60 protein-coding genes are annotated in these 46887 nt (G+C 67.6%); 21 read left to right on the top strand and 39 right to left on the bottom strand.

Annotation, left to right across the window (positions count from 1 at the left end):
• Positions 1-100: 100 nt before the first annotated feature.
• From GH736_RS00525 to fliW, 18 genes are all read left to right on the top strand, one after another.
• Positions 101-706 carry a hypothetical protein gene (locus GH736_RS00525; protein ID WP_159599219.1) on the top strand — a complete coding sequence of 202 codons (606 nt, stop codon included), beginning with the start codon at positions 101-103 and terminating at the stop codon, positions 704-706.
• Positions 707-763: 57 nt separating this feature from the next.
• Complete coding sequence (locus tag GH736_RS00530; RefSeq protein WP_159599221.1) at positions 764-1348, top strand: hypothetical protein; 585 nt, start codon at positions 764-766, stop codon at positions 1346-1348.
• 36 nt (positions 1349-1384) lie between these two features.
• Positions 1385-1621 (top strand): hypothetical protein, encoded by a 237-nt coding sequence (locus tag GH736_RS00535; protein ID WP_159599223.1) that lies wholly within the window; start codon positions 1385-1387, stop codon positions 1619-1621.
• A 28-nt stretch (positions 1622-1649) separates the two neighbouring features.
• On the top strand, positions 1650-2396 hold the full coding sequence (locus GH736_RS00540) for a DUF805 domain-containing protein (RefSeq protein WP_159599225.1): 747 nt from the start codon (positions 1650-1652) through the stop codon (positions 2394-2396).
• Positions 2397-2406: 10 nt separating this feature from the next.
• Positions 2407-2886, top strand: coding sequence for a hypothetical protein (locus GH736_RS00545; protein ID WP_159599227.1), 480 nt, complete (start codon positions 2407-2409; stop codon positions 2884-2886).
• Positions 2887-2940: 54 nt separating this feature from the next.
• The gene (locus tag GH736_RS00550) at positions 2941-3228 is read left to right on the top strand and encodes a hypothetical protein (protein ID WP_159599229.1); all 288 of its coding nucleotides are present in this window, start codon (positions 2941-2943) and stop codon (positions 3226-3228) included.
• A 190-nt stretch (positions 3229-3418) separates the two neighbouring features.
• Positions 3419-4162, top strand: coding sequence for a hypothetical protein (locus tag GH736_RS00555; RefSeq protein ID WP_159599231.1), 744 nt, complete (start codon positions 3419-3421; stop codon positions 4160-4162).
• A complete protein-coding gene (locus GH736_RS00560) occupies positions 4159-4815 on the top strand; it encodes a hypothetical protein (protein ID WP_159599233.1) in 657 nt (218 codons plus the stop codon). Before GH736_RS00555 ends, GH736_RS00560 begins: the two co-directional genes overlap by 4 nt.
• Positions 4816-4823: 8 nt before the next feature.
• Complete coding sequence (locus tag GH736_RS00565) at positions 4824-6512, top strand: RCC1 domain-containing protein (protein WP_159599235.1); 1689 nt, start codon at positions 4824-4826, stop codon at positions 6510-6512.
• A gap of 19 nt (positions 6513-6531) precedes the next feature.
• Positions 6532-6858 carry a hypothetical protein gene (locus GH736_RS00570; protein ID WP_159599237.1) on the top strand — a complete coding sequence of 109 codons (327 nt, stop codon included), beginning with the start codon at positions 6532-6534 and terminating at the stop codon, positions 6856-6858.
• 50 nt (positions 6859-6908) lie between these two features.
• Positions 6909-7241 carry an FtsB family cell division protein gene (locus GH736_RS00575; protein ID WP_159599239.1) on the top strand — a complete coding sequence of 111 codons (333 nt, stop codon included), beginning with the start codon at positions 6909-6911 and terminating at the stop codon, positions 7239-7241.
• Between the two features lie 96 nt (positions 7242-7337).
• A complete protein-coding gene (locus GH736_RS00580; RefSeq protein WP_203230606.1) occupies positions 7338-8822 on the top strand; it encodes a CCA tRNA nucleotidyltransferase in 1485 nt (494 codons plus the stop codon).
• A gap of 38 nt (positions 8823-8860) precedes the next feature.
• Positions 8861-9004, top strand: a complete 144-nt coding sequence (locus GH736_RS00585) for a hypothetical protein (RefSeq protein WP_159599241.1) — start codon at positions 8861-8863, stop codon at positions 9002-9004.
• A complete protein-coding gene (locus GH736_RS00590; protein ID WP_159599243.1) occupies positions 9001-10206 on the top strand; it encodes a hypothetical protein in 1206 nt (401 codons plus the stop codon). The genes GH736_RS00585 and GH736_RS00590 overlap by 4 nt, the downstream gene beginning before the upstream one ends.
• A gap of 111 nt (positions 10207-10317) precedes the next feature.
• Entirely contained in the window at positions 10318-10797 is a 480-nt protein-coding gene (locus GH736_RS00595) for a flagellar protein FlgN (RefSeq protein ID WP_159599327.1), read from the top strand.
• Positions 10797-12206 carry a flagellar hook-associated protein FlgK gene (gene flgK, locus GH736_RS00600; RefSeq protein WP_235933779.1) on the top strand — a complete coding sequence of 470 codons (1410 nt, stop codon included), beginning with the start codon at positions 10797-10799 and terminating at the stop codon, positions 12204-12206. The genes GH736_RS00595 and flgK overlap by 1 nt, the downstream gene beginning before the upstream one ends.
• Positions 12206-13090 carry a flagellin N-terminal helical domain-containing protein gene (locus GH736_RS00605; RefSeq protein WP_159599245.1) on the top strand — a complete coding sequence of 295 codons (885 nt, stop codon included), beginning with the start codon at positions 12206-12208 and terminating at the stop codon, positions 13088-13090. Before flgK ends, GH736_RS00605 begins: the two co-directional genes overlap by 1 nt.
• The gene (fliW, locus tag GH736_RS00610) at positions 13087-13449 is read left to right on the top strand and encodes a flagellar assembly protein FliW (RefSeq protein WP_159599247.1); all 363 of its coding nucleotides are present in this window, start codon (positions 13087-13089) and stop codon (positions 13447-13449) included. The genes GH736_RS00605 and fliW overlap by 4 nt, the downstream gene beginning before the upstream one ends.
• Here the strand turns inward: fliW and GH736_RS00615 are convergent.
• The 11 genes from GH736_RS00615 to GH736_RS00665 form a co-directional block, all read right to left on the bottom strand.
• Positions 13440-13706 (bottom strand): carbon storage regulator, encoded by a 267-nt coding sequence (locus GH736_RS00615; protein WP_159599249.1) that lies wholly within the window; start codon positions 13704-13706, stop codon positions 13440-13442. The genes fliW and GH736_RS00615 overlap by 10 nt on opposite strands.
• A 64-nt stretch (positions 13707-13770) precedes the next feature.
• Positions 13771-14649 carry a hypothetical protein gene (locus tag GH736_RS00620; protein ID WP_159599251.1) on the bottom strand — a complete coding sequence of 293 codons (879 nt, stop codon included), beginning with the start codon at positions 14647-14649 and terminating at the stop codon, positions 13771-13773.
• The gene (locus GH736_RS00625) at positions 14630-16666 is read right to left on the bottom strand and encodes a flagellar biosynthesis protein FlhA (RefSeq protein ID WP_159599331.1); all 2037 of its coding nucleotides are present in this window, start codon (positions 16664-16666) and stop codon (positions 14630-14632) included. Before GH736_RS00625 ends, GH736_RS00620 begins: the two co-directional genes overlap by 20 nt.
• A gap of 11 nt (positions 16667-16677) precedes the next feature.
• Positions 16678-17778: an EscU/YscU/HrcU family type III secretion system export apparatus switch protein gene (locus GH736_RS00630; RefSeq protein WP_159599253.1), complete on the bottom strand. Its 1101-nt coding sequence runs from the start codon at positions 17776-17778 to the stop codon at positions 16678-16680.
• Complete coding sequence (locus GH736_RS00635; protein WP_159599255.1) at positions 17775-18536, bottom strand: flagellar biosynthetic protein FliR; 762 nt, start codon at positions 18534-18536, stop codon at positions 17775-17777. The genes GH736_RS00630 and GH736_RS00635 overlap by 4 nt, the downstream gene beginning before the upstream one ends.
• 4 nt (positions 18537-18540) lie before the next feature.
• A complete protein-coding gene (gene fliQ, locus GH736_RS00640) occupies positions 18541-18816 on the bottom strand; it encodes a flagellar biosynthesis protein FliQ (RefSeq protein ID WP_203230607.1) in 276 nt (91 codons plus the stop codon).
• Between the two features lie 2 nt (positions 18817-18818).
• Positions 18819-19646 (bottom strand): flagellar type III secretion system pore protein FliP, encoded by an 828-nt coding sequence (fliP, locus tag GH736_RS00645; protein WP_159599257.1) that lies wholly within the window; start codon positions 19644-19646, stop codon positions 18819-18821.
• On the bottom strand, positions 19643-20065 hold the full coding sequence (locus GH736_RS00650) for a FliO/MopB family protein (protein WP_159599259.1): 423 nt from the start codon (positions 20063-20065) through the stop codon (positions 19643-19645). Before GH736_RS00650 ends, fliP begins: the two co-directional genes overlap by 4 nt.
• Positions 20065-20721: a flagellar motor switch protein FliN gene (fliN, locus tag GH736_RS00655; protein WP_235933780.1), complete on the bottom strand. Its 657-nt coding sequence runs from the start codon at positions 20719-20721 to the stop codon at positions 20065-20067. Before fliN ends, GH736_RS00650 begins: the two co-directional genes overlap by 1 nt.
• Positions 20718-21620 carry a flagellar motor switch protein FliM gene (locus GH736_RS00660; protein ID WP_159599263.1) on the bottom strand — a complete coding sequence of 301 codons (903 nt, stop codon included), beginning with the start codon at positions 21618-21620 and terminating at the stop codon, positions 20718-20720. The genes fliN and GH736_RS00660 overlap by 4 nt, the downstream gene beginning before the upstream one ends.
• Before the next feature lie 105 nt (positions 21621-21725).
• Positions 21726-22733 (bottom strand): DNA cytosine methyltransferase, encoded by a 1008-nt coding sequence (locus GH736_RS00665; RefSeq protein ID WP_159599265.1) that lies wholly within the window; start codon positions 22731-22733, stop codon positions 21726-21728.
• 184 nt (positions 22734-22917) lie between these two features.
• On the opposite strand from GH736_RS00665, the gene GH736_RS00670 reads away from it, so the two are divergent.
• Positions 22918-24117 carry a DUF3238 domain-containing protein gene (locus GH736_RS00670; protein ID WP_159599267.1) on the top strand — a complete coding sequence of 400 codons (1200 nt, stop codon included), beginning with the start codon at positions 22918-22920 and terminating at the stop codon, positions 24115-24117.
• A 13-nt stretch (positions 24118-24130) separates the two neighbouring features.
• Here GH736_RS00670 and GH736_RS00675 read toward each other — a convergent pair whose 3' ends face one another.
• The 21 genes from GH736_RS00675 to GH736_RS00775 all read right to left on the bottom strand — a co-directional run bounded on the left by GH736_RS00675 (position 24131) and on the right by GH736_RS00775 (position 40246).
• Positions 24131-25015, bottom strand: a complete 885-nt coding sequence (locus GH736_RS00675) for an OmpA/MotB family protein (RefSeq protein WP_159599269.1) — start codon at positions 25013-25015, stop codon at positions 24131-24133.
• Between the two features lie 6 nt (positions 25016-25021).
• A complete protein-coding gene (locus GH736_RS00680) occupies positions 25022-25786 on the bottom strand; it encodes a motility protein A (RefSeq protein WP_159599271.1) in 765 nt (254 codons plus the stop codon).
• Complete coding sequence (locus GH736_RS00685; protein WP_159599273.1) at positions 25786-26061, bottom strand: flagellar FlbD family protein; 276 nt, start codon at positions 26059-26061, stop codon at positions 25786-25788. Before GH736_RS00685 ends, GH736_RS00680 begins: the two co-directional genes overlap by 1 nt.
• Positions 26062-26211: 150 nt before the next feature.
• Positions 26212-27372, bottom strand: coding sequence for a flagellar hook protein FlgE (locus tag GH736_RS00690; protein WP_159599275.1), 1161 nt, complete (start codon positions 27370-27372; stop codon positions 26212-26214).
• A gap of 21 nt (positions 27373-27393) precedes the next feature.
• Entirely contained in the window at positions 27394-27807 is a 414-nt protein-coding gene (locus GH736_RS00695) for a flagellar hook capping FlgD N-terminal domain-containing protein (RefSeq protein WP_159599277.1), read from the bottom strand.
• 14 nt (positions 27808-27821) lie between these two features.
• The gene (locus tag GH736_RS00700) at positions 27822-28997 is read right to left on the bottom strand and encodes a flagellar hook-length control protein FliK (RefSeq protein WP_159599279.1); all 1176 of its coding nucleotides are present in this window, start codon (positions 28995-28997) and stop codon (positions 27822-27824) included.
• Positions 28994-29659 carry a C40 family peptidase gene (locus GH736_RS00705; protein ID WP_159599281.1) on the bottom strand — a complete coding sequence of 222 codons (666 nt, stop codon included), beginning with the start codon at positions 29657-29659 and terminating at the stop codon, positions 28994-28996. Before GH736_RS00705 ends, GH736_RS00700 begins: the two co-directional genes overlap by 4 nt.
• Entirely contained in the window at positions 29656-30087 is a 432-nt protein-coding gene (locus GH736_RS00710; RefSeq protein WP_159599283.1) for a flagellar export protein FliJ, read from the bottom strand. Before GH736_RS00710 ends, GH736_RS00705 begins: the two co-directional genes overlap by 4 nt.
• The gene (locus GH736_RS00715) at positions 30084-31394 is read right to left on the bottom strand and encodes a FliI/YscN family ATPase (protein ID WP_159599285.1); all 1311 of its coding nucleotides are present in this window, start codon (positions 31392-31394) and stop codon (positions 30084-30086) included. The genes GH736_RS00710 and GH736_RS00715 overlap by 4 nt, the downstream gene beginning before the upstream one ends.
• On the bottom strand, positions 31391-31933 hold the full coding sequence (locus GH736_RS00720) for a FliH/SctL family protein (protein ID WP_159599287.1): 543 nt from the start codon (positions 31931-31933) through the stop codon (positions 31391-31393). Before GH736_RS00720 ends, GH736_RS00715 begins: the two co-directional genes overlap by 4 nt.
• A gap of 43 nt (positions 31934-31976) precedes the next feature.
• Positions 31977-32999: a flagellar motor switch protein FliG gene (fliG, locus tag GH736_RS00725; RefSeq protein ID WP_235933782.1), complete on the bottom strand. Its 1023-nt coding sequence runs from the start codon at positions 32997-32999 to the stop codon at positions 31977-31979.
• Positions 32996-34555 (bottom strand): flagellar basal-body MS-ring/collar protein FliF, encoded by a 1560-nt coding sequence (gene fliF, locus GH736_RS00730; RefSeq protein WP_159599289.1) that lies wholly within the window; start codon positions 34553-34555, stop codon positions 32996-32998. The genes fliG and fliF overlap by 4 nt, the downstream gene beginning before the upstream one ends.
• Entirely contained in the window at positions 34555-34860 is a 306-nt protein-coding gene (gene fliE, locus GH736_RS00735) for a flagellar hook-basal body complex protein FliE (protein ID WP_159599291.1), read from the bottom strand. Before fliE ends, fliF begins: the two co-directional genes overlap by 1 nt.
• 5 nt (positions 34861-34865) lie before the next feature.
• Positions 34866-35255, bottom strand: a complete 390-nt coding sequence (locus GH736_RS00740) for a flagellar basal body rod protein FlgC (protein WP_159599293.1) — start codon at positions 35253-35255, stop codon at positions 34866-34868.
• Positions 35255-35596, bottom strand: a complete 342-nt coding sequence (locus GH736_RS00745; protein ID WP_159599295.1) for a flagellar basal body rod protein FlgB — start codon at positions 35594-35596, stop codon at positions 35255-35257. Before GH736_RS00745 ends, GH736_RS00740 begins: the two co-directional genes overlap by 1 nt.
• A gap of 117 nt (positions 35597-35713) precedes the next feature.
• Positions 35714-36004: a hypothetical protein gene (locus tag GH736_RS00750; protein ID WP_159599297.1), complete on the bottom strand. Its 291-nt coding sequence runs from the start codon at positions 36002-36004 to the stop codon at positions 35714-35716.
• A complete protein-coding gene (fliS, locus tag GH736_RS00755) occupies positions 35997-36398 on the bottom strand; it encodes a flagellar export chaperone FliS (protein WP_159599299.1) in 402 nt (133 codons plus the stop codon). The genes GH736_RS00750 and fliS overlap by 8 nt, the downstream gene beginning before the upstream one ends.
• Positions 36399-36434: 36 nt before the next feature.
• Complete coding sequence (gene fliD / locus GH736_RS00760; protein WP_159599301.1) at positions 36435-37829, bottom strand: flagellar filament capping protein FliD; 1395 nt, start codon at positions 37827-37829, stop codon at positions 36435-36437.
• 118 nt (positions 37830-37947) lie between these two features.
• Positions 37948-38790, bottom strand: a complete 843-nt coding sequence (locus tag GH736_RS00765; RefSeq protein WP_159599303.1) for a flagellin N-terminal helical domain-containing protein — start codon at positions 38788-38790, stop codon at positions 37948-37950.
• 113 nt (positions 38791-38903) lie between these two features.
• The gene (locus GH736_RS00770) at positions 38904-39410 is read right to left on the bottom strand and encodes a DUF2510 domain-containing protein (RefSeq protein WP_159599305.1); all 507 of its coding nucleotides are present in this window, start codon (positions 39408-39410) and stop codon (positions 38904-38906) included.
• 59 nt (positions 39411-39469) lie between these two features.
• Entirely contained in the window at positions 39470-40246 is a 777-nt protein-coding gene (locus tag GH736_RS00775) for a sigma-70 family RNA polymerase sigma factor (RefSeq protein WP_235933783.1), read from the bottom strand.
• A gap of 161 nt (positions 40247-40407) precedes the next feature.
• Here GH736_RS00775 and GH736_RS00780 point away from each other — a divergent pair, with 161 nt between their 5' ends.
• Both GH736_RS00780 and GH736_RS00785 read left to right on the top strand, forming a co-directional pair.
• Positions 40408-40746: a hypothetical protein gene (locus GH736_RS00780; protein ID WP_159599309.1), complete on the top strand. Its 339-nt coding sequence runs from the start codon at positions 40408-40410 to the stop codon at positions 40744-40746.
• A 98-nt stretch (positions 40747-40844) separates the two neighbouring features.
• Positions 40845-41282 (top strand): hypothetical protein, encoded by a 438-nt coding sequence (locus tag GH736_RS00785; RefSeq protein WP_159599311.1) that lies wholly within the window; start codon positions 40845-40847, stop codon positions 41280-41282.
• A 68-nt stretch (positions 41283-41350) separates the two neighbouring features.
• Here the strand turns inward: GH736_RS00785 and GH736_RS00790 are convergent, their stop codons facing one another.
• From GH736_RS00790 to GH736_RS00820, 7 genes are all read right to left on the bottom strand, one after another.
• On the bottom strand, positions 41351-41917 hold the full coding sequence (locus tag GH736_RS00790) for a 3'-5' exonuclease (RefSeq protein WP_159599313.1): 567 nt from the start codon (positions 41915-41917) through the stop codon (positions 41351-41353).
• Complete coding sequence (locus GH736_RS00795; protein WP_159599315.1) at positions 41914-42387, bottom strand: hypothetical protein; 474 nt, start codon at positions 42385-42387, stop codon at positions 41914-41916. The genes GH736_RS00790 and GH736_RS00795 overlap by 4 nt, the downstream gene beginning before the upstream one ends.
• Before the next feature lie 119 nt (positions 42388-42506).
• Positions 42507-42893 (bottom strand): hypothetical protein, encoded by a 387-nt coding sequence (locus GH736_RS00800; protein ID WP_159599317.1) that lies wholly within the window; start codon positions 42891-42893, stop codon positions 42507-42509.
• Between the two features lie 60 nt (positions 42894-42953).
• Positions 42954-44255, bottom strand: a complete 1302-nt coding sequence (locus GH736_RS00805; protein WP_159599319.1) for a WGR domain-containing protein — start codon at positions 44253-44255, stop codon at positions 42954-42956.
• Between the two features lie 99 nt (positions 44256-44354).
• Positions 44355-45014 carry a TerD family protein gene (locus GH736_RS00810; protein ID WP_159599321.1) on the bottom strand — a complete coding sequence of 220 codons (660 nt, stop codon included), beginning with the start codon at positions 45012-45014 and terminating at the stop codon, positions 44355-44357.
• Between the two features lie 60 nt (positions 45015-45074).
• A complete protein-coding gene (locus tag GH736_RS00815) occupies positions 45075-45803 on the bottom strand; it encodes a hypothetical protein (RefSeq protein ID WP_159599323.1) in 729 nt (242 codons plus the stop codon).
• A gap of 86 nt (positions 45804-45889) precedes the next feature.
• On the bottom strand, positions 45890-46887 hold a 998-nt coding region (locus GH736_RS00820), incomplete at its 5' end, for a cysteine protease StiP family protein (RefSeq protein WP_162529535.1).

Below are 46887 nucleotides of genomic sequence, written 5' to 3' on the forward strand. Positions count from 1 at the left end.
CTGATGTAGCCGGAGCCCCGATGGGCCGTCCGGAATCTGATCCAACCTGCTCGCCGCATGTCCACCGGGTGTCCCTCGCGCCCACCCGGAGACCTGTCGTATGCACCTCACCGTCCGCCGCACCGGCGCGATCGCCGCGCTGGCTGCCGCCGCGCTCGGACTGACCGGTTGCGTCAGCGTGAAGCTGCCTGGTGAAAACATCGAGACGGCGACCGCGACACCCGCACTCCTCGACCTCAGCTTCGAAGCAGGTGCGAACCTGCAGGCGGACGCGCACCCTGAGCTCGTCGACACGATCGACGGTCAGGACGGCTGGCTGCTGAACGGCACCGCGACCGGCGCCCGGGTCTACAAGGACACGTCCGGCGGGTGCGTCGTCACTGTGCACAACGGATCGGTTCCGGCGTCGGTGACCGTGGACGGCGACGACCGCGCGAACACCGACAGGTATCTCGCGCACCTGTACTCCGCGCCGGAGCCGCGCATCGCCGAGTCCGCCGCTGACGCCGGGATCCCGTACGCCGGCGGTTCGGCGGCGTTCCGTCAGGTGGCAGGCGCTGACCCGGACGGCACCCGGTGGGCGACGATCGCCCGGGTGTTCGCGAAGATCAACGTCGCCGTGTTCGCGGACATCGACTGCGCGGCCGGTGCTGACGCGGACGGCGCGGTGGCGTACGTGACAACCCACGTCCACGTCGCAGGCTGAGCTTCGCCGCATGGCTTCAGGGTGTTCCACCCCTCGTCACCCAGGAAGCACCGACCCATGAGCAAGCAGGCCACCCGAGCGATCCTCTTCACCGTCGCGACGACGGTGTCGGTCGTGGCGCTGGTGGGCACACTGTACGTCTGGGCGGCACCGAAGTCAGAGGCGGACATCGTCGACCTCACGTTCGACGCCGGCAACCTCGTCCACGAAGTCGGCTCCATCGGGGTGAAGACAACCCTCGGCGACGATGACCTCTGGCAGGAAGTGGAAACCGCCAGGACGAAGCGGTTCCAACGGTTCGAGTCGAAGGACGGCTGGTGCTGGGCTGAGGTGTCGACCGTCGATCTCACCGGCGATGCGGCGCAGTTCGGCGACGACGAGGCGAGCACCAGGTTGTGGTTCGCGCAGTGGACCCCGAAGGCTGACCCGGTCATCGACCGTCGGATCAAGTTCAACGAGCAGACCAGCCCCCGGCACGTTGAAACACTCACCTGGGAATCCGGGACCAGCTACCTCACCCTTCGCGCGGTCGCGCGTGCCGGCGTCGGAACCGCCATCCAGGTCGGCTGCATGGGTGACGGGGAGCTCACCGACGCGCTCACCGAGAACGTCCGCTTGCGGACCGTCATCGCCGAACTGTGACCCGGCACGTCCGGGCCGGCAGGAGGGGGCCCGACCGTGGATGACGTATCCGGCCTCCCGTTCCTCCCGGGCATGGCGATCGTCGAGACATCCGTCGGGCTGTTCTGGTGGGCTGTCATCGCCGTCATCGTCGTGATCGTCTGCGCCGTCGTGGACATCGGATCGTGGGGGAAGAAGTGGTGGCCGCCCCGTCTGGCGGCGTTCTCCGCGTTCGCGGCGACGTCAATGCTCATCGCCGCCATCATCTTCCAGATGGTGTTCGACGCCCGCTAGTCTTCGAGCAACCGCGAGAGGATCCCGAATGTACGGCGGACAGCCAACAACGACGCTCGACCAGTTCGCCAACTCCATCCGCAACCCCGTCGCCCGGCAACAGCTCGGGTTCACCTTCAGCGACGCCGAAGCAGAATGGATCGTCACCCACGGTCCGGTCCTGCAATCGATGTATGACGCATGGCTGAGCGGCAAGCCGGTTCCTTCACCACCCGCCGCGCCAAGCGTCACGTCTGCGCCGAGCGCGCCAACGGGGCCGTACCGTGCCGAGCAGTCACCGTATGGCCGTCCTCCCATCGCCGCGTACCCGCCGGCGCCGGCCGGCGGCGCTCCGGCGCAAGCACAGCCTGTCTACCTCGTCCCCGCGCCGCAGCCGATGTACGCCGGCCCGCAGTACAGCAGGCCCGCATCTGATCCAGCACCATACGTGGGGAATCTGCTCGTCGCGGTCCGCTCGGTCTTCTCGAAGTTCGCAGACTTCACCGGCCGAGCCGGCCGACCGGAGTACTGGTGGTGGGTTCTGTTCACGTTCGCGGTCGCACTCAACGCCGTGGTGATCGACGCGGCCATCGATGCGCCAGCGTTCACCACTGCAACGTGGCTCATCCTGCTTCTGCCGTCCCTCGCTGTCACGGTCAGACGTCTCCGGGATGCAGGCTTCGGGTGGGGGTGGATCTTCATATCCCTCGCCCCGTTCGGCGGGATCGCACTGCTCGTGATGACGCTCCAGGGCCCATACGAGGAGCGGCAGGCGAGCCAGTCGTGGGCAGGATAGGGTTTCGCCGATGAACGGCACCATCGAATCGCTGCAGAACGACGGTTTCACCGGCTTCCGCCGCATCACCGACCTCGGCGATGACCTCCCCACCGACGGTGGTGTGTACGTCGTCGTCCGCCGATCCACCGACGAACCGGTGTTTCTCGGGACGAGCACAGCGGGCCGGTACCGTGAGAAGGACCCGACCGTATCCCAGACGGACCTCCGCAACGCTTGGGTGCCCGGGGTGCAGCTCCTCTACGTCGGGGCGTCCGGTGACATCCGACGCCGGCTCTACGAGCTCGCACGGTTCGGGGCTGGCCATCCGGCAGCGCACTGGGGAGGCCGGTTCCTCTGGCAGCTCCATGACGCCGAAGACCTCGAGGTGGCGTGGAAGGCCACACCGGAACACGCAACCGAAAAGGCGACGATCCTCGACGAGTTCCGCGCCGAGCACGGTGCGGCACCGTTCGCTAACCGGACGGTCGGAGAAGCAGGACTCGCCTAGCGGCTTGCGGGCGCGAACCGACGCCGCCACCTCGCTTCCGCGCATGCACTCTTCATGGATGAAGAGAAGATCGCCAACGCGGTCGCGAAGCAACTGGACTACCTCGTCGGCCTGTACGGCCCGCGGGACGCATGGCTGAACGTGTCCGTCTTCGCCAACTTCGTCGCGAACGCCGCCCGCATCGGCGGCCGCGACAAGGACCGACTGCAGGAGAAGATCCGCAAGCACCTCGAGAAGCTCGCCGAAGCCGGCGAGGTGCAGCGCTGGACGGATCTCTGGGGCGCCGGAAGCCCTCGTAGGAAGCTGCTGTACCGCCGCACGGTTTCCGCTCCCGTCCGATAGGCAACGACACAGGCCTTCAGAACCCGGGGCCTGTGTCGTTCCAGTCAGCGGGAGCGCGGCACAGCGCTCGGATTGCGAGCAGGCCGCGGTGACGGATCGGCGTCCGCAACCGACAGTGATGTGTGAACCGCGCCGCACTGGGATCTTCCTGTTCGAACACGGCGCTCAGGGCCGACAGGAAGGGGCCGGGATGGGGAGACGACTCGGGGACGGCGGACGCCGTCGCGGCGGCATCCTCATCGACGCCGCCGTCGGCCTTGCCGTGGTCACAACCACCGTTGCCGGGCTCGCAGCGGTCAGCACCGCCGCTGAGCAGGCCGTCACAGCAACGGCCACCAGCACCGAACGGGCGGCATGGGCGCGAACCGAAGCGGCGACGCTGTCACGGGACCCTAGCCAGGTCCCAGCCGGGACGCCCGTCGGCGCGGACACCACCATCGGCGCCGGAACCGTCCCGGTGTTCCGGTGGAGGGAAGACCTCACCGGCATCGCCAAGATCAACGTCTCCGTACCGACCGGTGACTCCGCAGACTGCGCCGACCCGGACATCCGGGCCACCGCATGCTTCACCGCCACCGTGTCCGTCACAACCGCCGATCCCGGGATCATCACCACGCCGGTGGATGCTGAATTCGCACCCGCCGAGGTGGCGCTCGGCGCCGGCGCCGCCGTCGCCTCGACGACCCTCACCTCGTTCACCGTCCCGGACGTCGGAGAGGTGCGCTACGTCGTGAGAGTCGACGCGGCTACCGGTGTCGGCGAGGTGCGCTTCGTGTCCGGCGGCCGTGTCCTCGAGGCGATCCTGTTCGACGAGTCCGATGACACGTACTTCTACGGTTCGGTGTTCGCCACGCCAGACGACACGGTCGACGTAGAAGTTGTCGGCGCCTCCGTCCACCTGTCCCGGTTCACGCTGTACGAGGCGGCACGATGAGGATCCCGAACACGCATTTCGCGACCGCGGCGGTCACCGTCGCGACACTGACAGTCCTGACGGTCGGCACGGCCGGCTTCGCGTTCTGGAAGCTGCAAACAGACACGGCAGCGACCGACCATTCCCGGGTCGTCGCCGCAGAGTCCCGGTGGCGTGCGGACGTCACCGACGCAGTCGGGATTCGGCCAGGCGAACGGCAGGTGACGTTCGTAGTCGAACGCGACGGACGCTGCATCGAGTCGCTCTGGCAGGTGAAGCCTGAGAACGGACGGTTCGACCTCGCCCTGACCGAAACCACCTTCGGAGTCGACGGTGGGCTGGCTCCCACCGGGTGCCTCGGCACCGTCGAGGACACCTCCGCCGCGACCTTGTTCACCGACATCGCCGACGCTGACCCGTTCGGGTACGAGAACGTCGGCGGACGCACCTTCACTCGCACAGGAGACCTCCTCACCCTCGACCCAGTCCCCAATCCGGCGGGGATCAGCGAAGTGAAATGGTCGAGCTCGGCCGTCAAGCGAGTCTCCGTGCACATCACCGCCGGGGTCTCACTACCCGCACCGTCCGCCGATCAGGTGTTCGTGGAGAACGCCCCGCGCATGTCCGTCCTGAACGGTGCCGCGTCCGGCACGTCCACGTTCGTCGCCCCATGAGGACCCAGATGACCAGCATCCGAACACTCCTCCGCTCCAACCGCGGTTCGATGACCGCCGGAGTGTCCTTCATCGCCGTCGCAGCGGTGATCGCGTCGACGCTGGCGCTCACGGCCGCGACCACCATCGCCGAGCAGCACACCTACGCGGACACGATCCGGACTGGAGCGGCGATCGACGCGAGGTACTCCCAGTACCTCGCCGAGTTGAACGCCGGCGTACCAGCGACAACCGGCCCGGTGTCGTACAACGGCGTCGATGTCGAAGCCGCGGTCGTCACCGCCACGGACGGCACCCCCAAGCTGCAGCTGACCGCCGTGAACGCATCCGGCGCGACGGTGGAGGAGACCCGTGAGCTCACCTCCGCCGCAGGGACCCACATCACCGGGTTCACGAACGAGGGCGCACCCACCTGGGGTTCCGTCGACCGAGTCATCGAAGGGCGCTTCTCCACCGCCGGCGGACACGCGATCGCCACCGGCCCGAGCCGCGCTTGCATCCTCGACACCGCAGGCGCCGCCTGGTGCTGGGGTGCGACCGTCGGCGACGGCACCCCGAACGGACGACCTACCCCCACCCGAGTCGACATGGGCGCAGTCCCGTCGGGACGCAAGCTCACCGCACTGTTCGCGGAGCAGTCCAACGCCGGTGCGAGCGGAGTGTGCGCCCTCGACAACGCCGGAACCGCCTACTGCTGGGGTCCGAACTCGAGCGGACAGCTCGGCGTCGGCGCCGGCGCGGCGAACCGCCCCACCCCGGTTCTCGGCGATCACCGCTTCACCACACTCACCATGGATTCCGGCACCATCTGCGGGATCCGCACCGACCTCGTCGGGATGTGCTGGGGCGAGAACACCGACGGGCAGGTCGGGAACGGCGAAGTCGGAGCGGTGACCGCACCGACCGCCACGGAGAACAACCGCAAGTTCGTCTGGCTTGAGACCCGCGCGCACACCACCTGCGGCATCGCCGCAGGCGGGGACACCGCAGCCGGGGGCCTGCTCTGCTGGGGCCTGAACGAGGCATCAGGGCGGATCTCCCCGACCCGCGTCGACGAGAACCTCAACCTGACCACCGGCTCCTTCACCCACGACGGTCACCTCTGCGCGATCGACGGCGCCGCACGCGCCTGGTGCCTGAACGGGTTCGGCGGCGGGTCCGACCGGAACGGTCTGCTCACCCGAGTCGCCGGGGACACCCGCTTCCAGAACCTCACCGTCCGCGCCGGCACCGCCTGCGGGCTCACCACCGCCTCCACGGTCGTCTGCTGGGGTGAAGGCTCCGCCGGGCAGCTCGGCAACGGGCAGGCCGCTGACAGCAACGCACCGGTGCAGGTCGCGCTCCCGCACCTCGCAACGGATCTCGCCGTGGGCGACCGGTTCGCCTGCGCCTTGGATGACCACCGTCACGTCTCCTGCTGGGGTGAAGGCTCCGACGGGCAGCTCGGCAACGCCGACACCGGCAACGCCGCCGCACCCGTCGAAACCGCCGGTGCGCTCCGTCTCGCTCACGTCGCCGCGGGACCCGGCACCGGCTACGCCGTCGATTGGAAGGGCCGCCTGTACGGGTGGGGGCTCAACCAGCAGGGCCAGGCCGGCGTCGGCTCCACCGCTGATGTGGCCCGTCCGACTATCGCGCAGACCGCAACAACCGTGAACACCCCCGGCTACACCCCGTTCGCTTCCTACGGACGCTGACCCAACCGAAAGGCCTCGCATGTCCGCTGACAACTACTGGCTGATCCGCCGCACCCAGAACGGGTTCGTGCCCGTGATGGGGTTCGCCTCCGACGACTGGAAACCCCAGCCGAGAAGCGACGCACCCGTGTTCGCCACACCGGACGAGGCTCTCGACTCGGTGATCGACGAGTACGCCGAGTACGGCCACTCCATCGACCCGGAATGCTACCTCGACGACGCCGACTGGGCGGCGAAGCTCGAAACCCGCACCAGCCTCCTGGAGGACTTCGAATGGCTGCTTCAGCAGGAAGACGTCGACGCGCGCGACCTCCTCGGCGTCGTCGAGCACCACGCGAACTTCTGACCGGAGCCCTCCGCCTCCTCGTCACCCCGGCCGGGCTCGTCACCGTCGCCGTGATCGCGCTCGCATCCGTCGTCGTCGGCCCGCCGATCGCGGTGTTCGCCGATCAGCGTGCGGACATCGCTGCCGCGGAGTCGCGCGTCTCCAAGCAGGAGCGGAACCTAACCAGGCTGCAGGGCGAGCGCGCCCGGTGGGACGACCCTACGTTCATCGCCGCCGAGGCGAGGAAGCGGCTCTACTTTGTCATGCCGGGGGAGACGCTGTACCTCACGGTCGGTGAGAAGCCTGAGGAGAAGCCTCTCCCTGAGATCCTGCCTGAGATCACAGAGGTCACCCCGGATTGGATGGACGACCTGCTTGTGTCAGTCTGGGACGCCGCGCAGTGACGTACGGCGCCGCGCACGTATGACCGAATGGGATCTCCTGATGAGTACAGCCGTGACCGCGCCGGCCGTTTCGCACGCGAGCACACTCCGGCCGGCATGATGTTGCACGCCGACGAGCAGGTCACCTGCCCGAACTGTGGGACGTCACGGGAGCGAGGCGCCGCGCACCGCTGCGCCGCACCTGACCTCCTCGAGCTGAGCGCCGCCACCCAGCAGGTCATCGCGGCGTGCAGCGCGGCCGGCGGGACACCGCTGATCGTCGGCGGTGCAGTCCGGGACGCACTCCGCGCCCCGGGAACGCAGCCGAAGGACGTCGACATCGAGGTGCACGGGCTCACGGGCTTCGACGAACTCCGGGACGAGCTCGCCGCGACCGGCGCGAAGGTGGACCTGACCGGTGTGTCGTTCGGCGTCCTGAAGACGGTCCTCGACGGTGAGGACTTCGACGTTTCCCTGCCGCGACGCGACTCGAAGGTCGGTGACGGGCACCGCGGGTTCACCGTGGACGTGGACCCCACCCTCGACGAGGTGGACGCGTTCGCCCGTCGAGACTTCACGATCAACGCCATCGGGTACGACCCGACCACCGGGGAGGTCGTCGACCCGTTCGGGGGAATGGCCGACCTGGAAGCGGGGATCCTCCGCCACACCAGCGACGCGTTCAGCGAAGACCCGCTCCGGGTGCTTCGTGCCGCGCAATTCTGCGCACGGATGGGCCTCACTCTCGACGAGGACACCGCCCGTCTGGCCGAGTCGATCTCCGATACGTTCGACGAGCTGGCGACCGAACGTGTGTGGCAGGAGTTCCGGAAGCTCGCCCGCGCAGGCACGAGCATCACCGCAGCCCTTGACGTCCTAGAACGCACCGGATGGCTTCGCCACTTCCCAGCTCTCGCAGCGACCCGCGGGTGCGTGCAGGACGCCCACTGGCACCCGGAAGGTGACGTCTTCACCCATCTCGGCCAGGCAGCGGACGCCGCAGCAGCCGCGGCGGCGGCAGCCGGCCTCGAGCCGGCAGCCAGGGAACGGGTCGTCCTCGCTGCTCTCTGCCACGACCTGGGGAAGCCGGACACCACCCGCGTCCACGACGACGGGAAGGTGACCAGCTACGAACATGAAGACGTCGGATCCGTTATCGCCCGCGACTTCCTCCGTTCGATCGGCGCACCCGCGGACGTGGCCGAGCATGTCGGCATCATCGTCCGTGAGCACATGGTCGTCGCCGGCACCGGAGGAAAGGCACCATCCAAGCGGGCGGTCCGAGGCCTTCTTCGACGTCTCGGGGACGTCCCGGTAGCCGAGTGGGCGGCCGTCGTCGCAGCCGACCATGCAGGCCGCGGCACAGCATCCGGTTCTTCACCAGCTGACGCATGGCTCGCGCTTGTCGACCAGCTGGGCCCGGCGGCAGCTCCGCCACGACTGGTCCGCGGAGAGCACCTGATCGCCCGTGGGCTGCGCCCGGGGCCGGCGTTCAAGGACATCCTTGCCGCGTCGCTGGACGCGCAGGACTCCGACGTGTTCGACGACGAAGCCGGCGCCGTCCGCTGGCTCGACGGGTACCTGGCCGCCGCCAACGGCTGAAAGGTCCAACCCGGCACGTACCCGCGCATGGGTACGGTGTGAGCCTCACCCTGCCCTCCCGCACCCCGTCTCCGACGCTTGAGATGATCCTCGCGCTCGAGGCGTACCTCGCCAACGTCCCCGAAGGCGAGGTGGGTTCGGTCGCCGGATTCACCGCCGCGACCGGAGGTGAGACCCGATGAGCATGTTCAAGGTGGTTCCCGCCCGGAAGCGGAAAGCGGACGACGTCGAGCCCGCGCCCGAGGCACCGGGTCAAGTGAACCCGTGGGCAGCGGTCGCCGGGGCTGTCGAAGCACCAGCCGATGGACCAGGAACCCCGGAAGAGGACTACTCACCCAAGCCTGCAGTGAAACTCCCCGCCCGCGAGCTCATCGGAGCATCCGACGACCCTGAGGAGATGAAGCACTTCCCGGCAAAGAAGCCCGGCGTGCCGACCACGCAGGAGACCGCGGCGGAAACCGCTGCGGACGCAGAGGCGGCGCTCCGCTCCGCCGACTGGAACCCGGCGCCGAAGCCGGCCACTTCGAACCCGTTCATCGACGCCGCCGCAGCCGACTTCACTCCCCTTGAGCAGGACCCCACCGACGGTGACCGCTGGCATCGAGGCTTTACCACCGACGTCATCGAAGCCGAGATCACCGGCCCCGCCGAACCCGCCCTCGAGGACCCTCAGCGGATCGCACCGACCTACCCGGCGATCGGGATGGACGAGACGATCCTCACCGCCATCCCGGAAGGCCAACCCACCGACGAGGACCGTTTGTCGCTCGCCCTCACCCACGGCCACTCCGTGCACGGCCACGATGAAGCGGACCGCATCATCGCTGCAGCGAAGGCCGGCAGCGCATCCGACCTCGCCACAGTCGCCCGGTGGCTCGCCATCATCGACACGATGCTCGGCCTGTCCCACACGCCGGTCCCCGCCGAGGAGATCGCAGCCGAGATCGCGGGAACAGCGCACGTCGGAGAGACTCCGCTGCCAGCCCTGCAGCCGCTGCCGGCAGAGCAGCCGGCAGACCCTGTTCCCGCGACCCACCCTGAGCCTCCAGTAGCCCCGGTCAGCACCAACGGCTCCGAAGCACCGTCCGACGACCTGTTCCGCGGCCCCGCCCGGCCGGGCCGCGACCGGATGGTCACCGCCATCGCGACCGGCTTGAACGGCCCAGCCGACCTCGCCGAATGGGACGACGAGGAAGCCAAGGACGTCGTCCGCTTCGCCGACCACATGCTCGACCTCGGATACACCTCCAAGACGGAACTCCTGGACGAACTGAAGGAGATCATCACCTCAGCCGCCCTCGCCGCAACCGCGTCGGACCGATCCGACGCGGAAGGGCTCCTGTCCGCCCTGGACCTCATCGAAGACTTCCGCGGCCGCAACTGAACCCTCCTCACCGGGCCTAACGAACCCCACCTCCCTGCCGATAGTTCTCGGTGAAACGCCGGACCCCGCATTCCGGCGCGCACCGGAAGAAGGAGGTGGGGCGCGGTGAGCATGCACGAAGCATCCGCCTTGCTCTGGGAGGAACGCGAACTCCTCGACGTCCTCCTGTTCAAGCTCGAGGCCGAGCAGATGATGCTCACCGCCGGCAACACCCGGTGGTTGAACCGCGCCACCCAGGAGGTCGCAGCAGTTCAGGAACGCCTCAGCCGCGTCGGACTCGCCCGAGCGGTCGAACTGAACGGCGTCGCCGCGGAATGGAACGCACCGGAAGGCGCCGGGCTCCGCGAACTCGCCGAGCACGCCCCGGACGGACCGTGGGGAGAGATCCTCACCAGCCACGCCGCAGGCCTCGCCGCGACCGTCTCCGAGGTCGAGCAGGTCCGCTCCGCGAACGAACACCTGATCCGCGGGGCGCTTCGCGCAACCCAGGAGACCCTCGCCGACTCGAGCACGTCGACGAGCACGTACAACGCCAGAGGCGTCACCGACCAAGGCCGCGGCGTCGCCCGGCTCATCGACAAGGAGATGTAGTGGGTAGCACTTTCAGCGGCCTGAACGTCGCATACCTCGGCCTCACCGCAGCCCGCATGGGGCTGGAGATCGCAGGCCAGAACATCAGCAACGCGAAGACGCCCGGATACACCAGACAACGCGCCGAGCTGAGCTCCAACCCGTCCGTCGGCCGGGCCGGCATGTTCGCCCAGCCGCTCCCAACACCCGGCGGTGGCGTCACCGTCGACAGCATCTCCCGGCTCGGGAACATCCACGCGGACGCACGCGTCCGCACCGCATCAGCGTCGTACGGGTTCCACGGGGTCCGAGCTGAGGCGCTCCGCACCCTCGAGACCAGGCTGAACGAACCAGGGGAGAACGGGCTGAGCGCCGCCCTCGACAAGTTCTGGTCGTCCTGGTCGGACCTCGCGAACAACCCCGGGAAGCCCGCAGCCGCCGGAGTCGTCATCGAGCAGGCGACCGTCATCGCCTCCCAGATCGCCGAAGGGTACCGCGGCGTCGACCAGCAGTGGTCGTCCGTCCGCGCGACCGTGAACACCGCCACCGACGAGCTGAACAACGTCGGCCGGCAGATCGCCGAACTGAACGACCTCATCCGCTACACCGCAGCCGCTGGCGGCTCCGTGAACGAACTCGTCGACAAGCGCGCCCTCCTGGCAACCACGGTCGCGCAGATCGCCGGCGGGCAGACCATCAACCGCGAGGACGGCTCGATCGACGTCCTCATCGGAGGCAACCCACTCGTCACCGGACCCGACTTCAACGAGGTCCGGATCGTCGGCGGAACCACCCTCGGCGACAACGTCCAACTCGAGTGGACGAAGCACCCAGGGCTTGCGATCCCACTCGACGGCGGCGAACTCGGCGCGAACCTCAACCTGCTCCTTCCAGCCGCGTCCGGCGGTGTGCTCGCCCAGGCGGCACAAGCGTTCAACGACGTCGCGACCACCCTCGCCGCCACCGTGAACGCCGTCCACCAGACCGGTGCCACCCCGACAGGCACCACCGGGTTGGACTTCTTCAGCCTCACCACTGGAGCAGCCCCGGCGCTCGGACTCAATGTGATCGCAACCGGGGTGAACGACATCGCCGCCGGGAAGGTCGGAGGCGGGGCGTTGGACAGCTCGATCGCCGACAAGATCAGCCAGCTCGGCACCGGGCCAGGATCCGCGGACAACATCTGGGCGACGTTCGTCACCGGCGTCGGCGTCATCGCCCAGGCGGAGAACCAGCAGGCAACCCTCGCCGAGCTCGCATCGAACAACGCGTTCAACGCCCAGCAGGCGCAAGCCGGAGTGGACCTCGACGAAGAGAACCTCCAGATTGTGGAGTCGCAGACCGCGTACCAGGCGGCCGCGAGGGTGATGACCGCGATCGACGAAATGCTCGACACCCTCATCAACAAGACAGGACTCGTGGGCCGCTGATGATCACCAGAACCACCTCCCTCATGCGGATGGTCTCCGCAGGCCGCCACATGCAGACCGCCGGCGGGCAGCTCGCAGAGCTGCAGGACCAGGCGACCACTTTCCGGAAGCTGAACCGCCCCTCCGACGACCCGGCCGGCACCGCGAACGCGGTCGCGATCCGCTCGTCGCAGAACGCGAACGAGCAGCACTCCAGGAACGTCCAGGACGGCCTCGGCTGGCTGACCACCCTCGACTCGAGCCTCATCTCCGTCGACAGCCTCCTCGTCCGCGCACGCGACCTCACCCTGCAGGGAGCGAACGACGGGGCGATGTCGCCGGCAGCGAAGGAGGCGATCGCATCGGAGCTCGAAGCGATCCGCGACTCGCTCGTCAAGGAGGCGAACACCCAGTACCAGGGGCGCTCCGTGTTCGCCGGTACGTCGGACGCCGGGGTGGCGTTCAACCCGGACTACAGCTTCAATGGGATCCCCGGATCCAGCGTGGAGCGCCGCGTGTCCGACCAGAAGACGGTTCGTGTCGACGTCGACGGGCAGCAGGTGTTCGGCGCCGGCGGCACCAGCGTGTTCGCCCTCCTCGACCAGGTCGCTGCGGACCTCCGCTCCGGCGTCAGCGTCACCGGCCGCGTCACCCAGATCGACGTCGTCGCTGAGGGGGTCCGCAACGCCCAGGCGACCGTCGGCGCACGCCACGCGACCGTCCTCACCACGCAGGAGACCCTCGCCACCAAGAAGGTGGAGCTGGAATCCCAGCGATCCGACATCGAAGACATCGACATCAAGGAGGTGGCGATCCAACTGCAGATGCAGGAGCTCGTCTACCAGACCGCGTTGTCCGTGACCGCCCGATCCACCCAGATGAACCTCATGGAGTACCTCAGATGAGCAAGAAGCTGTCCTTCATCGCCCCGATGCCCGGCCTGGGCGACAACCTCACGTACACCCTCGATGAGATCGAGGGTGCTGAGGGGCTGTACCGGTTCGACGGTGAAGGCGGGGTCGGTTTCTACGCGATCGCGGCCGCCGATCACCTGCCGACATACAAGCCGGCGTTCGACGAGTTCGACCTCGAAGCGCTCGGCGCTGCACCTGAGGATGTCGAGGTGTTCGTCATCGCGAACTCCGGCGCGGGCGAGCTCACCGTGAACCTGCTCGCACCGGTCGCGGTCTACCAGGACCGTGCCCTGCAGGTGATCCTCGACGGGCAGGACTTCCCGATGAGGGCGACCCTCAGCTACGCCTGACCAGTTCCCTCGTCCCGCTTCGGGATGCGGGGGACCTGTACGCCTGCGACCAGCGCGGCCAGCTGCCCGTCCGCGGCGATCGCTTCGCGGTTCTGACGCTCCACCTCGTCGCGCACCTCGGCGCGGAGGATCCTGACGGTCTTCGGTGCGTCGATGTGCACTCGGACCTGGTCGCCGGCACGGCCGCGTTCGATGGTGATGGTGATGTCGTCTCCGATGAGGAGCTTCTCTCCGAACTTCCTTGCGAGGATCAGCACGAGTCCCCTCCCTTCCATGGGTGATCGATGGTTCAGTGCTGTCCGTACCATGCGCGGAAGGGCTTCAGAGCGTCGGCGTGTCTGCCGGCTTCCCGTCCACGTACCCGACCGGGACCTGCAGCAGGTTCACGGTGCCGGGTGTGAGCGTCTCTGAGGCGCGGATGACGATGAGCCCGTCGACGTGCTGCGCCGCGATCAACGGTCGCGCCCACGCGGCGGTGTCCTCCGGCTTCATCGCCGCGTCGACGACCAGCCAGAGCTCGTCCGGCGACACCGACTCCAGGTCGGCGTACCCAGCCGCCGCGACACCGTACGCGACGTACACCGGTCGTTCCCGCTCAACTGCTGCGGCGCGTGCGTGCAGGCTGCTGCGCCGGTCGACAACCGGCTCTGCGGAGCGGATGGTGGCTTCACCTCCCGGCCGGACGTCCGCGTAGCGTCCGCCCCGTGACAGGGTCTTCGCTGCAGCGACGACATCGTCGGGCCGGCCGACGAGTACGACCAGATCGCCGGGGCGCTTGGAGATGACCGGCACCTGCACGGCCCGCTCGAGCACGTCGACTGGGGACGGCTGGAAGAGGTCCAGACCGTACCGGTCCGTCGTGGTGTCCTCGGTGCCGTCGGTGAGGTCTCGCAGGCCCGCGATCACCTGCTCGAACCGGTCGGGTGCGGCCGGCTTCTCGTAGCCGTCAGCGGCGTCCTCGGCGGCGAGGAGCGCTTGGAGGCCACCGGAGGCAGAGTTCAACGTGTACGCGGACGCCGGGTCCTCATCGTCTACCTCGACGACGATCTCGTACCTCGTCTTCGCGAAGAAGCCGCCGAATCCTGGCCGGCTGACCTCCTCCGCGGAGATCACCTCCACCTTGGATCCGTCAGTGTGCGCGGCGCGGACCTTCGCCTTCGCCTCCTCGAGCGTCACTCCGTCATACGTGTGCCGGCTCATCGCGGATCACCCCTACCGTGTCGATCGTGATGTTCCCGGAAGCGGTCGCCTCCGAGTAGGAAAGGACGGTGACGCCGTGCTTCTGCGCGGCGATCATCCGGCGGACCGCGGGCCGGAGCGGCGGGGCGCAAACGACCACCGGGTTCAGGCCTTCCGCCTCAGCGGCGTCCAGGGTCCGGTTCACCGAGTCGAGGACCCGGGCGACGCTTTCGGGCCCGAGGAGGATCTGCGTGCCCTGGTCGGTGGGGCGGAGCCCTTCGAGCATCTGCTGCTCGAGCATCGGGTCGATCGTCACCACGGTCAGCTTCCGGTCCGTGATGTGCTGGGCGGCCACGGCGGGGCCGAGCGCCGCGCGGGCGGCTTCGACGAGTTGCTCCGGGTCGGTGGTGACCTTCGCACGCAGTGAAAGGGCTTCGTAGATCCGGCCGAGGTCGTTGATCGGGACGAGTTCGGTGAGCAGCCCCTGCAGGACACGCTGCACCTCGGCGAGGGACAGCGGTGCCGGGGTGAGCTCGTCGACCGCGGACGGGTTCGACTGCTTCAGGTGGTCGGTGAGGGTGCGTACATCCTCCCGGGAGAGCAGGCGGGCGGCGTTCGCGAGGACCACCTGGTTGAGGTGGGTGACGACGACGGAGACTCGGTCGATGACGGTGGCGCCGGCGAGCTCGGCGGTGCGGCGCATCTCGCCGGGGATCCACTTGCCCTCGAGGCCGAACACCGGCTCGTGGGTGATCTGACCGGGAAGCCCGGCGAGGGACTGTTCGGCGCCGATCGCGAGGACACGACCGGTCGGTGCGACTCCGCGCGCTTCCTCGACGCCGGCGATGCTGATCGCGTACGTGGAAGCAGGAAGTTCCACCGAGTCGCGGGTGCGGACCCGGGGGATGATGAAGCCGTAGTCGCGGCTGATCTTCTTCCTGAGGGCCTTCACCCGGGCGAGGAGGTCGTCGCTGGCGCCGGAGACGATGTCGACGACGTCGGGTGCGAGGCTGATCTCGAGGTTGTGGACCTGCATCTGGTCGATGAGATCCTCGGTCGTCTCAGGCTGCGCGGGGGACGTCTGGCCGGGCGTTGCCTCGCGGGCTGCTGCACGGGCCTCTGCGGCCTTCAAACGGCGGCTGACGAGGATGAGGGTCACCCCGACCGCGGCGAACGCCAGGAACGGCATCCCAGGGATCAAGCCCATGACGATCGCGGCGACACCGGCGATCAGGATCGCCACCTGCGACTGCGACAGCTGCTTCGATGCGGCAGAGCCCAGGTCGCTCTCCGCGGTAGAGCGGGTCACGATCATGCCGGTGGACACCGCCATGAGCAGCGCCGGGATCTGGGTGACGAGACCGTCGCCGATGGTGAGGATCGTGTAGTGCTCGAGCGCCTCGGTGATCTCCATGCCGTTCTGCAGCATGCCGATGGCGATACCGCCGATGACGTTGATGACGATGATGATGATGCCGGCGATCGCGTCACCCTTGACGAACTTCGACGCACCGTCCATGGCGCCGTAGAAGTCCGCTTCGGCGGCGACTTCCGCGCGGCGGGTGCGTGCCTGCTCTTCGGTGATGAGCCCGGCGTTCAGGTCCGCGTCGATGGCCATCTGCTTGCCGGGCATCGCGTCAAGGGTGAACCGTGCGCCGACCTCGGCGACTCGTTCGGCGCCCTTGGTGACGACGACGAACTGGATGACCACGAGGATGAGGAACACGACGGCGCCGATGATCACGGACCCGGAGACGGCGACGTGACCGAACGCCTGGATGACGTCTCCGGCGAACCCTTCACCGAGCACCAGTCGGGTCGATGCGACGTTCAGCCCGAGCCTAAACAGGGTCGCGACCAGCAAAAGCGACGGGAACACGGAGAAGTCCAGCGGCTTCCGCACGAACATCGTGGTGAGCAGGATGACCAACGCGAACAGGATGTTCACGATGATCAGGATGTCGAGCAGCCACGAGGGGATCGGGACGATCAGCAGCAGGAGGATGCCGACGACCCCGACTGGGACGCCGATCTTCATCAGGATGGACTTCACGTGGTTGCTCCCAGCGTCAGGGTCGGACGGTTCATGGTGTGAATGCCGGAGATGGAGCCGCGGCGCTTCAGCGCGGCGACGAAGTGGAGGACGAGCGCGACGGCCTGGTACAGGTCGACAGGGATCTCGTGGCCGAGCTTGCAGGTGTCATGGATGGCGCGGGCGAGCGGGACGTCCTTGACCATCGGGACGTTCTTCCGTTCCGCTTCCTGGCGGATCCGGGACGCGATCGCGCCCTTACCCTTCGCGACGACGCGTGGGGCACCCTTGCCGGCTTCGTACTTCAGTGCGACGGCGACATGGGTGGGGTTCACGAGGACGACATCGGCGTCGGCGACCGCAGCGATCATCCGGTTCCGGCTCATCGCGAGCTGACGGGAGCGGCGCTGCGCCTTGATCAGGGGGTCGCCGTCCGAGTTCTTCATCTCGTCCCGGACTTCCTTCTTCGTCATCATCGTCTGCTTGCGGTTCTTCTTCCAGACGACGAACACGTCGAACCCGGCGATGATCAAACCCGCGGCGACAGCCGTGACCAGCAGCGATGTGACTCCGGACGCGGCCGCCTCCAGCAGTGAGGTGATGTTCAAGCCACCGGCCTGCGTGAGGACCGGCATCAGCGCTTGGATGACCAGATAGAGGGCCAGGCCGACAACCGCGGTCTTCAGGAGCGCCTTCACGCCCTGCCAGAGCGACTGCAGCCCGAACACCCGCTTCACCCCGGCGACGAGGTTGAACTGTTCGTACTTGCCCTTGAACTTCCGCGGGTGGATGCCACCCTGCGCTGCTGAGCCGACGATGACGGCGACCGCGACGACGGCGAGCATCATCCCGAGGATCCCGAGCACCGATCCGAGTCCCTGCCCGAGCATCTCAACGGCGGCTTCCGGGTTCGGGTTCGCCGTCACCGCGAACGCTTGGTGGATCTGCGCGGACGTCGCGGATGCCGCGGACGCGATCGTCGCGGGGAGGACCGCGGCTGCGGCGCCGATACCGAGCCACGCCGTGACGTCCTGCGACTTCTGGAGCTTCCCCTTCTCGCGGACGTCCTTCATCCGCTTCTGGCTGGCTTGCTCTGTCCGTTCCTCGGAGTCGCTCATCCGCCCGTCACCCCCTGGATGGCGTGGATCGCGTCACCGGTGAGGGAGGCGATCGTGGCGGGCAACGCCACGAAGATCAGCACGCCGAGGGTGAGGGTCAGCAGGATCTTCAACGGGAACCCGAGCGCGAACGCATTCAGCGCGGGGGCGACCCGGGTGAGCAGACCCAGTCCGATGTCGGCGAGGAACAGGACGATCAGCAGTGGGCCTGCGATCTGCACGGCGGCGACCAGCACCCCGGACACCGCTGCGACGACCGTCTCGATGTTCAGGTCGTCGAACCCGGCGCCGAGCGGCACCGACTCGAACGTCGACATGAGCCCGCCGATGATCACCTGGTACGCGCCGGTGGAGAACGTCAACGCGATCGCCGCCATCCCGAAGAGGCGGGAGAACTGGGCGCCGTGGATGTTCAGTTGCGGGTCGAACCCCTGAGCGATCTGGAACCCGCCGAACGTGTCGATGAGCCCGCCGGCGTCCTGCACGGCGGCGAACAGGACGTAGACGATGAAGCCCAGGCACGCGCCGACGGCGAACTCGGCGATGAGGGAGCCGAGGAATGCGACGTCGCCGAGCTCTTCGAACCCTGACGTCACCCGAGGCGCGGCCGCGAGCGCCAGACCGATCGCGATGACCGCTTTCACACGACCCGGGAACGACTTGTGCGAGAACGGCGGGGCAATCACCACGAACGCGATCACGCGGACCGAGGCGAGCATCACTGCCTGGATCCACGGCAAGTCCACCGGGATGTACATCGGCTCAACCGCCCCCGACGAGGGAGGGGATCCGCGCGAACAGCTCGTTCGTGAACGTCACCGCTTCGGAGATCATCCAGTGCCCGCAGATGACCAGTGCCACCGCGACAGCAACCGCCTTCGGGACGAATGACAGCGTGACTTCCTGCACCTGCGTGATCGACTGGACCAGCGAGATCGCGAACCCGACGACGAGGCTGGTGATGAGGATGGGTGCGGCGAGCTTCCCGGCGAGGAGGAGCCCCTGCACGCCGATGTCCATGACCTGGTTGGTGTCCACGCTCAGCTCCCGTTGTAAGAAGACACGAGGGTGGTGGCGAGGATGCCCCACCCGTCGACGAGGATGAACAGGAGGATCTTGAACGGCAACGAGATCATCACCGGCGGGAGCATCATCATGCCCATCGACATCAACGCGCTCGAGACGACGAGGTCGATGACGAGGAACGGGACGAAGATGACGAACCCGATGATGAACGCCGCGCGGAGCTCTGAGATCAGGAACGCCGGGATCAGGGTGATCATGTCGACGTCCTGCGGGGTGCCGGGGTTGTCCAGCCCTGCAGCCCGGGTCATCAGCGCGATGTCCTCCTCGCGGGTGAACCCGAGCATCCACTGACGGAGCGGCTCTGTGCCGGCGGTCATTGCCTGGTCGAAGGTCATGTCGCCTGCGAGGTACGGCTGCACACCGGCGTTGTTCACATCGGTGAGTACCGGCCACATGATGAACGCGGTCAGGAACAGCGCGAGACCTGCGAGCACCTGCGTGGGCGGGATCGACGGGAGCCCGAGCGCATTCCGGGTCATGCCGAGCACCACGAAGATCTTCGTGAATGACGTCATCATCAGCAGCAGCGCCGGGGCGACGCTGAGGACGGTGATGGTCAGCAGAGTGACGATCGCCGATGACGGGGTGCCGTCCGGGCCGTTGATCGTCACCCCGAAGGAGCCGGTGCCGGGCGCGGCCGGGTCCGTCGGTGGGGTCGGGTCGATGGGCGCGGCGAAGCTCGGCACGGCGGTCGCGAGGACTGCGGTGACGGTGACTGCCGCGAAGATCGCGGCGTACCAGGCGAGCTTCCGCGACCGGGACGTGGTCGCGGCAGCTGTCATTGGGCGGGTCCCTGCCTCACGGCTTCTGCTGTCCGCATCCGTGCGGCGAGCGAAAGGGCGACCCCGCGGAGCGATCCGTGCGTTGCGGGTGTGGTTATGGTGTCGGCGGCGTGACGTTCGCCGAGCTCGGCGGCCGCTTCGTCGTCGAGGGTGAACTCTGGCGCTTCGGGGAGTTCGGTGTCGTGGAGGAGCGTGACCTGCTGGTCTGCGACACCGATCAGGAGCCGGCGGCCGCCGTGGTCGACGACGACGAGGGAGGCGCGCTTGCCGAGCGCCTGCTTACGCACGACGGTGAGGTCACCGCCGACGGGTCGGCGGGCGCCGGTCTTGCCGCGGTCCAGGCGGCCCTTCAGCCACCAGAGCAGCGCTAGGACCGCCGCCAAGGCGACGACGCTGCGGCCGATCATCATGAGGTCCATCAGGCGATGGCGTCCTCGTCGAGGATCCGGGTGATGCGGACGCCATAGTCCTGGTCGACGACGACTACTTCGCCGTGCGCGACGAGCTTGTTGTTCACGCGGATGTCGGCTGGGGCGCCGGCGGCGCGGTCCAGTTCGACGACGTCGCCGGGCTTGAACCCGAGGACGTCCTTGATGAGGAGCTTCCGGGTGCCGATGACGACGGTGAGGGTCACTTCGACGTTGCTGACCCGGGGGAGCCGGTCGGCGAGCCCGTCGAGTCCGCCGTTGCCGCCTTCGCGGACGTGGACGGCAAACCAGCCGACTCGCTTGGTTCCGTCTCGGAGCTCGAACCGGCCGGTGGTGTCAGGGTTGTCGATGATCGCGGCGCCACCGGCGCTCACGTCGCTGATCTGGCCGACACCGATCACATCGGCTGCGGACGCGAACGCGGACGCGACCGCCACTTCCACGGACAGGCCGGTCGAGGAGAGCAGATCCTTGTCATCGAACGCGACGACGAGGTCGGCGCTGGTCGCACCGACCAGGGTCACTTGGTAGGCGTTCGTCGCCGCGCTCGCACCGTCCGCCGGCACTGGCACGGCGGTCAGCTGCTTCGAGGTGGGAAGCGACTTCACGAGCGCGTCGGCGACCGCCGACAGGTCGATGGTGGTCAACGGTTCGTCTCCTTGGTGTCGGTGATGGTGCATGCCAGACGGGTTCCGGCTTTGCCGAGCGCGGCGGAGCCGACCGGTTGGCCGTCCACGGCGACCAGCATCGGTCGATCGGTCGGGTGGGTGAGCTTGATCAGCTGGCCTACCTCGAGCTGGAGGATGTCCTTGGTGGTGACCTCGAACGGGGTGAGGTTCAGTGTCAGGTCGACGGGGACTTCCGCGATCTGGCGTTCCAGCAGCGGCCGTGCTTCGCCGTCGCGGATCACGGGGTTCGCGTCGCCGAGGCGGCGGAGCAGCACCTCGGACGGGAACGCGAGGGTGGCACGGGCGACCCGTTCGGCGGTCTGGACGGTGAACGAGGCGATCACCATCAGCTCGGCGGGGGCGGCCGCCTGCGCGAACTGTGAGTTCGACGCGACCGAGCTCATCTGGATGTCGCCTTCGAGCAGCCCGTTCAGGCAGTAGCGGAGGTCGTCGATGAGGTCTTCGACGAGCTTGCGGAGGAGCGCCTGCTCGATCTGGGTGAACGGGCGTTCCGGCTCTTCATGGGATCCGTCGCCGCCGAGCATGTGGGAGAACCAGGACAGCGCTGCCGCTCCGGGGAACTGGACGACCGCCTTCGCGGGCTCCTCGCCGAGGTCGCAGAGGACCATCGTGGTCAGTGAAGGCAGCGCTGCGGCGTACTCGTCGTACGTGGTCATGGTGACCTCGTCGAACGTCACCTGTGAGCGGGTGCGGATGTTCGCGGTGAGCTGGGTGCCCCATTGGCGGGCGAACGTCTCGAACGCGACCTCGAGCACACGGGAGTGCTCCCGGGCCAAGGTCGTCGGTCGACGGAAGTCGTAGAGCTCTGGCGGCTTGGGAGCGGGGTGGTTCAAGGATCTCGCGTCTCGGTTGCTCACGTCAGAACTATCGGCAGCACGGCCCGGTGACGTAAGACCGGGAAGGCTCACCGATCACATGCGCGGAAACCGTGCCGGCGAAGGTGAACGTCTCCCATGCGCGGGTTACGCCATTTGGAGAGCCTCCTGCGGGGTGTGGATCCGGTTCAGGTGCTCTCGCACCGGCTGGCGGGCGTCAACGTTCAGGGCGGCGCCGAGGACACCTGCGGCGACCACGGGGGAGACGACGTCAGCGGCCTGCAGGAACTGGGAAGACCGGGAGCCCTGCCACGGGTACGACCGGTCGAACCCGACGAGCAGCCCCGCCTCCGCCGGGGTGAGCCGCAGCCCGTCCTCGCGCTCCCAGGTCCGTGATGAACCGGTCAGGCACCAGGACGTCTTGTCCGCAGAGAACCGGTTCCCGCCGGTCGGCTTGCGGTTCCCGCGAGTGACGATCTGGTGGCCTAGGCCCCAACCGAGCGCCTCCGCCATCGTCGTGGTGCGCTCCTCCAGCTGGAAGCCGACAGTGGACGGGGAATGCTTCCGGGCGACGAGGAACGTCCGGCGCCGGCGTGAGGCGACACCGTAGTCGGCGGAGTCGACGTCCAGGACATCGCACCAGTCCCACCCGACACTGAACAGTTCTGCGGACAGGTCCTCCCATGCGAACTCGACGGACGGCACCTGCTCGAACACCGCCCACTCGAGGTTCGGGAGGGTCAGCGCCCAGAGGCCCGCCTCGGCGAGGAGTGCGGTGCGCCGGTCCTCGACGTCCGCGACCGACTCCAGCGCCTCCTCGATCGGGATGTCCCAACCGACGGAGGTCCACACGTCTAGGACCTTCTGGTAGTCCTCACCGTTGCCGGTCCGGCGGCCGCTCGCTGAGAACGTCGGACACGGCGCCGAAGCGATCAGGCCGGTCGCCGACCGGAACCGGTCGTACCGGAGCGCGCGGACGTCACCGAGCTCACGGCGGTGCCCGGCCGCAGTCGCGGTGGCACAGGCGTCCTTCGAGATGTCGAACCCGGCGATGTCGAGGTCCTGGCCGAGGATCCGGGCGCCTTCATCCCAGCCGCCAGGACCGGCGAACAGGTCGACGGTGCGGGGGCTGGCGGCGGTCAAGGTCTGCTTCATGCCACGCTCATGCGCGGCGTGGGGCTGGCCCACCCAGGCTTTCCGGCCTCTGGTCGGCGTCAGCCGGTCCGCACTAAGGTGTTGCCCAACGGCGCTGACCAGTCGATCGTCGGTGCGAGCGTGGGCTCGCAGACATCCGGCTCGACGGGGCGGGGCGCCAAGTTGACCCCGGGGGAGGGGTGTCATGTCAGCAGACCTTGGAACGCCGGAAGCATGGCTGCGGGTGGGCAGATGGACCGGGGAGACCCGGGTCACGAACGTCGCTCAGGGTGTCGAGGAAGTCGTCGACTGCACGAACCTCGACATGGTCGCGGTCCAGGAGGACGAATATTCTCGACGGCCTGGACGACGCAAATGGGTTGGAACTGCCGATACCAAAGTCGCGTGGACGCACACCGCTTACGCCGGAATCTGGACCGGCAAAGGGCGGGCGTCCGCGAAGGCTGAGGTCGAGATTGTGGTCGAGCTCAATGCCTTGCACGGCTCGAGCCGCGGCACTGTCTTCAGTTTCAACGTCAGCCTTCCAGATTCAACAGCCCGCAGAATCGGGCGATCGGGCCAAAGCCAAATGGAGGACGAATACTCGCCGCATGGGAGCCTGGGCAGCGTCACGCACTTCCTGCCTGACCCTCCTTCGAACCTCGACGAATGGGTGGCGGAAGGCACTGAGCAAACCACCCTCGGTGATTTCACCGAGACTTCCCAGTGGTTGTTGCGCGGGAAACCGGGCATACGGAAGGTCCTCTTCTGGGTGAACGCATTCATTCCGCGTGATGTGCCGGGAGTCACCAAGACGATCCCCGGCTCGGGCGAGCATGCCGGGAAGACGATGATCCCATCCACAGTCTGGGGTGACTGTTTCCGTACCGACCAGAGGACGTTCGACTCGGACAGAAACGCTTCCACTCGACTCCACAGCGAAGCGGAAATCGACGTCGTAACCCAGGCCCTTACTCAGAAACACTGGTGCAACGAGACCATCGAAATCGACTGCGAGGACGGGACCGAGGAGGCGAGAGCGAAGGGGAGAACCGACCGCATGAAGTTCGAGGACCCGAAAATCAGCTCCGACGCGCGGACATTCAACATCGCTGCGAGTGCTGCATCAAGCAACCCGCTCGTCCGCGCCTCGCGAGCGGTGGGGGACATTGACTGGAGCGGAGACGTGAGGCTCGCCATGAGCGCGGATGGGCGTGGGGCAGAGTTCACCTTCACCGGAAAAGTAGACGAGTTTCCCGCCTACGAGATGTACGTGCAAGCCGACGATCAGAAGCCGAAGGAGGTATTCACCGAGGTCCCGCGCACGGGTGCGTCGGCCATGAATCTCGTAGGAGACGCCAATCGGCACGTGTCGTCGACTGTCCACCTGCACGTCGACCCTTGAATCAGACACTGGCTTAGTGCCCGCCCGACTCCTTCTTCGGCTCGCTCTTCTTGCCGCCCTCGGCTTCCTTCTCAGCCGCCTTGTGTGACGCGTCGCTGGCAGCTTGCCGGTCGGCGTTGACGAGGCCGGGGATGAGCGCGCGGACCGATTCGGGTTCGTCGGAGAGGATAACGACGTCGACGCGGCGGTTCATCTGCTGGCCGGCTGGTGAGGCGTCGGAGGTGATCGGCCGCGCGGATCCGAAGCCGACTGCGCCGGTGCGGGTCTGCGCGACCCCGGTGCGTTCGACGAAGAACCGTACGACCTGGGTGGCGCGGCCGGAGGAGAGCTCCCAGTCGGTCGGGAACGGCGCGGGGGATCCGTGCGGGTCGGCGTGCCCTTCGACGGACACCTCGTGCGGGATGGGGGCGATGACGCCGCCGATGGAGGAGAGGACGTCGATCGCTTTCGTGGAGAGGTCGGTGCTGTTGCCTTGGAAGAACGTCTCTGCGCCGACGAGGCGGACGGTGAGGCCACGCTGGTCGATGGTGTAGTTGACGGCGCCGGCGAGGCCCTTCCCGGCGAGCGACGCGTCGATCTGGTCGCGGATCGCTTCGAGGGACTCGATCTCGCGGATTGCGAGGTCGACGTCGGTGATGAGCTCGCCTTCTTCGTCGACGAGGTCTGGCGGGACGATGACGCCGTCAGCGGTGTCGATGGTGTCGGATGACTCCACACCGAAGCCGGTGGCGAGGGACTCCTTCAACTTCTCGTACTTCTCAGCGCTGGGGGAGGACATCGCGAAGAGCACGATGAACAGGCACATCAGGACGGTGACCATGTCCATGTAGGACGCCATCCATCGCTCATCGACGTGATGTTCGATGCTTCCGCTGCCGCGGCGCTTCCGCGTGGCCATGCCGGGCTACTTCTCCTTGGTGAGCAAGTGGTCCGGCACCATCGCGCGGAGACGTTCACCGAGCAGGCGGGACTGGATGCCGTTCTGGATGGCGAGGACACCTTCGAGGGCGAGGATCTTGTTCTCCTCCTCGACCTGCGCGAGCCGGCCGAGGCGGTCACCGAGGGGGAGCCAGATGAAGTTCGCGGACACGAGACCCCAGAGGGTGGCGACGAACGCGGTGGCGATCGACGGGCCGAGGGTTTCGGGGGAGTCGAGGTTCTCGAGCACGTGGGTGAGGGATACGACGGTACCGATGATGCCGATGGTCGGTGCGTACCCGCCGAGGGTCTTGAAGAACTTCGCGGAGAGCTTCATGTCGGCGACCCTGGAGTGGATGTCGGCGTCGAGGAGTTCGCGGAGCTCGTCGGAGTCGGTGCCGTCGGCGATGTTCTGCAGTGCGTTCTTCAGGAACTCGTCGTCGGTCTTGTTCGCGTCTTCCTCGAGGGAGAGCAGGCCCTCCCGGCGGGCCTTATCGGCGACGCCGACGAGCTGGTCGATGATGTCCTGCGGCTTCTGGCTGCGGCCGATGAGAGCCCTGGGGATCGACCCGAACGCGCGGAGTGCATCCTTCAGTCGTCCCGAGGCGAACCCGACGGCGATGGTGGCGCCGAACACGAGGATCATCGGCGGGGCCAGGAGAAGCGATTCGACGTGCGCGCCCTCCATGGTGATCATGGCGAACACGGACCCGAACGCGAGGAGGATCCCGACGATCAGTGCGACATCCATCAGCGTGCCTTCCTGTCAGTACCAGGAGGCACGATCGGGTCGAGTCGGAGGAGCGTGGCGACGGACGGGTCGGCGTCCCGCATCTGGAACGCCGCGGCGAGCACTCGGGCGCGGTGGCCTTGGATGAGCTCGATGACGTCGGCGACGTGCTCTCGGACGTTGTAGGTGGACCCGTCGACCATGAACAGGGTCGTGTCCGGGGCTTCTTGGACTCGTTCGATCAAGTCCGGGTTGACTGCGAACGTCGTCCCGTTCAAGCGCGTGACGACGATCATGTACAGGCTCTCCTAGAGGGTGGTGACGCGGGTGCGCCTGACTGCACCATCGGCTGTGAGAGCCGTTTCGTTAGGCTGCGCGGGGTGGGGACGGCTCTGGCCGGCACCTATCCGATGCCGGCCAGAATTGCCTGCTGAGCGGGTCGAGCCTTACCGCTTGAGGTTCGTGACCTCTTCGAGGATCTGGTCGCCGGTGGTGATGATGCGGGCGTTCGCCTGGAAGCCGCGCTGGGCGACGATGAGGTCGGCGAACTCCTGGGACAGGTCGACGTTCGACATCTCGAGGTACCCGGATGCGAGCTTCCCGTACCCGGCGGATCCGGCGGTGCCGTACTGGACGGCGCCGGAGTTCGCGGTGGCTTCGTAGGTGGACCCGCCAGCCTTCATCAGACCGCCGGGGTTGATGAAGGTGGCCATGGCGATCCGGGCGAGCGGTTCGTTCGCACCGTTGGAGAAGGTGCCGACGATGGTGCCGTCGGGGGAGATGGCGTACGAGTCGAGCGAACCGACGGCGCGGCCGTCCTGGCCGGTGACGCCGACGGTGGTGAGCTTCGCGAACCCTGTGGTGGTGGTGAAGTCGATCGGGAGGCCGCCGATGGTGAGGTTGCCGGCGGAGGTGAGCGCTCCCGACGCGTAGGTGAGCGTGCCGGCGCTCGTCCCCCCTTCCGAGACGTCCCACCCTGTGGCGTTCCGGGTGAACGTGATCGAGAGGGTGGTCTTGTTGCCGGCGGCGTCGAAGACGTCGAGGTCGCGGATCAGGGTGTCACCGACCGCGGCGTCGTCGGGCAGGTTCCCGCCGAAGGTTGCAGCGGTGGTGGCTCGCGCCGGGGAGATCGCCTTCAGCGGAAGGGTGATGTCCTGCATCGGCCCGCCCGGGTTGATCACCCCGTTCGTGCCGATCCAACCCTGCACGAGGTCACCGGATGGGCTGACGAGACGGCCTAGCGGGTCGAACTCGAACGCTCCGGCCCGGGTGTACAGGGTCTGCTCTCCGGAGCGGACGGTGAAGACCCCGTCGCCGGAGATCATGAGGTCGGTGGGCCGGCCTGTCGCCTTCGCGGAGCCCTGAGCGAAGTTCGTGGAGATACCGGCCACCTGGACGCCGAGACCGACCTGCGCCGGGTTGGTGCCGCCGATCTCCGGGGTGCCGGCGCCGCCGCCTCGGAGGATCTGCGACAGGGTGTCCTGGAACTGCGCCTGGGAACCCTTGAATCCGGGGGTGTTGACGTTGGCGATGTTGTTGCCGACGACGTCGATCATCGTCTGGTGCGAGCGGAGGCCGGAGACTCCGGAGAAGAGTGCGCGAAGCATGGGTGCCTTTCGGTGGTTCGGTCAGGAGCCCTTGATGCCGGAGATGGCGTCGAGGGAGATCTCGGTGTCACCGACGGTGACGGTGGGTACGGATCCGGTGAAGGAGACGGACGAGGCAATCCCGGTGACCTCGTCGCCGTTCTTGTCCTTGTAGGTGACCTCACGGCCGATCAGGGCGCTGGCAGAGCTTCGCATGTTGAGCGCGAACGACTCTTCGCTGAGCTTGGACATGTTCGTCAGCTGCTCCATGGACGCGAGTTGCGCGGTCTGCGCCATCATCTGGCTGGTGTCCATCGGGCTGGTCGGGTCCTGGTACTGCATCTGCGTGATCAGCAGTTGCAGGAACATCTCCCCATCCATCTCCTGCTTGGGCGCCCTGGTCTGCGGGGTCGAGTACATGCTCGCGCCGGTGGAGCTGACAGCTTCGACGGTCATTCCGGTGGAGCTCCTTAGGCGAGGATGTCGAGGGTGGTGGTCGGGCGGTGCGCCGGGCGTTCCCGGTCGCGGCTCTCCTGAGACTGTCGGCCGCCTGCAGGCTCTCGGTTAGCAGGGCCCTGGTCGCGGCCGCCGGCCTGCTGTTCCCGGAACCCGTGCCCTGGCTGGTCTGTGACGCTGCGGCCGCCCAGCTGCACGTCAGCGTTCATCCCGGCAGCGGCGAGGTCGCGCCGGAGGTCGCCGATGATCTGCTTCACCGCGTCTCTGCCGTCCGAGCTTGGGGTGAGGAGTTCGATGCGAATGTGCTCCCCGTCGATGTGCGCCTTCACCGTGACCGGCCCGAGCTTCTCAGGGGTGACCTGCATGGTGACGGTGTGGGTGCCGTCTCCTTGCCGGGCGAGGTTTCGTACGGGTTCGGTGAGTTGGGCGTGCAGTGTGCCGCTGGTGGTGGTGGCGGGCGGTGTCGTGGCCGGCGGTGTGGGTGGTGCGGTTGTGGTTGCGGTGGTGACGGCCGGCGCTGCGCTTTGGGGTGCGGTGGGTGCGGCGGGTGCTTCCGTGTCGGTGTTCGGGGTGTTGGTCGTGGCGGCGGCTGGTGCGCCGGGGGTGATTTCCGCGGCCGGTTGTTGGGGCTGCTGGGTGGGTGTTGGGGTGCTGGCGGCCGCGGGTTCGGTGACTGGCCGGTGTGTCGCTGAGGGCCGCTGTTCGGGTGCTGGTGCGCCGGATGTGGCGTGGGTAGGTTCGGTGGTGGCTGGGATGCGCCGGGCAGGACCGGCAGTGGTCGTGGGCGGGGTGGTGGGAGTTGCTGCTGTGGCGGCTTCGATCGCCCCGTTCTCCTTGGGTGCTGGGTTGGTTGTGGTCTGCTGTGGGTCGGCGACGGCCGCGGTGGGGGTTGCGTCGGCTGGTACTGCACCTGGGATGGGTTGTGGGGTTGCGACCGGTGCCGGGTCGGCGATGGTGAAGACCTGCGCGGTGAGGTCAAGCGTCTGCGGTTCGCCGCCGTTGACGTCTTCGGGCCCCGGCTCGTTGTCGGCGGGTGCGTCCTCTGCTGGCGCTGGCGCCGCGAACAACCCCGGCTGGCCGGTGAGGGCGCCGAACATCTCTGCGAACAGGCCGGGCTGCCCGACGGTCGGGGCGCCCGCGCCGGCGGGTGTGCTGGTGGGGATGAGCCCTGGGATGACGGCCACGTTCATGAGGTCCTTCCGAAGGCGGTCAGTTGGGACGCGCCGATCAGGTCGATGAGGGAGTTGCTGCTGCCGGTTGTGGTGGAGCCTGCGATGAGCTTCTGGAGTGCTTCGAGCTGTGCGTTCTGCGCGGAGGTTACGGTGGACGCCGTCGACGGTGCTGGGGCGTCCGGGACGACCCGGCGGATGGTCTGGATGTCGGCGTCGGTGAGCCAGTTCTTCTGGTACGACACGGTCCGCCCTTCGTAAGGGGCGTGGACGACCATGCCGTCGCCGGCGTAGATGACGATGTGGTCGGCGTTGTGGGTGACGATCAGGTCGCCTGGTTTCGCGTCGGCGAGAGAGCCGACTTCGGTGCCGATGTTCTGCTGGTCCCTGACGAGTCTGGGGGAGTCGATCCCGAGGCTGTTCAGGACGGTCTGGACAAGCCCGGAGCAGTCCATGCCGGTGGAGTCTTCTCCGCCGAGGACGTAGGGGACGCCGAGGTACTTCTTGGCTTCGGCGACGATGTCCTCACCGCTGACGCCGGTCGGCGCGGATGCGGTGAGGGTGGCGTCGAACTCAGCGGCGGTGGTCGCGGACACCTCCTGGCTCTTGGGTGTGGTGGCGGGTTCGAAACCGAGGGTGGTGCGGATCTCATCGATCCGTGAGAGCGCGTCGGTGTAGCTCACCGGTTTCCCTTCCGGGCGCCGGCGTTCCGTGCGGCGATCTCGTCGATGGCGGCTTGTTCGTCGCGGAGGTCCGCGGCGTGCTCCGCCTCGAGGTGGCGGTCGTGGAGCTTGTCGAGGCTCTTCGTCGCCCGGCGGGCTCGTTCAGCTTCGAACGCTTTGGCTCGGGCGTCGGCTTCGTCGAGTTTCACGACGGCGTTGAGCTCTTGCACCATGGCAGCGCCGGTGGAGCGTGCGGCGGCGATCGCGCGGAGCTGTTCGACAGTGACGGCGGAGTCGCCGTAGCCGGCGAGGTTGTTCCGGGCCCGGTTCACCGCATGCTCTGAGGAGCGGAGCCGGTGGTTTGCTTCGGCGAGGTCGGCTTCGGCTTGGTCCTGCTCGAGCCGTCGGAATCGGAGCAGACCGTCGAGCGGCCAGCGGGAACCCATCATGCACCTCCGAGGTCGGTGGTCAGGCGGGCGATCTGCGCCCAAGAGGTGTCGTACGGGGCTTGCTCGTCCATGGACTGACGGAGGAACGCGGTGATCTGCGCGTCGTGGGCGATCGCCTGGTCGACGAGCCGGTTCGCGCCTTCCCGGTACGCGCCGACGTCGATGAGGTCTTGGACGCCTTGTTTCGCGGCGAGGTGCTGGCGGAGGGTGGTGGCGTGCTGCCGCTGTTCGGCGGTGGTGACCTTCGACGCGACACGGCTGATCGACGCGAGCGGGTCGATGGCTGGGAAGTGACCGGCGACGGCGAGGCGGCGGTCCAGGACGACGTGCCCGTCGAGGATGGATCGGGCGGCGTCGGCGATCGGTTCGTTGTGGTCGTCACCGTCGACGAGGACGGTGTAGATCCCGGTGACGGAGCCGGTCTCGGCGGTGCCTGCGCGTTCGAGGAGGCGGGCGAGGGTGGAGAACGTCGACGGCGGGTACCCGCGGGTGGCGGGTGGTTCTCCGACGGACAGGCCGATCTCTCGTTGCGCCATCGCGACACGGGTGAGGGAGTCCATCATGAGGACGACGTCGGCGTTGTCGTCGCGGAATGACTCGGCGATCCTCGTGGCGGTGAACGCTGCGCGGAGTCGCATGAGGGCTGGTTCGTCGCTGGTGGCGACGATGACGACGGAGCGGGCGAGGCCTTCTTCGCCGAGGTCGTCTTCGAGGAACTCGCGGACTTCGCGGCCGCGTTCGCCGATGAGGGCGATGACGGACACTTCCGCGTCGGTGCCGCGGGCGATCATGGAGAGGAGGCTGGACTTGCCGACACCGGATCCGGCGAACAGGCCGATGCGTTGTCCGCGGCCGAGGGTGGTGAGGGTGTCGAGGACGCGGACGCCGGTCTGCACCGGTGCGGTGATCCTGGCTCGGGTCATCGCGTTCGGTGAGGAGTTCGCGGGGGACACGTACCGTGGTGCGGTGAGCGGCCCCTTCCCGTCGATGGGGCGGCCGAGCCCGTCGAGCACCCGTCCGAACAGGTGCCGGCCGGTGGGGATGGTGGCGCCGCTGCGGAGCGGGCGGACGCGCATCCCTACGCGGAGGTGCCCGGCGGTGGAGACGGGCATGCAGCGGGCGGTGCCGGCTTGGACGGCGACGACTTCGAGTTCGGGGCCGTGGTCGACGGTGAGGAGGTCACCGACGGCGGCGCCGGTGCCGGTGACGTCGACGGACAGGCCGACCGCGGCGGAGACGGTGCCGACTCGTTCCGGTGCGGCTGCTGCGGCGACCGCGTCAAGCCGGTCGGTGAGGAGGATGGTCATCGGGCGCCTCCGCGGAGTGCGTCGGCGGCGCGTTCGTATGCGGCGGTGATGGTGGCGTCGAGGTATCCGCCGTCAAGGTCGACGGTGGAGTCGCCGCGGTTTAGGCCGGCGCCTGGTGCGAGCGTGACACCTTCGGGGAGTGTGATGTCGCTGAGGACGGTGATGTCGTCGGGGTGGAGCCGGACGGTCTTGGAGAGTTCCCCGGTCGGGTGCTGCAACGCACGGGTGAGCGCGGCGTGGGCGGCGTGGGCGGTGTCGGAGAGTTCCGCGTCGATGATGTGGCGGGCGACCTCGAGCGCGACGTACGTGGCGGATTCCGTGGCGGTGGCTGCTTCCGCGGCGGCGCGGGCGTCGAGAGCTGCTGCGGCTACGGCGAGGACGTCCAGGGCGGCGTTCACCCGGGCGTCGCGGTGCTTCTCCGCGGCGTCATGCTCGGCTTGCAGAGCGGTGCGGAGCGCGGCGTTGTCCTGCTCGGCGGCGCGGGCGCCGTCGGCGTACCCGGCGGCGAATCCGTCCTTCCGCCCGGACAGGCCGGGCATCCCGCGGTCCGCGCGGACGTCCGGGATCTCCAACGACCGCGCGTCAGTCAACGAACACGTCCTCCTCGGCGCGGTGCACGGTGATCTGCCCCTCCTGCTCGAGGGAGCGGATCGCACGGACCACCTCTGCGCGGGCTTCCTCCACCTGGGAGGCGCGGACCTGCCCGAGGGTGTTCAGTTCGTCGCCGAGGAGGTCGCGGTTGCGCTCCGACAGGTTCGAGCGGATCTTCTCCTGCACCGGTTCCGGGGAGCCCTTCATCGCGACGGCGAGGACGGCGATTTCGATGCCGCGGAGCACCAGCTGCACGTCGCGGGCTTCAAGGCGGACGATGTCGGCGAAGGTGAGCAGGCGGGAGCGGATTTCCTCCGCAAGCTCCGGGTTCCGGGCTTCCAGCCCGTCGAGGACGGCCTTCTCGGTGTCCACCGGGGCGCGGTTGATGATGTCGACGAGCGGCTGGATGCCGCCGGCGACCTCAGCGGAGGAGCGGGGACTGACGACCGCGGCTGCTCGGGACTTCAACGACGTCGCGAGGAGCGACACCGCTTCCGGGGTGGCTGCGGACATCTTCGCGATCGCCTCGGCGACATCGGTGCGGGAGGACGCCTTCAGCTGGGAGAGGATGTTCGACGCGTGCACCGGGCGGAGGTGCACCATCACCGTGGCGATCGACACCGGCATCTCACCCTCGAGGAGCGCGGCGACCTGTGCGGCGTCGGCGGCGTCGAGGAACTCGAACGACCGGCCGGCCATGGAGGAGTTCACCTTCCCCATGAGCCCGGCAGCCTTCTCGGCACCGAACGACGCGGTCAGCAGGTCCTCAGCGAAGTCGCGGCCGCCCCGGGAACCGACACGGCCTTCGACGACCATCTCGTGGTAGTCGAGGAGGGCTTGCTCGACGATGTCCGCGTCGACCTTCCGCATCTTCACGATCTCCGACGCGATCTCCTGCGCCTCGTCCTCAGAGAACTGGCGGAGCACCTCAGCGGCGGTGTCGGAGTCCAGGTTCATCAGGACGATCGCGGTCGTCTGGATGCCGGTGAGGGAGTCCTTCGTCAGGGTCGTCACTTGGTGTCCTCCATGATCGCGCGGAGGTGCGCGGCCATCTTCTGCGGGTCAGACGTTGCCAGGCGGGCGAGGGACGCCCTGGCGATGTCCACCTGGGGCGGGGCTTGCGGGATGTCGAGCTCGTCGAGGATGGGCTCCTCCACGGCGACCGGGGCGGGCTCCGGTGCGGGGAACAAGTCCAGCTCTGCCGGGTCGAGCGGTTCACGGCGGGACCGGCCGCGACGGAAGAGGAGGATCATCCCGAGGACGGCAATGATCGCGACAGCCGCTGCGATGATCGACGTGCGGATGATGTCGGACAGCTGCTCGTTCCGTTCCGCTTCGTCCGCGTCGGAGAGCGCGTCCTGCGCCTCCTGGGCGGCGTCACCGTTGAACTGCACCAGCTCGACCGCGACCTCGTCGCCGCGGTCCTCGTCGATGCCGGCGGCTGCGGCGACGATCGCCTCGAGGGTGGCGCGGGTGACACCGTCGAGGGATTCCTCGTTGACGGCGACGGACACTGTCTGCCGTGCCACCTGACCGGCCGGGACGTTCCGGACCTCTGTCTCCTTGTTCACGGAGTTGTTCCGGACCGTCTTCTCGGAGTTGTACGTGCCGGCGTCCTGCTCGCCGTTCGGCACTGCGATGTTGTCCGGGCCGAGGACGCCGGTGGCGTTCCCTGCACCGCCGGTGTACTCCTCCGTCTCGGTGGATTCCGACAGCGGCGGGACGTCATCCGTGGCGGTGAACGTCTCGGAGGTGACCTGCGACGTGTCCTTCGACACGGTCGCGGCGACCGCGACGGTTGAGTTGCCCGGCCCGACGATCCGGTCCAGCATCTGCTGGACGCTCGCGCGGGTCCGGTCCTCGAAGTCGGCGGCGACCTTGTCAGCGGCGCCGGAACCGTCAGCCTGAGTGGACAGAACAGCACCGGAGGAGTCGATGACAGACACCCCGGCGACGTCCATCCCCTCGATGGAAGCGGACGTGAGGTGGGCGATGGAGTTCACCTGGTCGGAGGTGAGAGTGATCCCGGCTTTCGTGCGGATGAACACCGACGCGGTCGGGTCTTCCTTCTGCTTCGCGAACACCGTCTCCTCGGGGATGGCGATCTGCACCCGGGCGGCTTGGACGCCGTCCATCGCGGAGATCGTCTTCTCCAGCTCACCTTCGAGAGCCCGCTTGTACGTGACGGACTGCTGGAACTCAGAGGAGGTGACACCCATCTTGTCGAGGAGGGCGTACCCGCCGGTCTCCGACGCCGGCAGGCCTTCCGATGCGGCCTTCAGCCGCTGCTCGTACACGACGTCCTGCGGGACCATGATGGTCGCGCCGCCGTCTGCGAGCTCGTACTGGACCCCGTCAGCCTGCAGCTGCTCCACGATCGCGGAGGCGTCCTCCCCGGCAAGGCCGGTGAACAGCGGGGTGAGGGTCGGCTTGGTCGCGAACGTCGCGAAGGCGACGATCCCGAGGGTGACGACGGCGACGCCGATGACCGCGAGAGCCTTCTGCGCGGTGGTGAACCCGCCGACCGTGGACTTCAGCCGGCCGAACATGGAGGTGATCTGGCGGGGCATCAGGCCTGCATCCGGAGGATCTCGTTGAACGCGTCGACACCCTTGTTGCGTACCGCGGCGACCAGTTCGAGGGTGACCGCGGCGCGGGTCGACGCGATCGTGGCGGCGTGAATGTCGTTCAGGTCGCCGGTGATCGCCTGCATCGCCAGGGTCGACGATTCACCCTGCAGGGCCTGGGCGTTGTCGATCGCACCGGTGAGGGCGTTCTCGAACCCGGTGCCGGTCACCGCGGCGGGCTGGTCGACCTGGGCAAGGTAGCCGGTGCCGGCGACCTGGGAGATGGAGGTGATGGCGTCGATGGTCATGGGGGTCAGTTGCGTCCGATCTGCAAGGCTGCCTCGTAGGTGGTCTTCGCGCGGTCCACGACAGCGGCGTTGGCTTCATATCCGCGCTGCGCCATGATCAGCGAGGTCATCTGGGTGGACATGTCGATGTCCGGCATCCGCACGTACCCTTCCTCGTCAGCGAGGGGGTTGTCCGGGTCGTACGCGAGGCGGCCTTCCGCATCACCGAACCGGGTCGCGGCGACGTACACGCCGCCGCCGTCACCGGCGGTCGCTTCGATGTACCGCGCCTGGAACGCCGCACCGTCGGTCGGGGCGGCGGTGTTGATGTTCGCGAGGTTGTCGCTGACCGCGTCCAACCACTTCCGGTGCACCGTCAACGCGGTCCCGGCGATCCCGATCGCGTCGAACGTCATCAGCTGCTCCTCAGGGCGGTTCGGACCGCGGAGAACTTCCCATCGATCGCCTGCGAAGCGAACTGGAACCGGAGGACCGTGTCGATGTTCGACAGGGTCTCCGTGTCGAGGTTCACGTTGTTGCCGTTCAGCTTCGTCGGCTCGAGCGACTCCTTCGTCGTCGCGACCGCGCGGCCGTCACCGGCGGAGATCGACTCCGCAAGCGCATCCTCGAACTGCACCCGCTTCGAGTGGTAATCCGGGGTGTTCACGTTGGCGATGTTGTCGGCGATCGCACGCTGCCGGGCGGCGAGCCCATCCAACGCGCTTTCAAGCGCGACCGCGGACACGGAGTCGAACACGTGGAGCCTCAAACTTCCCGGCAGGTGGTGGCCTATCCCTGGCCATGAACAGTGAGCGATCCGTGCTCGAAGAACACTGTCGGCAGCGTGCGCCGGGGATGTTAGAGGCGGTGTGGGTCAGCCTGCGATGTCGAGGTACACCGGCTGGTCGCTGCTGCCCTTCGGGACAGCCTTGATCCCTCGGAGCTCGCGGGCGACGGAGCCGCGACGCTTGGCGAGTTCGGCGTGGAGCTTCTGCTGCATCGAGAGGAGACGTTCCGCGCGGGCACGGAGTTCGTCGGGGATCGGTCCGAGATGCTCGGGTGCCTGCCACAGCGGCTGGATGAGCTCGGTGCGGCCGGCGGACGCGAACTCGTAGTCCGCTTCCATCTGATCGAGCAGGCTGGCCCAGTCGGCCGGTTCAGGCACCGTGGCCGCCGGTGTGAGCGGCCGGCATCGACTCGAGCGCCTGATGCCACGACTGACGGATCGGCTCGAGCAGGCTGATCGCTTCCTCGGTGCGCTTCACGTCACGGGAAGTGTTCGCGTTCACCAGCGCCCGGTACACGTAGTCGTAGAGGGCGTACAAGGCGGGGCCGCCCGACCAGGCGTCAACGTTCAGTGTTGACTGCAGCTCGAAGACGATGTCCTGCGCGTGGATCAACTGCTTCGACGCCTCAGCCCAGTCCGCGGCTTCTTGCGCGATCCGCGCGCGCTCCAGGTCGAGGAGGAGGCGGTCGTACAGCATCGTCAACAGCTGCGTGGGGGAGGCGGACAGCACGGCGTTGCGCTGGTACTCATTGACACGATTGGCGGGGTTCAATTCAGGAGCTTCCTTGCGGTTGTGGTGCGGGTGGGGCTAGTCGTCGTCGCCGGACGAGTACTTCGGCAGGTTCGCCAGTTGCCCGGCGAGGTACGTTGACTGGGAGTTCAGCTTCGACATCGCTACCTCGAGCGCGGAGTACTGACGTTCGAGGTTCGCCTGTCGTGTGGCGAGACGGGTGTCCCACTTCTCGATCTGCTGGCCGAGGTCCTTGATCGTGGACTCTTCGCCCTTGATCTTGGAGGTGAGCGACCCGTCGTACTTGTCGGAGATCCCCTTCGAGGTCGTCTGTACACGGTCTGCGACGGCGGCGAACAGGGTCTGCACCTTGTCGGGATTCTCGGTGATTGCCGCGGCGAACTTCTCCGCGTCGAACTTCAGGACGCCGTCCTTGTCGAAGCTGATCCCGATGGTGGAGGGGCTGATGCCGTCGACCGGTGCTTGGATTGCAGATGCGAGGGCCTGGCGTGCTGTTCGCACCGTGGAGTCACCAGTGAAGTTGCCCCCGGTGGCGGAGCTCTTGCCGTCGGAACCGGTTGTGGTCTTCACCGCGGATTTCGCGGCGATAAGGGCGAAGATCGACGCGGCGTCGTCTACGAACTTCTTCACGATGTCGGCGCTTGCTTTCGCGTCGTCCGCGACGCTGACGGTGACCGGTGCGCTCGTCAGTTTGGAAACCGTGATCTCGACGCCAGGTAGCACGTCGGCGAAGGTGTTCGAGCTGCTCGTGACGATCTGCTCAGCGGTGGTTCCGGCGAACAATGTGAGCTCGGCGTCCGAGCCCTGGCTGATGAGGGCAGAGCCCGCACCGCTCAGGAGGTTCGTCGCCGTGCCGGCATCGACGTCAGCGGCAGACCCTTGGTAGGCCTCGAACGCAGCTTCCTCTCCGGGCTTGGTGGCGGTGAACTGGATCCGGTACAACGGATTCCCGGACGCATCGGCGCCGGACGCGATCTTCGTAGCCTTCACACCGAGGTCGTGATTGTTGACTGCCCTGACAATGTCGTCGATCGAGCTTGAGGCGGCGGTAACCGAGATCTTCTCGCCCGCCGAGTCGACGAACGTCATGGTGGCGGGAACGACCGGCCACGCACTGATGGCGCCGGTGACGATCGTGTGGGTCTTCGCGAGCTTGGTGACCTCGACGTCGAGTTCAGAAGCCTGAGCGGTGGAACCGGCCTTCACAGTCACCGAATCGTCGGACGCCTTCGCTGAGAACGCGCGGATCGCTCCTGGCTTGCCGATGTTCTTCGCTGACTCTACGAACGCGGCGATCTTCGTGTTGAGAGCCTGAAGATCTGTGACCGAAGACTGCGCCTTGGCGACCTTGTTCTTGAGGAGGGTCTGTGGGGCTGCCTCCACCTGCATCAACTGTGCGATCAGGTCAGCGCTGTTGAGCCCGGATGCGAGTCCGGGGAGTGAGATGCCCACGAGTTCCTTCTCTCGATGTGTTTTGGTGCCGGGAAGAGCGAGAGCCTGGCGGCTTCACGGGATGGAGGTCCAGTTCCGTCCGCGATCGTCCGCCAGGCTCTCAGCTGGCTGCTTCGGCCTAGCCGAGCAGCTTCAGCACGCCCTGGTTGGCCTGGTTGGCCTGCGCGAGCATCGCCGTGCCGGCCTGGCTGAGGATGTTGGCCCGGGTGAAGGCGACCATCTCCGAGGCCATGTCCGTGTCGCGGATGCGCGACTCGGCGGCGGCCAGGTTCTCACCGGCGACGGCCAGCGAGTTGATCGTCGACTCGAAGCGGTTCTGGGCCGCACCGAGCGTGGCGCGGCTCGTCGAGATCGCGGTGATCGCGGTGTCGATCGCAGTGATCGAACCCTTCGCGGCTGCGTTGTCGGTCACGTCGAAGACACCGGCAGCGTCGAGGCCACCGAGGTCTGCCCCGGCGTCCGCGAGCGTGACGTCGATGCTGTCGTTCGCGGTGTCACCCGCGCCGACCTGGAAGGTGACCACGCCAGCGGCGCCGGCGGTGCCGTCGAGCAGCTGGATGCCGTTGAAGTTCGCGCCTCCGACCACACGGGCGAGCTCGAGCGACAGGTCGTCGGCTTCCTTCGTGATCGCGGCACGCGAGTCGGTGTTGTTCGAGTCGTTACCACCCTGCACCGCGAGGTCACGCATGCGGTGGAGGATGTTGTGCACCTCGGTGAGGGCACCTTCCGCGGTCTGGATGACCGAGATGCCGTCCTGCGCGTTGCGCTGGGCGACCTTGATGCCGGAGATCTGCGAACGCAGGCCCTCCGAGATCGCGAGGCCGGCGGCGTCGTCCGCGGCGCGGTTGATGCGGAGGCCGGACGAGAGCTTCTCGAGCGACTTCGACAGGGCGTTCTGCGTGCTGTTGAGGTTGCGGTGCGCGTTCAGCGCGGCCACGTTGGTGTTGATCTGGGTACCCATGGTGTGTTTCTTCCTTGATCGGTCGGGATGTCGGCCCGTCCATGGGCCGTTCGAGATACACCCTCGGCAGTGGCTGCCGGATCGTTAGGTCGAGGAAGAAATCGTGTTGCGGGTTACCCGATGAGGCTGGTGATGGTGGTGTGCGCTGTCCCGCCGGAGATCTTCACTTCGCACGTGTACTGAGATCGGACGAGCGCGCCGAAGGCGTTATCGGCGTCGACGTACCCGGTGACGATCCAAGGGCTGCGACCTCGGGCGCTGGACTCGAAGTCCGCGGTCGCCGGGGCTTTCAGGTTCTGCTTCACCGCGTCTTCGCAGGCGAGGATCGCGGCGAACTCGTTGTTGTTCCGGTCCGGGTCGTTCGCGCGCTGCCCGTTCCATGCTTGGAACGCGATGATCGCGATGACGATGAACGGGGTCGCGATCATGAACTTCGCGAAGAAGGACAGCGGCTTCTTCGCCGGCAACGGCGGCGCGATGTGACCACCAGGCGGCTGAGCCGCCGGCGCGGCCGGGAGCGGTGTTCGATGCTCGGTCCACTGGCTGCCGTCCCACCAGCGCAACCCTTCCTGCTCGGTGTCGGGGTACCAGCCTGCAGGGGCCACGCCTGTGTCGTCCATCCGCGCCTTTCCGGTTGTCGCGCTGATCCTATGAGCCATGCGCGGCCGGTGGGGGAAGATCAGGCGGTGGACGCCACCCCAGTTGGGGTGAGCCCGTCGACCTTCTCAGCGAACCGGGCGAGGTACTGGTTCCTGCGAGGAGACGCCGGCCGCGACTCCCATGCCGGCGGTGCGGGCCGGTCACCGTCGCCGTAGTGGGTGTCGAACCCTTCGCGGAGGAGGCGGAGCGCCTCGGTCTTCTGCTGTGACACGGCGGAATGGGTGACACCGAGCTCAGCGGCGACCTCACCGACGGTTCGGCCCTCGAGGTAGATGGTCTCGATGATGTACCGCATCCGCTCGGGCAGGGAGGTGACGGCGGCGTCGAGGTACTGGAGGCGTTCTGCGACGAGAAGGTCGGTACCCGGCAGGGAGATGTCAGCGGCCAACTGCTCGGAGAAGGTTGCGTCGAGGGTTGTGACCGTGCGGGATGCCAGGTCGAGGCCTTCGCGGGCCTTGTCGCGTGTGACGCCGAGCGCACCGGCGACCTCGTCGACGGTGGGGCGGCGTCCGAGCTGCGCGGCGAGGCCTTCAGCGACCTCGGTGGTGTCCTTGATCTGCTTCCGGGTGGACCGTTTCGCCCAGTCGAACGCTCGCATCTCATCGCGGATCCCGCCGATGATGCGTTCACGGGCGAACGACCCGAACGGGATGCCCCGGCCGGAGTCGAACGAGTCGGCGGCTTGGATGAGCGCGAGGGAACCTGCTTGCGCGAGGTCTTCCCTGGACAGGTGGGTGGCGCCGACCATCACTCGGTTGACGAGGTAGCCGACGAGCGGAAGGTTCTCAACGACCATCCGATTGCGTTCCTGGCGATTCAAGAGCTTGCTGGACCTTACTGATGACTTGCCAATGCGCCGCGTGCGGCACCCTGCCGCCGTTTCCCCCGCGTGGAGCGCCTGGCCGCAGGCATTCGGGGGACATGCGGCGAACGGCATCCGCCGCATGCCCAACAGGCATGAGCGACATCGAAGCGGGGGCGTTGAGTTCTGCAGAGGAACTCGTGGTCGAAGCGTTGGTGGCACGGGCGAGGACAGGGGAGTCCTCGTGGGTGCTGCCGCTCAGGCATAGAAGGACGATCGCTTCGCTGGAACGCGGCGGGGTGGTCACCGTCCTGGAAGCACCGACGGACGATGGGTGCCGGGTGGCGCTCACCGACGCCGGCAAGGACCGGTTCACCGCGCCGGGGTACGCATCACCGCTCGAGCTTCAGCTGGCCGGTCTCAGAGCCGAACTGGCCGACCTTCGACATGCAATCCGGTACGCCGGGCATGCGTGCGTCCCGGGTTCATGCTGAGCCTTGTCCGCGCGGTCCGTCTTCACCGCGCCATCAGCACGTCGCCGGCAGGTTTTCCGCGCATGGGTGAGGCGTCCACTCACCCCCGCGGAGGCTCCATGCGTACCCAAGTTCCCTCGTTGTCCAACTTCGCCCGCCAGCAGGCACGCACGGAACGGCCGACCGCCGCGTCGGCGCTCCTGACGCCGACGACCGGCCCGATCCAGCAGCACACGACCCGGGAGGCGGCGCCGGAGCCCGGCCTCGTCGACATCGCCGCGAACGAGATCACCGAGGAGCACGTCGGCGACGACATCACCTTCAGCGTCAGCGGAACCCCGGTCGGAGGGAAGCTCGAGGCGCTCGGCTCCGTGTTCGGCCTCACCGCGGTGAAGGTCGACGGGGTCTCGTTCCTCCTGGACAACACCGTGACCGTGCAGGTCCGCGAGACGAACATCCGCGAGAAGATCCTCACGATCTCCGACCCGGGCCGTCGCGCTCAGCTGATCCACCAGATGTACCTGCGGAAGGGCGGAGCCGCCGGCGACGGTGAGTGACCTACCGCTGCAACGCGAAACGGCCCGCCCCTGCGATGCAGGATGCGGGCCGTCGCTGTTTCCGATGCTCACCGTTTCGGGCGAAGCCACCCGCCCTGCAGCCGATCCAGCGAATCGACCTGCTCGCGTCGGGCGAGACCGAGCGCGACCTTCGCGCCGACGAGTGCGTCTTCGCCGGCGTCATGGTGCTTGAACGTCGGGAGGTCCAGCATCCGGGCGACCTTGTCCAGCTTGTGGCTGGGTGCGTTCCGGAACGTCCGTCGCGCCTGCTGCAGGGTGCAGAAGTACCGGAACGGTGGGACGTCCACCTTCACAGCCGCGGACGCCTGGTCGATGCAGGAACGCTCGAACGACGCGTTGTGCGCGACCAGCGGCAGTTCGCCGTCGCGGCTGAACTTCACCAGGCGACGCAGCACCTCCGGCCACTCCGGAGCACCGACCACGTCGGACGCGGTGATCCCGTGCACTGCCACGTTCGCCGGGGCGAAGTACGCCCGGCCGACCGGAGGGGTGACGAAGACGCTGGACGTCTTCACCACCTCACCGTCGACGACCTTCGTCACGCCGATCTGGCAGACCGACCCGCGGGCTGAGTTCGCGGTCTCGAAGTCGATCGCGACGAAGGACAGGCTCACAGGGCCGGCGCCTCTTCGGGACGGTCGATGAAGGCCTTTGTCATCAGGTGGGTTCCGACCCGGTACGCGAACACAGCACCGAAGACGATGTCCGTCATCCAGATGCCACCGTTGAGCCGGTCGTTCATGGCGGCCCACACGGTGATGCCGGCAGGAACGAGAGCCAGGGCGGCGTTCCACGCGGCGGCGGTGATCAGCACCTGCAGGACCGTGCGGTTCCGCAGCGTGCTCTCGTACCCGCGGCGGACGTCGTCCCGGATGGCGTCCCGCTGCTCGGGAGCCAACCGGTGACGCCACGTACGGGCAGTCACTGCGAGCTGGTTCCCGCCCTTCGCCTCGAAGACCGTCGACAGTCGACCAGAGGCGCTCGACAGCGCAGCGCACGCACCGAAAACGGCTGCGAGCAGCAGTGGGTTCAACGTTGCGTCGTCAGAGATCAGCGCCCATGCGATCGCACCGGTGAACGTCACAGCAGTCAGCCAGATGTTCCAGCGGAGCCGGCTGTAGTCGACGAACGCCTCCCACGTCGCCACGGCTTCGCGGGCGTCACGTGCTGGCGCGGCGGCGGGCAGCGGAGGTGCGAATGAGGTCACGCGGCGGTCACCTCGACCGGCATCTCCGGGGTGCGGAGGGCGTTGTACGCCTCCCGCTTGGCGAGGATCGTGTCGCCGAGCTCCTTGATGCGTGCGGGCAGCGCCGTGAACGCCGAGTACTCGAGGAGACCGAGGGTCAGCAGCACGCCGGCGACCAGCGCAGACGGGACCGAGATCAGCACGAAGTTCAGCAGCCCGAAGACGAGCGCGAGAGCGACCGCGAAGACCGCGGCGGACAGGAGGATGCCGTACGAACGCCACCACCCGAACAGGCGGAGCGTCTCCAGCCGCTGAACCTCAGCGACACCGGCGTTCACCTCCTCCTTCAGCTGCACCTTGCGGTGGAGGTCGATCGACGGTGATACGGGGGTGGGAGAGGTCATGCCCTGTTCATGCGCGGAACCACGGCCGCCGCGACGATTGGCCACGGCGGCCGTAGTGGGTCACGCGTCCAGTTCGACGAGGTAGCGCACCTTCACCTGGCGGGTGTCCCAGACGATCGCCTCGTGGTTGCGGACGCCGGCGGTGCCTGCCTTGACGTTGATCGAGTTCCACGGCTTCCCGAACTGGTTTTTGCTCGAGTGCGCCTTGGGCCAGTCGGAGTGGGAGGCAGGCCGGTACTCGGACCCCATGGCCACGTCCGCGAGAAGCATGAAGCAGTTCGTCTCCCGTCGGCCAGCGGTCCAGTATCCCGTCGAGTACATTGCCGACTTCGACGACTGTGACGACAGGTAGAGCCCATCACCGAACATCCGTCCCGCGATCTGGATCCCCGACCCGGAGCGAGGCGGGATGAACAGACCCTTCTGCAGGATCGACAGGAGGTTCGCTGCACGGGTGCCGTGCCACAGCTGCTGCTCGTTGCGGATCTCGTCGGCGATCGCCTTGTACTCCTTGGCGCCGACCGGGTCGATGAGCTCGAACACGTGCTTGACCTTCAGACGTGACGCGTCGTGGTTCGTGTTCTTCGTCGACTCGAACTTCTCGCTGATCCGCTTGAACACGTCTCCGCCGTCCGCGACCGCGCGGATGCGGTACTTGAACAGCGCGGCGATGTCATCCTCGTTCACGCTGTCGAGCGCAGCCGCCTCGGCAGCTTTCACCTGCGCGTCGAAGAACGACACGGAGTCGCGCAGCTGCTTCAGGAAGTCCCGCTGACGGCCGAGCTCGTCCGCACGGGCGAACTTCGCATCCCACCCTGCGGTCCGGCCGACGTTCTGCGGGACGAGGGTGAGGTACCGCTCGAGCTCGCGGCGGCGCCGGTGGGCGTCCTGCTCGGCGGTGAACCGGTCGAGCACCCGCTCCGCCTCGCTGATCGACGACATCGTCACTAGACCGAGCGGGGTGCGGACCCGACCTGACAGGTCAACGGTGATCCGGCCTCCGGAGATCGTCGCCACGTCGTGCGCGTTCACCTTGCAGATCCGCTCGATCAGGTCGGCGACGCGGGTGTCGGTGCGAGCCTTCCCCTTCGTCAGCCCGGTCTTCGCCAGGTCGGTGATCGCGGTGTTCGCGCTGCGGTTCGTGGTCACGGCGGGCTCGTCGGCGATCTGGACCTTCTGGTAGCCCTTCCGCATCTTCTGGCGGATGATCGACTCGTACCCGGCGCGGCCGGACATGTCGGACAGCTTCGTGCCTGCAGCACCGACCCTGCCGTACTCCTTCTCGACCCGGCCTGTCGTGCCGTCGAGCACCACGCGGTAGAACTTATTGCTGTTCGCGACCGTGTCGACCAGCACCAACATCGTCTCTTCTCTCATGGCACAGACATGCGCGGGAAGCGGACGATTTCTGAGCGCAACGGAGGGCCCGCCGCATCGTTCACGACGGGCCCTCTGCCGGCACTACTTGTACAGGTTGCGTGCGCCCTGGTCCATGACGAGCGACCCGCCGACGAGCGCGGGGCGGAGCTCGGATCCGGGCTTGGAGTACAGCTCGAGGGACTCGACCTGGATGCCGTCGGAGGTATTGCGGATCACGCCGATCGCGACGGAGTAGATGGTGTCGTTGGCGTTCGCGTTCTTCGCATCGATCGTCACCTCGGAGCCGGCACCGTTCGACAGGGCGAGACCGACCTTGTACTTCCGGAACGACCCGGTCCCGTTCGACTGGGCGGAGTACGCGACCGGGTACACGGCGGCGATCTCGTCCGTCATCCGGATCTCGATGGTCTCCTGCGCGACGCCCTTCGCCCCGCGGCCGACGTCGCCGAGGTGGCGGACGGCGCCGTTGTGGATCGACTGCTTCGGGTGGCGGTCCGCCTCCGAGCCGAAGGTTGCGACGGTCTGGACGGACCCGTCACGAAGCTCGACGAGGGCGTAGATGTCGTAATCGGTGTTCGACGACCACGACACCGTGGCGGTCACCAGCGGGGACTTCTCGATCGTGACGCGGGCGCCCTTCTCGAGGCTGATCTTCCCAGACTGCTTGCCGAGGTCGAGCCTGGCAGGCGCCGGCGGCGCGGTGGCAGCCGGGGCTGCGGTGTTGCGGTTGAACAGACCCATGGAGGTCCTTTCGTGTCGGGGTGGGCGCCACAGATGCGGTGCCAGGTAGGACATGCGCGGCTAGGCTGCAGCCTCCCGATGCCATGTGATCTGCGAGTCGACATACGCGAGGATGTCCTCGCCCGCCACGGCTCCGGAGCGTGCCGTCACGGCGAGCCCTGAACCGCCGTGTTCAGCGAGTTCGCCGTGCGCTGGGCGGATCGCTATGTCCGCCCACTTCATCAGCCCGACGTCTGTGGCAGAGTCACCTGAGGCTGCGGTGACGGTCACACCGAGCCGCCTCGCAACCTCCGCAGCTGCCGCCTCTTTCGTCACTCCGTTCGGGATCAGGTACACCTTCCCGCGGCCTTGGACCGACACCTGATATCCGGCACCCGCGGCGAACGCGCGAACGGTTGAGATGAACTCCTCTGGTGGGGTGTAGCCGGTTTCGGGCGCGACGCAGACGAACAGCCCTGCGGTGAGCTTAACGGTGCGAAGCCACGGGCTGCCGTGAGCGAAGCGGCTCACCCGGTCGAACACCTCCGCTGGCGCTGCCAGGTCTCGGATCTGCTCGGCCACCTGAGCGGTCCACGCTTCGTCCTTCACTCCGTCGACGATGATCTGTCCGCCGTTCGCGACGATCGCGTACTCCGGGGTCACGCCGGGGATCCTCACCCGTTCGTACTGCACGAAGTCGCGGGTGGTCGTGGGGACGAATGCGACCCGGCTGGAGAAATCCTGCAATGCGAGGACCGCGTTCCATGTCATGAACGACGCAGGCTTGTCTCGGAACGTTTCCACGACCACGGAGCCGGTGAACCCGTCGGGCTGGTCGTCGTAGTGGCGCGCGGAGAAGATCGTCGTGCCGTCCAGGTCGGCGAAGAAGGCCCCGGTCACGCGGCTGCCTTCCCGTCGAAGCCGGTGGCGCCGCGGGTGAACTTCGGGTGGATCAGACCGATCGCGGTGAAGGGCAAGTCTGCGACCTCTTCGACGGGGACGCCGCGGTCCTCGGCGAGGAGCCGGATGTGCGCGACTTCGGCGGTGGCGCCGGCGCGGACGAGCACCTTCCAGGGGACACGACGGAGCAGCACCCGGGTGGTCTCGCCGACGCCGGGCTTGACCAGGTTGACGCTGCCGATGCCGTACTCGTCGGAGATGCGCTCGACGGCGTCCCAGCCGCCCCAATCCGCCGCCTCGGCGGGCTGGGCAGCGGCTTCGCGGGCTGCCGTGACGAGCGCATCGTCGAACTCGGCGGAGACCTCGTCGATGAACGTCATGGTGACGTCCGCCACAGCGAGGTCGCGGTAGAACTTGGCGCCGTGGAAGTCTCCGGGGCCGATGAGGTCGTCGCGGAGCACTGTGCGGGACACCAGCCCGGAGACGGTGGAGTTCAGCGCTGCTGAAGGGATCAGGTAGTCGTCGCGGGTGCCTGAGATCGCGGCGCACCGGCCGGGGTCGGCGAGCACTGCGAGGTCTGAGGAGAACCGGTCGCCGGTGTGGGCGTTGTGGTCGATGACCGCGACGGCGAGCTCGCGCGAGATCGCACCTTTGCCGGTCCACCCGTCGACGAAGACGGCGTCGGCGGCGTTGTGGTGGGCGGCGATGTAGCTGAGGGCGTTCGAATCGATGCCTTTGCCGCGGACGATCGAGACGGCGTAGTGGGGGACGTCGGCGCCGTAGGTGCGGGCGATGTACCGGCGGATGAGGACTCCGACGGGTGTGCCGGCGCGGGCGAGGGAGACGAGGACGGGATTCCCAGCGCGGGCGGTCCAGATGCGCTCCGCGGCGGTGGCGACGTGGAGAGCAACCTGTCGGCGGTGCTCGGTCAGCGAATGACGGAACAGGTCTTGGTATGCCGGGGTGGGCTGGTACTCGATCGGCAGCGCCTCGG

This window comes from Agromyces humi, from assembly GCF_009720255.1.
In the GTDB taxonomy this organism is placed as follows: Bacteria; Actinomycetota; Actinomycetes; order Actinomycetales; family Microbacteriaceae; genus Agromyces; species Agromyces humi.

What these genes read in the sequence shown, in the direction of transcription:
- GH736_RS00525 (WP_159599219.1), top strand. Translation starts at nt 101, where the DNA reads ATGCACCTCACCGTCCGCCGCACCGGCGCGATCGCCGCGCTGGCTGCC.
- GH736_RS00530 (WP_159599221.1), top strand. Translation starts at nt 764, where the DNA reads ATGAGCAAGCAGGCCACCCGAGCGATCCTCTTCACCGTCGCGACGACG.
- GH736_RS00540 (WP_159599225.1), top strand. Translation starts at nt 1,650, where the DNA reads ATGTACGGCGGACAGCCAACAACGACGCTCGACCAGTTCGCCAACTCC.
- GH736_RS00545 (WP_159599227.1), top strand. Translation starts at nt 2,407, where the DNA reads ATGAACGGCACCATCGAATCGCTGCAGAACGACGGTTTCACCGGCTTC.
- GH736_RS00550 (WP_159599229.1), top strand. Translation starts at nt 2,941, where the DNA reads ATGGATGAAGAGAAGATCGCCAACGCGGTCGCGAAGCAACTGGACTAC.
- GH736_RS00555 (WP_159599231.1), top strand. Translation starts at nt 3,419, where the DNA reads ATGGGGAGACGACTCGGGGACGGCGGACGCCGTCGCGGCGGCATCCTC.
- GH736_RS00560 (WP_159599233.1), top strand. Translation starts at nt 4,159, where the DNA reads ATGAGGATCCCGAACACGCATTTCGCGACCGCGGCGGTCACCGTCGCG.
- GH736_RS00565 (WP_159599235.1), top strand. Translation starts at nt 4,824, where the DNA reads ATGACCAGCATCCGAACACTCCTCCGCTCCAACCGCGGTTCGATGACC.
- GH736_RS00570 (WP_159599237.1), top strand. Translation starts at nt 6,532, where the DNA reads ATGTCCGCTGACAACTACTGGCTGATCCGCCGCACCCAGAACGGGTTC.
- GH736_RS00580 (WP_203230606.1), top strand. Translation starts at nt 7,338, where the DNA reads ATGATGTTGCACGCCGACGAGCAGGTCACCTGCCCGAACTGTGGGACG.
- GH736_RS00590 (WP_159599243.1), top strand. Translation starts at nt 9,001, where the DNA reads ATGAGCATGTTCAAGGTGGTTCCCGCCCGGAAGCGGAAAGCGGACGAC.
- GH736_RS00595 (WP_159599327.1), top strand. Translation starts at nt 10,318, where the DNA reads ATGCACGAAGCATCCGCCTTGCTCTGGGAGGAACGCGAACTCCTCGAC.
- GH736_RS00605 (WP_159599245.1), top strand. Translation starts at nt 12,206, where the DNA reads ATGATCACCAGAACCACCTCCCTCATGCGGATGGTCTCCGCAGGCCGC.
- fliW (WP_159599247.1), top strand. Translation starts at nt 13,087, where the DNA reads ATGAGCAAGAAGCTGTCCTTCATCGCCCCGATGCCCGGCCTGGGCGAC.
- GH736_RS00620 (WP_159599251.1), bottom strand. Translation starts at nt 14,649, where the DNA reads ATGAGCCGGCACACGTATGACGGAGTGACGCTCGAGGAGGCGAAGGCG.
- GH736_RS00625 (WP_159599331.1), bottom strand. Translation starts at nt 16,666, where the DNA reads ATGAAGATCGGCGTCCCAGTCGGGGTCGTCGGCATCCTCCTGCTGCTG.
- GH736_RS00630 (WP_159599253.1), bottom strand. Translation starts at nt 17,778, where the DNA reads ATGAGCGACTCCGAGGAACGGACAGAGCAAGCCAGCCAGAAGCGGATG.
- GH736_RS00635 (WP_159599255.1), bottom strand. Translation starts at nt 18,536, where the DNA reads ATGTACATCCCGGTGGACTTGCCGTGGATCCAGGCAGTGATGCTCGCC.
- fliP (WP_159599257.1), bottom strand. Translation starts at nt 19,646, where the DNA reads ATGACAGCTGCCGCGACCACGTCCCGGTCGCGGAAGCTCGCCTGGTAC.
- GH736_RS00650 (WP_159599259.1), bottom strand. Translation starts at nt 20,065, where the DNA reads ATGGACCTCATGATGATCGGCCGCAGCGTCGTCGCCTTGGCGGCGGTC.
- GH736_RS00665 (WP_159599265.1), bottom strand. Translation starts at nt 22,733, where the DNA reads ATGAAGCAGACCTTGACCGCCGCCAGCCCCCGCACCGTCGACCTGTTC.
- GH736_RS00670 (WP_159599267.1), top strand. Translation starts at nt 22,918, where the DNA reads ATGTCAGCAGACCTTGGAACGCCGGAAGCATGGCTGCGGGTGGGCAGA.
- GH736_RS00675 (WP_159599269.1), bottom strand. Translation starts at nt 25,015, where the DNA reads ATGGCCACGCGGAAGCGCCGCGGCAGCGGAAGCATCGAACATCACGTC.
- GH736_RS00680 (WP_159599271.1), bottom strand. Translation starts at nt 25,786, where the DNA reads ATGGATGTCGCACTGATCGTCGGGATCCTCCTCGCGTTCGGGTCCGTG.
- GH736_RS00685 (WP_159599273.1), bottom strand. Translation starts at nt 26,061, where the DNA reads ATGATCGTCGTCACGCGCTTGAACGGGACGACGTTCGCAGTCAACCCG.
- GH736_RS00690 (WP_159599275.1), bottom strand. Translation starts at nt 27,372, where the DNA reads ATGCTTCGCGCACTCTTCTCCGGAGTCTCCGGCCTCCGCTCGCACCAG.
- GH736_RS00695 (WP_159599277.1), bottom strand. Translation starts at nt 27,807, where the DNA reads ATGACCGTCGAAGCTGTCAGCTCCACCGGCGCGAGCATGTACTCGACC.
- GH736_RS00700 (WP_159599279.1), bottom strand. Translation starts at nt 28,997, where the DNA reads ATGAACGTGGCCGTCATCCCAGGGCTCATCCCCACCAGCACACCCGCC.
- GH736_RS00710 (WP_159599283.1), bottom strand. Translation starts at nt 30,087, where the DNA reads ATGATGGGTTCCCGCTGGCCGCTCGACGGTCTGCTCCGATTCCGACGG.
- GH736_RS00715 (WP_159599285.1), bottom strand. Translation starts at nt 31,394, where the DNA reads ATGACCATCCTCCTCACCGACCGGCTTGACGCGGTCGCCGCAGCAGCC.
- GH736_RS00720 (WP_159599287.1), bottom strand. Translation starts at nt 31,933, where the DNA reads ATGCCCGGCCTGTCCGGGCGGAAGGACGGATTCGCCGCCGGGTACGCC.
- fliF (WP_159599289.1), bottom strand. Translation starts at nt 34,555, where the DNA reads ATGCCCCGCCAGATCACCTCCATGTTCGGCCGGCTGAAGTCCACGGTC.
- fliE (WP_159599291.1), bottom strand. Translation starts at nt 34,860, where the DNA reads ATGACCATCGACGCCATCACCTCCATCTCCCAGGTCGCCGGCACCGGC.
- GH736_RS00740 (WP_159599293.1), bottom strand. Translation starts at nt 35,255, where the DNA reads ATGACGTTCGACGCGATCGGGATCGCCGGGACCGCGTTGACGGTGCAC.
- GH736_RS00765 (WP_159599303.1), bottom strand. Translation starts at nt 38,790, where the DNA reads ATGGGTACCCAGATCAACACCAACGTGGCCGCGCTGAACGCGCACCGC.
- GH736_RS00770 (WP_159599305.1), bottom strand. Translation starts at nt 39,410, where the DNA reads ATGGACGACACAGGCGTGGCCCCTGCAGGCTGGTACCCCGACACCGAG.
- GH736_RS00775 (WP_235933783.1), bottom strand. Translation starts at nt 40,246, where the DNA reads ATGGTCGTTGAGAACCTTCCGCTCGTCGGCTACCTCGTCAACCGAGTG.
- GH736_RS00780 (WP_159599309.1), top strand. Translation starts at nt 40,408, where the DNA reads ATGAGCGACATCGAAGCGGGGGCGTTGAGTTCTGCAGAGGAACTCGTG.
- GH736_RS00785 (WP_159599311.1), top strand. Translation starts at nt 40,845, where the DNA reads ATGCGTACCCAAGTTCCCTCGTTGTCCAACTTCGCCCGCCAGCAGGCA.
- GH736_RS00800 (WP_159599317.1), bottom strand. Translation starts at nt 42,893, where the DNA reads ATGACCTCTCCCACCCCCGTATCACCGTCGATCGACCTCCACCGCAAG.
- GH736_RS00805 (WP_159599319.1), bottom strand. Translation starts at nt 44,255, where the DNA reads ATGTTGGTGCTGGTCGACACGGTCGCGAACAGCAATAAGTTCTACCGC.
- GH736_RS00810 (WP_159599321.1), bottom strand. Translation starts at nt 45,014, where the DNA reads ATGGGTCTGTTCAACCGCAACACCGCAGCCCCGGCTGCCACCGCGCCG.